Here is a 56,482-nt window from a genome sequence, read left to right as displayed (position 1 = left end):
GCGACGATCCGACCAATCCGCCGGACTGGATCAAGCCGGACATGATCGACGAGAACAAGCTGCTGCTGCTGGAGGACGGGCATTGCCTGAAGGACCATGCGCTGGCTGCCTGCAATCGCCCCGACCTGCGCGCCAGCGCGACGATGATGGGCACCTCGCTCCACACGCTGATCCAGATGGTCGACAATGGCCTGGGCGTCACGATGCTGCCGGAAATGGCGCTGGCCGGCGGCATATTGGAACATACCAATATCACCGCGCGCCCGCTGCAGTCCGATCATGCCTGGCGCGATATTGCCCTAGTCTGGCGCAAGAACAGTCCGCGCGAAAAGGAATTCCATCTGCTCGCCGAGATATTGCGCGACGCAGCGGACCATCCCGCGATCCGCGCCAACGCCGCCTGATCGATCAGCGATCCCAGCCCTGCGCCTTGGCCTCATCCTCGGCGCGGGGCGCGACCCAGGCGCCTGCGCCATCGGCATAATACGCCTTTTTCCAGAAGGGCGCGCGCGATTTCAGCCAGTCGATCAGGAAGGCGCAGCTTTCCAGCGCCGCCGCGCGATGCCGCGATGCCGTGCCGACGAACACGATCCGCTCGCCCGGCAGCAACCGACCATGGCGATGGATGATCGACAGCCCCAGCAGCGGCCAGCGCGCCATCGCCTCCTCCGCGATCCGTTCAGCCTGGCGCTGCGTCATCGCCGGATAATGTTCCAGTTCCAGCGCCACCAGCCCCTCTTCGCCGCGGACGATACCGGTGAAACTGGCCACCCCGCCGCCGCCCAGCGCTTCGAGCGCGGCCAGTTCAGCCGAAATATCGAAATCATCCGCCTGGATGGCGACCCGTTTCATCCACCCGTGACCGGCGGGAACAGCGCCAGTTCCCGCGCCGTGCCGATTGCCTGATCGAAACCGACAAATTGCTGGTCCAGCGCCGCGCGCAACCGATCGGGATCGGCCAGCGCCTCGGCATAGCCACCGCCCTGTGCCGCCAGTCGCGCTACCAGTTCCGCTACGGTCTCATCTGGCGAAGCCAGTTCGACCCGCTCGTCATCGCGGCCAATGGCTTCGCGCACCCAGGCAAAATAGACGAGGGTCACAGCGGCCATGCCGGTCAGTCCATATGCTTGATGCCGACGCGCAGATAATCCCAGCCGGTAATCAGCGTCAGGATGGCCGCGGCCCACAGGGTCAGTATGCCAACGCTCTGCACGAAGGGGAATTGCGGCACGGCACCGGCCAGGATCAGGGCGCCCAGCGCGATCAACTGGAACGTGGTCTTCCACTTGGCCAGGCGCGACACCGGGACAGACACCTGAAGGCCGGCCAGAAATTCCCGCAGCCCCGACACGGCGATCTCGCGCAGCAGGATGATCATCGCGGCTGCGATATGGATGCCGGCAATGTCGCGCGTCGCGGCGAGCATCAGGATGACCGCGCCGACCATGATCTTGTCCGCGATCGGATCAAGGAACACGCCCAGCTTGGACACGGCGCCCTGCGCACGGGCGAGGTAGCCGTCGAAATAGTCGGTGATGCCCATCAGGCAGTAGAGACCGAAGGCAAGGCCATAGCCCGTGGTCCAGCGCGCGCCCATCTCGCCGGGCCACAACAGGGCCACCAGCAAGGGCACGGTGATGATGCGCGAAAGCGTCAGCAAATTGGGCAGCGTCAGCATCAGGGCGACCTGCCACAGTCCCGCATCGGGCACAAGCGAAGGCAGCAAGAAGTGAACAGGAAATTGGACAGGCCCGCCTGCAGCGGCTAGACCGCCCCCCGGTCGTCCACAGCGAAAAGCCAAACGCACTCATGCAAGCCTCACTCAGGCTCCTCAAAAAGCGCCGTTTTCTGCCGCTTTTCATCACCCAGCTTCTCGGCGCCTTCAACGATAACCTGTTCAAGAACGCCATGGTGCTGTTCGTGGTGTATCAGGTCTATAATGACGAGCGGTCCGAAACCTGGTTCAGTGCGCTGGCCACCGGCATCTTCATCATCCCCTTCTTCCTGCTGTCCGCCCTGTCGGGCCAATTGGCCGACCAGCGCGACAAGGCCGTCATCATCCGCTGGGTGAAGGCAGCCGAAATCGTCATCATGACGGTCGGCGCGACCGGCCTGGCGCTGATCTGGAGCGGCATCGCCGTCCATATCCTGGCGATCCCGCTGCTGCTCGCCGCCCTGTTCGCGATGGGTATCCACTCCACCTTCTTCGGCCCGATCAAATATGCGATCCTGCCCCAGCATCTGCATGATGACGAGGTCCTGGGCGGCACCGGGCTGGTGGAAGCCGGCACCTATATCGCGATCCTGGCCGGCACCATCCTGGCCGGCATCATCCCGATCGAGGCCGCGGCCATCGGCGTGGTGGTGACCGCCTTCATCGGCTATTTTGCCAGCCGGGCCGTGCCGCCCGCCCCGTCGCTGCTCGCCAAGCAGCCGATCGACTTCCACGTCATCCGATCCTCGGTCGCGCTGGTACGGGGCACGATGCACATTCCGCGCCTCTATCTGGCGATCATGTCGATCAGCTTCTTCTGGGCCGTGGGATCGGTGCTGTTCATCCAGTTCCCGCCGCTGGTGAAGAATGTCCTGACCGCCGACAAGTCGGTTGCCAGCCTGTTCCTGGCGATCTTCTCGATCGGCATCGCGATCGGATCGATCGCGATCAACCGGCTGCTCGCCGGCCATGTCTCGGCCAAATATGCCCCCGCGTCGGTGATCGGCATGGGCTGCTGCATCATCGCCTTCCATGTGGTGTGCGACCTGTGGACGCCGGCACCCGGTGGCCAGATGCTGCCGCTCGCCGGCTTCCTCGCCCATCCGATGGCGATCCCGCTGTCGCTCTGCCTGCTCGGCGTGGCGACCTTTGGCGGCATGTTCGTGGTGCCGCTCTACGCCTTCCTCACGACCACGGTCGAGAAGTGCGAGGCGGCGCGCACCGTGGCGGCCAATAATATCGTCAATTCCGGCGCCATGGTGGTCGGATCGCTGATCGCGATCGGCCTGACCCTGGCCGGCCTGGAGGTGGTCTATCAGCTGCTGCTGGTGGCGGCGATGTGCCTGCCCTGCGCCTGGCTGGCCTGGCGGCTGCACAAGGCCTGTGACGGCCCGACCTGCGGCGGCGAGCTTTAGAAGATGAAGCTGTAGAAAGCCGTGAAGAAGGCCGAAAAGCTCAGCACGAACAGCTTCCAGTCATTATCGTCGGAGACGGCAACATCACGGCGCCGACGCGCCTGCGACGACGCATCGTCCGTCAGCTGGAAGATGTGACGGGGTAGCCGCTGCCGAAAGGGGTGACGGGCGGCTTCGTTGGTGAGGACGAGGACTCGGTTTCTCATAAGGATTGGTTAACGCGATATTTACCATTAGTTCCATGGCAAATTTCGTAAAATCCGGGATGTCCCGTCGCGGGACAGACTTGACCGTATCAACAACATAATACAGCATGGCTGTGCCGATGACCGAAATGCCCAATCCCGCCCCTACCGGCACGCCTGCCCCGGCCGCTGACGAAGCGCGCCCGTTCGGCGCCGGCCCGCCCAGCGCCTTTACCCCGCCCACCCCGTGGAAGCGGCGGCTGCAGATTTTCGGCTGGATCGTGGCGGCAGGGCTGGCCCTGTTGATGCTGATCATCGCCTGGCTGGCGGTGACGGCGCCGATGTCGCGTTCGCTCCAGCCCATTGCCCCGCCCAGCATCAGCCTGATGTCGGCTGACGGCCATCTGGTCGCGCGGCGCGGCGCCATCATCGACAAGCCGGTGGAGGTGGCCAAGCTGCCCGCCCATGTGCCCCAGGCCTTCATGGCGATCGAGGATCGCCGCTTCTATGACCATTGGGGTGTCGATCCGCGCGGCATCGCCCGCGCCATGTGGCACAATATCTGGTCAGACGGATCGTCGCAGGGCGGCAGCACCATCACCCAGCAGCTGGCCAAGGGCGTATTCCTGTCCAGCGACCGGACCATGGGCCGCAAGGCGCGCGAAGCGCTGATCGCCTTCTGGCTGGAGGCCTGGCTGACCAAGGACCAGATCCTCGAACGCTACCTCTCGAACGTCTATTTCGGCGACAATGTCTATGGCCTGCGCGCCGCCTCGCTCCATTATTTCGATCGTCAGCCCGAACGGCTGACCATATCCCAGGCCGCGATGCTGGCCGGCCTGTTGAAGGCGCCATCGCGTCTCGCGCCGACCAGCAATCTGAAGGGCGCACGTGCCCGCGCCGCGCTGGTGACGCAAGCGATGGTCGAGGCCGGCTATATCAGCAAGGCCCAGCGCGATCAGCTCGCCCCGGCCCGCCTGGATGTCCGCGAGTCCCCGGATGCCACCAGCGGCACCTATTTTGCCGACTGGGTGCTGCCGGAAGCGCGCGACCGGGCCGGCGCCGTCTATGGCGCGCAGGAGGTGAAAACGACGCTCGACTGGCGCATCCAGCGCCTCGCCGAAGCCGCGATCCGGCGCGCGCCGCTGGGCGGGGCACAGGTGGCGCTGGTGGCGATGAAGCCCGACGGCAGCGTCGTCGCCATGATCGGCGGCAAGAATTACGAGAAGAGCAGCTTCAACCGCGCCGTGCAGGCCAAGCGCCAGCCCGGCTCCACCTTCAAGCTGTTCGTCTATCTCGCGGCCTTCCGCGCCGGCATGACGCCCGACGACATGATCGAGGATACGCCGATCACCACCGGCACCTATCGCCCGGCCAATCATGGCGGCAAATATCGCGGCCGCATCACGTTGCGTCAGGCCTTTGCCGCGTCGAGCAATGTGGCGGCGGTGCGCCTGACCCAGAAGGTCGGCGTCGACAATGTCATCAAGGTTGCCCGCGATCTGGGCGTTACCGCGCCGCTGACCGAAGATCTCAGCCTCGCGCTCGGCACGTCGGAAATCCCGCTGGTGGAACTGGCCGAGGCCTATGCGTCGGTGGCAGCCGGCGCCTATCCGGTGCTCGCCCATGGCCTGCCGCCCGAGGAACAGGGCTGGTTCGACCGCCTCATGAAGCGCCAGCGTCATTTCAGCGACGACCAGCTCGAAATGATCCGCGACCTCCTGTCCTCTGCCGCCAATCGCGGCACCGGCAGCGCCGCGGCGTTGCGCACCAGCACCTTTGGCAAGACCGGGACGACACAGGATAGTCGCGACGCGATTTTCGTCGGCTATGCCGGCGGCCTGGTGACGGCGGTGTGGATCGGCAATGATGACAATGCCCCGCTGCCCGGCGGCGCGGCCGGTGGCGGTGTGCCAGCACGTATTTGGCGCAATTTCATGGCCGGCGCCATCAACGAGCCGGTCGAGAAGGTGCCCGAGGAAGAGCAAGACCCCGATCTGGTCAACGCCATCGCCAATGTCAGCGTCGAAACCGGCATCGGCAATGTCGGCGTCGGCATGGATCAGGGCGGAATGACCGTCACAATCGATGGCAACCAGCTTCGCATTCCGTCCGACCAGCCTTTGCCGCTGCCGCCGCAGGGCGTGCCCCCACCGCGGATCGCGCCGACCCAGCCACAGGAAAATGAACCGCCGCAGCCATGACGGCGATTTCGATACCCCGCATTTCATGGCTTCGCGCCCACACGAACAAGCCGTAAAATTGCGTATATTATGTAATCATACCTAGTCTTAACCTACTGACAAATCTCCATTTCCCCTGCCCGTCTGATCGATGATATAGTGCGATTCCCTTCCACTTCAGAGGTCATACGATGAATGGAGCATATGGCCGAGAGGACCATTCGACGCAGAAGGCGCTCGCGGCCCGCTGGACCATAGCGGCCGAGGCCATGGAAGCCCTGGCCGGCGCGCGGTCCCTGGATGCGGTGGTCGCCGTCCTGCGCGCCTTCGCCCGCCGCGCCGTCGGCGCAGACGGTATCGCGGTCGTGCTGCGCGACGGCGACAAATGCCATTATATCGCCGAGGACGCCAAGGCGCCTTTATGGGCCGGGCAACGATTTCCGGCGGAAACCTGTGTGTCCGGCTGGGCGATGCTGAACCAGGAAACCGCGGTCATCGCCGACATATTCGACGATGTCCGGGTGCCGGTCGATGCCTATAGCCAGACCTTCGTCCGCAGCATGATCATGGTGCCGATCGGCCGGGTCGACCCGATCGCCGCCGTGGGCGCCTATTGGTCCGAGCCGGCGATGCCGACCGACAATGAGATTTCGCTGCTCGAAGCGCTGGCGCGGGCCGCGTCCACCGCACTCGAAAATGGCCGGCTCTTCAGCGCACTCGAATCCCTGAACGATCATCTGGACCAGCGCGTGCGCGAACGCACGAGCGAACTGGAAAGCGCGCAGGACAAGCTGCGGCAAATCCAGAAGATGGACGTGCTGGGCCAGTTGACCGGGCATGTCGCGCACGACTTCAACAATCTGCTGACGCCGATCATCGGCGGGCTGGACCAGATCATCGCCGGCGGCCGATCCCCCGAAGCGGTAGCGCGCACCGCCAATATCGCGATGCAGGCGGCGGAAACCGCGCAGACGCTGGTCAAGCGGCTGCTCGCCTTTGGCCGTCGCCAGCCGTTGCAACCGACATCGGTCAATCTTTCCGAGACGCTGGAGAATATGCAGACCTTGCTGGTCAGCACGGTCGGCCCGCAGATCATTCTCCATGTCGACGCCGCGCCGGATGTGCCGCCGGTGCGCGCCGATCGACATCAGCTGGAACTGGCCATCCTCAACCTGGTGGTCAACGCGCGCGACGCCATGCCGAACGGCGGCCAGGTCATCATTTCTGCCGAACGGTGCAAGAGCCGCCTCCCCGTGCCACTGATCCCCGGCCAATTTGTCTGCTTGCGTATCACCGACACCGGCATTGGCATGACCCCGGCAGTCAAGGCGTCCGCGACCGAGCCCTTCTTCACGACCAAGCCGGTCGGTCATGGCACCGGGCTTGGCCTGTCGATGGCCCATGGCCTGGCCGGCCAGTTGGGCGGTGCGCTGGAAATCGTCAGTGAAGTGGGTCAGGGCACGGAAGTCCAGCTCTGGCTGCCAATCGAGAAGCAGAAGCCGGTGGCCATCGTGGCGGATGGCGATGGCGGCGAGATCGCAGCAACGCAAGGCAAGGTGCTGCTGATCGACGACAATGCCCTGGTCCGCCATGGCACGCGGGAAATGCTGACCGACCTTGGCTATGACGTGGTCGACATCGACAATGCCGAACTGGGGCTCAGCATGATCGCCGCCGACTTCCGGCCCGACATCGTCGTCACCGACCATATCATGCCCGGCATGACCGGCGCCGAACTGGCGCTGCGGCTGCGCGTCGACCATCCCGAAATCGCGTTGCTCATCATATCCGGCTATGAAGGCGTCGACCTGATCGCGCCGGATATTCCGCGCCTTTCCAAGCCCTTCCGCCGCCAGCATCTTCAGGCCAGCATCGCAGCAGCGCAGGCCCAGACCGTAGGGCGCGCCTAGAGCGCCTGCCCGGCCGCCCAGCCGCTGGCCCAGGCCCATTGGAAATTATAGCCGCCGAGCCAGCCAGTGACATCGACCGCCTCGCCAATGGCGTAGAGGCCCGGCACCTTGGCGGCTTCCATCGTCCGCGACGACAGGCCAGCGGTGGCGATTCCGCCGACCGTGACCTCCGCCTTGGCATAGCCTTCGGTGCCGGACGGGATGAAGGACCAGCCCGCCAGCCGCTCGCCAATCTGGCGCAGGGTCTTGTCGGGCAGATTGCCAAGGTCACCCTGCGTGCCGATCCGTTCGAGCAGGGCATCGGCCATGCGCTCGGGGAAGCGCTCGACCAGCACGCGCCGCAAGCCGGTGCGCGGACGATTGCGCTTTTCGGCCAGCAACCAGTCCACGCCGAGATCGGGCAGGAAATTGACGTGGATCGGCGTGCGATGTTCCCAATAGGAGGAAATCTGCAGCATCGCCGGGCCGGAGAGGCCCCGATGGGTGAAGAGCGCCGCCTCGCGGAACCGGGTCTTGTTCCAGCGCACCTCCACCTCCGCCGAGACGCCCGACAGCGACTGGAACAGCGCGTCATCCGGCCCCAAGGTGAAGGGCACCAGCGCCGGCCGGGGCTGCACCACCTTGAGATCGAACTGGCGCGCGACCTCATAGGCGAAGCCCGTAGCGCCCAATTTCGGGATGGACGGGCCACCGGTCGCCAGCACCAAAGACGGCGCCGACACGATGCGATCGCCCAGCTTGACGCGAAACAGGCCATCGCCATGGCTGATATCCGTCACCGGCTGGCCCAGCGCCATGGTCACGCCGCCGGCCGCGCATTCCTCTTCCAGCATCGCCACGACCTGCTTCGCCGATCCGTCGCAGAAGAGTTGCCCCAGCGTCTTTTCATGCCAGGCGATGCCATAGCGGCCGATCAGGGTAAGGAAATCCTGCGGCGTGTAGCGGCCCAGCGCTGATTTGGCGAAATGCGGATTGGCCGACAGATAGCGGTCGGCAGCGGTATGGATATTGGTGAAATTGCAGCGTCCGCCGCCGGAGATCAGGATCTTCTTGCCCGGTGCATCGGCATGGTCGGCCAGCAGCACCCGGCGTCCACGCTGGCCGGCGGTGGCAGCGCACATCATACCCGCGGCGCCGGCGCCCAGGATTATCGCGTCATAATCGCCCATCACCGCCCCCGCTTCATGCGCACGATGGCCTCGTCCAGCGCGGACAGGAAGCGGGATCGATCCGTCTTGGAGAAAGGCGGCGGCCCGCCGACCGGATCGCCCACGGCGCCGGCGCGCAGGTCCGCCATGATCGCCCGCACCGCGATCGCGCTGCCGATCGAAGCGCTGGTGAAGGGCTTGCCATTGGGCGCGATCACCCCCGCCTCGGCCTTGAGGCAACGGTCGGCGAGCAGGATATCAGCGGTGATGCACAGCGTATCGGCACCGGCGCGTTCGGCGATCCAGTCGTCGGCGGCGTCGAACCCGTCGCTCACCACCACGCGGTCGATCAACTCATGCGCCGGAATGCGGATCGGGCTGTTGCTGACGATGGTGACCGGCACGCCATGGCGGAAGGCAACCTTGTAGATTTCCTCCTTCACCGGGCAGGCGTCGGCATCGACCAATATGTGCATCGCCGCGCTGTCCTTTCGTTCCGGCCATTCGCGGCGGCGATAGGCGGACAGGGACAAACGCGCAATGGGCCGGGGAAACGCCCCGGCCCATCCTGTCGTCAGCGCCCGACGATTTCGAGCAGATGCGGCGGGTAGCGCTCGCCCTCCACCGGGATGGCATCGGCCGCCGCACGGATCCGGCTCAGGTCGGCGTCACTCAGTTCGACCTTGGCCGCGCCCAGATTTTCCTCCAGCCGGTGCAGCTTGGTCGTGCCGGGGATCGGCACGATCCAGGGCTTCTGCGCCAGCAGCCAGGCGATCGCGATCTGTGCCGGGGTCGCGTCCTTCTCGGCCGCGATGCCCTTGAGCAGGTCGACCAGCGCCAGGTTCTTCTCCCGCGCTTCGGCGGCAAAGCGCGGCAGGCTGTTGCGGAAATCGCCCTCGGCCAGTGCGGTATCCTTGCCGATCGCGCCGGTCAGAAAGCCCTTGCCGAGCGGGCTGTAGGGCACGAAGCCGATGCCCAGTTCCTCGCAGGTTTCAAGGATGCCGTTGGTTTCCGGGCCACGGGTCCAGAGCGAATATTCATTCTGGAGCGCGGCGACCGGCTGCACCGCATGGGCGCGGCGGACCGTCGCGGCCGACGGCTCGGACAGGCCGAAATGCCTGACCTTGCCCTCGGCGATCAGGTCCTTGACGGCTCCCGCCACATCCTCGATCGGCACGGCCGGATCGACGCGATGCTGGTAGAAAAGATCGATCACCTCGACACCCAGCCGCTTGAGCGAGGCGTCCGCCACCGCGCGGATATTGTCCGGCCGGCTGTTGAGCGCGCCAAGACCGGCGCCGATGTCGAAGCCGAACTTGGTGGCGATCACCACCTGGTCGCGCACCGGCGCCAGCGCGGCGCCGACCATTTCCTCGTTGGTATAGGGGCCATAGACCTCCGCGGTGTCGAAGAAGGTGACACCGAAGTCGACAGCTGCGCGGATCAGCTTGATCCCTTCATCCTGGCTGACGGCTGTGCCATAGCCGAAGTTGAGGCCCATGCAGCCCAGGCCAATGGCCGAAACCTCCAGCCCGCTCTTGCCCAAAAGTCGCTTTTCCATAGCGGTCACTCCGATTTGATGTCCGAACGGAAGATAGGCTGTCGCCAAGCGGCGGATTAGATCATAAAAGCGGCAAGACTTTATATCCGGAGTTCATGAATGCGGCGCGAAGAGCTGGTCGACCTCAACGCCTTCCTGATGGTCGCCGACACCGGCAATTTCACCCGAGCGGCCGCGCTGCTCGGCACGTCGCAGTCCGCGCTCAGCCATACCATAAGGCGGCTGGAAACGCGCCTGGGCGTGCGCCTGCTCACCCGCACCACCCGCAGCGTCTCCTTGACCGAGGCCGGCGATCGCCTGTCCGCCACGCTGCGCCCGGCGCTCGACAGCATCGCGACCGAACTGGCTTCGCTCGGCGACCTGCGCGAACGGCCGGCCGGTACCATCCGCATCACCGCCGCCGAACATGCCAGCAACACGGTCGTCTGGCCAGCATTGCAACGGCTGTTGCCGCGCTATCCCGACATCCATGTCGAATTGAGCATCGATTCCGGCTTTGTCGACATCGTCAAGGAACGCTTCGATGCCGGCGTGCGGCTGGGCGAGGCGATCGCCAAGGATATGGTCGCCGTGCGCATCGGCCCGGACCTGCGCATGATCGTGGTCGGCGCGCCCGCCTATTTCGCCAGCCGCCCGGTGCCACGCGCACCCCAGGATCTGGCCGCGCATGACTGCATCAATCTGCGCCTGCGCAGCGCCGGCGGCCTTTATGCCTGGGAACTGGAAAAGGACGGCCATGAAATCCGGGTGCGGGTGGAGGGGCAACTGGCGTTCAACAGCATCGAGATGATCCGCCGCGCCGCCCTCGCCGGCTTCGGCCTCGCCTTCGTGATGGAGGATCAGGTGCGCGCGGATATCGACGAAGGCCGGCTGATCCCGGTGCTGGAGGACTGGTGCCCGCCCTTTGCCGGTTATCATCTCTATTATCCCAGCCGCCGCCAGCCGGCCGCTGCGTTCAGCATCTTGGTCGACGCGCTGCGCTATCGCGGCCCCTAGGCCATTTTGCCGCCTTCTCCCGCAGGCATAACTGTCCTACATGGAGGGACAATGAGCGCATCCCTCTACAATAACGACATTCTTCGCCTCGCCGCGAGCATCCCGCACCACCAGCGGCTGGCCGATCCGCAGGCCAGCGTGGAAAAGCGATCGCCGACCTGCGGCTCGCGCATCACCGCCGATGTCCGCATGGCCGACGGCAGGCTCGCCGAAATGGGCCTGGACGTGAAGGCCTGCGCCCTGGGCCAGGCCTCCGCCGCGCTGATGGCGGCGCAGGCGATCGGCCTCACTGCTGACGAACTGGCAGAGGCGCGCGACAAGCTGGCCGCCTATCTGTCGGGCGAGAGCGAGGATCTGGATTTCTGGCCCGGCCTTGCAGTGCTGGCGCCGGCCCGCGGCTATCCCGCGCGCCACCCCTCGATCCGGCTTGGTTTCGAAGCGATTGCCGAAGCCGCGCGGATGGCGGACGCCTGATGCCGGTCGCCGAAACCGCCATGTCGGCCACCGACGTCCTCCTGTCCGAAGGCGTGATCCTGCTCGGCGTCGCCGTCGCCTTCGTCCTGCTGTTCCGCCGCTTCGGCCTGGGTGCGGTGCTGGGCTATCTGGTCGCCGGCGCCCTCGTCGGCCCGCAGGGGCTTGGTCTGGTCGGTGGCGCGGAATCAAAGCTAGCGATTGCAGAAATCGGCATCGTCCTGCTGCTCTTTCTCGTCGGCCTCGAACTCCATCCCGCGCGCCTGTGGCGACTGAAGCGCGACATCTTTGCGCTCGGCCTGGCACAGGTCGTTCTGTGCGGCCTCGCCCTTACCGCCATCATCTTCTATTCGACCGGCTTCACCTGGGGCGCAGCGATCGCACTCGGCTTGCCGCTCGCCCTCTCCTCGACCGCACAGGTGCTGCCCAGCCTCAAATCCAGTGGCCGCATCAACTCGCCCTTTGGCGAGAAGGTCTTCTCGATCCTGCTCTTCCAGGATCTCTCGATCGTCCCGCTGATCACCATCGTCGCCGCCCTGTCCCGCAATCCGGCAGACGCTGGCGGCCCGCCCGGATGGGTGCTGGCGGGCTATACCGTCGCCGCGATCGCCGGGCTGGTGCTGGCCGGCCGCTTCATCCTGCGGCCGTTGCTCAACCTGGTTGGTCGGCAGGGCGAGCGCGAACTGTTCGTCGCGGTCGGCCTGTTCACCGTGCTGGCCGCCGCATCGGTGATGCACAGCCTGCACCTCTCGACCGCGCTTGGCGCCTTCGTCGCCGGCGTGATGCTGGCCGATTCGCCCTATCGCCACGAGATCGAGTCCGACGTCGAACCGTTCCGTTCGATCCTGCTCGGCCTCTTCTTCCTGGCCGTCGGCATGGTGCTGGACCTGCGCGCCGTCGCCGCCAATCCCCTGTTCGTCATCGGCATGGCGGCAATGCTGGTGGCCGCCAAGACCGCGATCATCGCCCTGCTCGCCCGGCTGTTCGGCATGGCCTGGCAACAGGCGCTGAGCGCCGGCCTGCTACTCTCCCAAGGCGGTGAATTCGGCTTCGTTCTCTTCGCCCAGGCGCAGAATGCCTATCTGATCGCACCGCAGGCGGCGAGCCTGTTCAGCGCGATCGTCACCTTCTCCATGGCGACCACGCCCTTCCTGATGCTGTTTGCCCGCCGCTTCGAATTCGCCCAGCCCAAGGATCGCGACGACCTGCCGGGGCCGGAGGATGCGCCGCGCGGCAGCGCCATCATCGTGGGCTATGGCCGGTTCGGCCAGACCGTGGCCCAGATGCTGATGGGCCATGGCTTCGGCGTCGTGCTGATCGACAAGAAGCCCGCCCAGATCGAGGTGTCGAGCCGCTTCGACATGAAGGTCTATTATGGCGACGGCACGCGGATCGATCTGCTCCGCCGCGCCGGTGCCGACGAAGCCCGGCTGATCGCCTTCTGCATTGACGATCCCTCGCTGGACGGGCGCGTCTTGCAGCCCATTGCCGAGGCCTTCCCCCAGGCCGCGCTGATGGCGCGCGTGTTCGATCGTCGCCAGATCCTGGCGATGCAGGATATCGAACTGGCCGGCGTGGTGCGGGAAGTGTTCGAATCGGCCATCTGCATGGGCGTCCAGGCGATGCAGACGCTGGGTGTGCCGCCCGAAGAGGTCGAGGAAGTCGAGCGCCAATATCGCGAGAATGACGGCCAGCGGCTCGCCCTGCAGATCGAGCATGGAAATTTGCTGGCGGCCAAGGATCTGATGTATCGCCCCGGTCGGGGCATGCGCCTGCGCGCGCGCGGAGATGGAGAAGAAGCATGATCGCCATTCTGGCCGCCCTGTCGGCAGCGCTCGCTATTGCTGCCGGTGCCTTTGGCGCCCATGGCGCCGCCAGCCCGCAGGCGGCGGAGTGGCTGCGCACCGGCGGCCTCTATCAGTTGATCCATGCCGTCGCGGTCCTGACGATCATGGGCATCACGCGCGGCGGCGCCCTGTTGCTGCTGATCGGCGCGGCGATCTTTGCCGTCAGCCTCTATGCCATGGCGCTGGGGTGCCCGCGCTGGCTGGGCGCAGTGACGCCGATCGGCGGCGCGATGATGATCGGCGGCTGGTTCTGGGCCGCCTTCAACTACTGGCAGCGGGGCTGACCCAGCCACTTGCCGCCGCCGGAGGAGACGCCTAGATAATCGCCATGGCAGACCATCAGCACCATCATCATCAGGAACCCACCGGCAAGAAGCTGGCCGACGCGGCGCGGGCTACGCTGGAGGCGAAGGATGAGCAGTGGACGCCGATGCGCGCCGCCATCTTCGACGCACTGGCGGCCGAAGAAAAGCCGGCATCGGCCTATGATATCGCCGACACTGTGTCCAAGGCGCGCGGCAAGCGGGTCGCGCCCAACAGCGTCTACCGCATCCTCGACCTGTTCGTGGCGAACAATATCGCGATGCGGGTGGAAAGCGCGAACGCCTATATCGCCAACGCGCATCCCGGTTGCCATCATGACTGTATCTTCCTGGTCTGCGACAGCTGCGGCCAGGTGACGCATATCGACAATGATCCCATCACCGGATCGCTGCGGTCGGTGGCGGAAAAGGCCGGATTCGCGCCGGCGCGTCCAGTGATCGAGGTGCGCGGCACCTGTAGCGCCTGCCACTGACGGGCGGTTCATGACCATCATCGAATGGGTCGCAGCGGCGCTCGGCCTGGTCAATGTCGCGCTGGTGGCGCGCCGTTCGCTGTGGAACTATCCGTTCGGCATCGCCATGGTCGCGCTCTATTTCTTCGTCTTCTTCGAGGCGAAGCTCTACAGCGACGCGCTGCTGCAAATCTTCTTCCTGGTGATCAACGCCTATGGCTGGTGGAACTGGGTGCATAGCGAGAAGGTCGCCGACGGCGGCATAGCGGTGGCGCGCCTTAGCGTTCCGGCCCGCCTCGCCTGGATCGCGGGCACTGCGCTCGCCAGCCTGGCCTGGGGCATGGGCATGGCCCGCTTCACCGATGCCGCCGCGCCCTTCGCCGACGCCATGATCGCCGGCATGAGCGTCGCCGCGCAGATATTGCAGTCGCAGCGCAAGGTGGAAAGCTGGGTGCTGTGGGTGGCGGTCGATGCCCTTGCCACTGGCCTGTTCTGGAGCCGCGGCCTGATCGCGACGTCGATCCTCTACGCCATCTTCTTCTTCATCGCGCTATGGGGCCTGATCGCCTGGCGCCGCACGATGGACCAGGCGCCGGCATGACCCGCGGCTTCCTGCTCGGCAAGTTCATGCCGCCCCATGCCGGGCACCAGATGCTGATCGACAGTGCGCGGGCGATGGTGGATCAACTCACCATCCTGGTCTGCTGGTTGCCGGACGATCCGATCCCAGGACCGCTGCGGCTGCAATGGATGCGCGAATTGGCGCCGGGATGCCGGGTCATCGGCCATGATGCCATCGTGCCGCAGGCGCCTGAGGACTCCGACGACTTCTGGCCGATCTGGCGCGCCATCGTGGCACAGGCCCATCCCGAGCCGATCGACCTGCTGTTCGCGGGCGAAGCCTATGGGCTGCGGCTGGCGCAGGAAGTGGGCGGGCGCTTCGTGCCGCTGGGTGCCCGCATCCTGGGCGCGGACCAGGACGGACTGGGCGGCCTGTCCGCCAGTGCCGTGCGCGCCGATCCCTGGAGCCATTGGCGCTGGATCGCGCCGCCGGTCCGCGCGCATTTCACCCGGACGATCGTGCTGCATGGCGTCGAAAGCACCGGCAAGTCAGTGCTGGCCGAACGGCTCGCCCGGCGTTTCGACACGATCTGGGTGCCCGAATATGGCCGTGCCCAGGCCGAAGTTCACAGTGTCGATATGGACGAGGCCGACCTGCTGCTGATCGGTGCCGCCCAGTCCGCGACGATTGCGGCCGGCCAGCGGCTGGCGAACCGTCGCCTGTTCGCCGACACCGACGCGCTGATGACGGCGGCCTGGGCCGAGATGATGATCGGCCATGCGCCCGACGCGCTGCTCACCTACCCGAAGGCCGACCTCTATCTGCTGCTGGAACCCGATGTCGCCTGGATCGACGATGGCACGCGCATCTATGGCGACGATCCAGTGCGGGCGCGATTTGCCGATATCAGCCGGAACGTGCTGATCGACAGCGGCGTTACCTGGGCTTCGGTCGGCGGGGATTGGGACAGCCGTTTCACCCGCGCCGTTTCCCTGATTGAAGATTTGGCGCCCCCCTGCATGACGTCAGGGTTCGACTTGGCGCAGGAAAGCGAGTAGGCAGTTCCCCATGTCCAATCCGTCCACGCCGTTGCTCGACACCGTCAAGATCCCCGCCGACCTGCGCAAGCTGCAGCCCGACCAGCTCCGCCAGCTGGCCGATGAACTGCGCGCCGAAACCATCGCCGCCGTCGGCGTGACCGGCGGCCATCTCGGGTCGGGCCTGGGTGTCGTGGAACTGACCACCGCCATCCATTATGTGTTCGACACGCCCAACGACAAGCTGGTCTGGGACGTGGGCCATCAATGCTATCCGCACAAGATATTGACCGGCCGGCGCGACCGCATCCGCACCCTGCGCCAGGGCGGCGGCCTCAGCGGTTTCACCAAGCGCGCCGAATCCGAATATGACCCGTTCGGCGCGGCGCACAGCTCGACCTCGATCAGCGCGGCGCTCGGCTTTGCCGTCGCCAACAAGATGCAGGACAAGCCGGGCAAGGGCATCGCCGTGATCGGCGACGGCGCCATGTCGGCCGGCATGGCCTATGAGGCGATGAACAATGCACGCGAGGCGGGCAACCGTCTGGTCGTCATCCTCAACGACAATGACATGTCGATCGCGCCCCCGGTCGGTGGCCTGTCCGCCTATCTCGCCCGGCTGGTGTCGAGCCGCGAGTTTCTGGGCCTGCGCGACATGGCCAAGAAGCTGGCGCGCAAGCTGCCCCGCCCGCTGCACAAGGCGGCCAAGAAGACCGACGAGTTTGCCCGCGGCATGGCGACCGGCGGCACTCTGTTCGAGGAACTGGGCTTCTATTATGTCGGCCCGATCGACGGCCATAATCTCGAACATCTGATCCCGGTGCTGGAGAATGTCCGCGATGCGGCCGAAGGACCGTGCCTGATCCATGTCGTGACCCAGAAGGGCAAGGGCTATGGCCCGGCCGAAGCGGCCGCCGACAAATATCATGGCGTGCAGAAATTCGACGTCATCACCGGCACCCAGGCCAAGGCCCCTCCGGGTCCGCCCAGCTACACCAATGTCTTCGCCCAGGCGCTGATCGCCGAAGCGCAGCGCGACCCGCGCGTCTGCGCGATCACCGCCGCCATGCCGTCGGGCACAGGGCTCGACAAGTTCGAGTTGGCCTTCCCTGACCGGACCTTCGACGTCGGCATCGCCGAACAGCATGCCGTGACCTTCGCGGCGGGCCTCGCGGCGCAAGGGATGCGGCCCTTCTGCGCCATCTATTCGACCTTCCTGCAGCGCGCCTATGACCAGGTGGTGCATGATGTCGCCATCCAGAACCTGCCCGTGCGCTTCGCCATCGACCGCGCCGGTCTGGTCGGCGCCGACGGCTCCACCCATGCCGGCAGCTTCGACGTCACCTATCTCGCCAGCCTGCCGAATTTCGTCGTGATGGCCGCGGCCGACGAGGCGGAACTGACGCACATGGTCCATACCTGCGCCGTGCATGACAGCGGGCCGATCGCGGTGCGCTATCCGCGCGGCAACGGCACCGGCGTCGCCATGCCGGAGGTCCCCGAAGCGCTGGAGATCGGCAAGGGCCGCGTCGTGCGCGAAGGGCGCCAGGTCGCGATCCTGTCGCTCGGCACCCGGCTGGAAGAAGCGATGAAGGCCGCCGACACGCTGGAGGCCAAGGGCCTGTCGGCCTCGGTCGTCGACCTGCGCTTCGCCAAGCCGCTGGACGAGGCGCTGATCCGCCGGATGCTGACCACCCATGAGGTGGCGGTGACGATCGAGGAAGGATCGATCGGCGGTCTGGGCGCCCATGTCCTCACGCTGGCGAGCGACCTTGGCCTAACCGACAATGGCCTCAAGATCCGCACCATGCGCCTGCCCGACATCTTCCAGGATCAGGACAAGCCCGAACAGCAATATGCCGATGCGCGGCTGGATGCCGATGCGATCGTCGACACGGTGCTGACGGCGCTGCGCCACAACAGCGCCGGCGTGGAGGAAGCACGGGCCTGAAGGTCCGCGCTGGACCTCCTCACCCAACTGCCCTAGCCTGCCTTCCGCTGGACCATGTCCGGGAGAAGGCGGTTGGGCAGAGCATTGCCGGGTCGACATCATCGCTGGCTGCTGCTCCTGCCGCTGCTCGCTGCCTGTTCGGAGAAACAGGTGGTAGAACCGCCGCCGCGCGCCAATGATCCCGTGCCGGCAACCAGCGCATCTTCCATCATCAGCGTTCCGGTGGAAATCGACCGCGCCCTGATTGCCCAGGCGATCGAACGCGCCATGCCGCGACAGCTGTGGCGCATCGACCGGCCAGGCACGCGCTGCGTCCAGCCCAAGCGGGTCAAATTGTTCGGCAAGCAGATCAAGGTGACGCCGCCGATCGACTGCCACATCATCGGTGAAGTCACGCGCGGACCGATCCGCCTGCGCGGCAATGGCCGCGACCTGATCGCTGACATCCCGATCCATGCGCAGGTCAGCGCGCGCGACGTTGCCGGATTGCTGAAGGGCGAGACGGCCACCGGCGACGCCATGGCCCATGCCCGGATTCAGCTCGGCATCGATGACCAGTGGCGCCCTCACGGCACGCTGAAGCTCAGCTATGACTGGACCCAGACGCCCGGCATCGATTTCCTCGGCCAGCGCATCACCTTCGCCGACAAGGTGGATCGCAAGATCGCGCCCGTTGTCCGCGACCTCGAACGGCAATTGCCGCGCGAACTGGCCAAGGTCGACCTGCGCAGCAAGATCGAGCGGCTGTGGCGCGCGGCCTTCACCAGCCTTTCGCTCAACGACCATGATCCGCCGGTATGGATGCGCATCACCCCCGCAACGCTTCCTGTTCGACGGTTATGGCAACAGCGGCGCCCAACTGCGCTTCCGGCTGGGGATAGAGGCGCTGACCGAAACCGTGGTCGGTGACCGACCGGTCGATCCGCAGCCGACCGGACTGCCACCGCCCGCGCGTGCGCCGATCAATGACGCGCTGCATTTCTTCCTGCCGGTGCGGGCCGATTATGCGCAGCTGGAGCCGGTGATCCTGCGCGCCCTGCACAAGCGCGCCGTGCGCCCGTTCGACCTGCCCAAGCTGGGCCCCATCATCGCCCGGTTCGACAAGCTGACCGCCTATGGCACGACGGGCAACCGCATTGCGGTGGGCGTCACGCTCGCGGCGCGTCCGGCAAGCGGCAAGGTAGGAGACACCCATGGCACCGTCTGGCTGACCGCCCGCCCCGTCAACCAGCCCAATTCTGCGCTGGTCCATTTCGAGGATCTGCAGGTGACCGGCACCAGCGACGGCATTGGCGGCGACATCCTGATCGCGCTGGCCGGCAGCCCGGCCTTTTCCAGCGTCATCGCTGGCGCGCTCAGCCAGAATTTCACCCATGATCTGGAGGAGTTGAAGGGCAAGATCCGGCGCGCCATCGGCGACCGCAAAACCCCGCATTTCCGCATCCGCACCAATTTGGACAGCACGGAAATCGGCCAGATAAGCGCCCATGGCCAGGGCCTGTATCTGCCGGTGCGGGCGACCGGACGAGCCTCGATCCGCTACGCCGGCGGGCCACTATAGAGCAACCATATAGTTGCATATTCCTGGCATGAGGCGCATATAGGCAATCAAGAGGTTGCCTATCATGACCGACAGCATCATCAAGACGATCGACATCGCCGCGCCGGTAGAGCGGGTATGGGACGCCCTGACCGACCATGCGCAATTCGGCACCTGGTTCCAGGTCGCGCTCGACCAGCCCTTTGCCATCGGCCAGCCCTCGACCGGGCATATGACCTATCCGGGCTATGAGGCATATCGCTGGGAAGCGCGGGTCGTGGCGATCGAGCCGATGACCCGTTTTGCCTATGAATGGCCTGCGACCGGCGGCGACAAGGCGCTGATGGAGAGCGGCGTGCCGGTGCCCGAATGGACGCTGGTGGAATTCGTGCTGGAGCCGATCGACGGCGGCACGCGCCTGACCGTGACAGAAAGCGGGTTTGATGCGGTGCCCGAACCGCGCCGGACCAATGTCATGCGCGACAATGACGGCGGCTGGGCGGAACAGGTGAAGAATATCCGCGACCATGTCACCGGCTGAGATTTTCGCGGCACTGGGTGATCCCACGCGCCTCAGCCTCATCGCGCGGCTGGGCGACGGCAATGGCCGGTCGATCGTGCAACTGGGCGAAGGCCTGCCGATCAGCCGTCAGGCGGTGGCCAAGCATCTGGATGTACTGCACGGCGCCGGGCTGGTGCGCAGGCGCAAGCAAGGGCGGGAAGTGCATTTCGCGCTACGCCGGGAGGCGGTTGCGGCGGCGCAGGACTGGCTCGGCCGGGTCGGCGCGCAATGGGATGGCACGCTCGCCCGGCTCAAGGCCCTCGTGGAAGGGGACGATCAGACGCCCCCCTCCCCCTAGATTATTGCTGCGGCGGGGTCGTCTGCGTGCCGGTGGCGGCGCGGGCGTCCTGGCCGTCGCCTTCCGGCGCAGCGATGATGTCGCGGGTGGTCGCGCCCTTGTCGACCACTTCGGTGCCCGGATCACCCGCCTGCGAGCGGATACCGGCAGCGGCGGTGCCACGGCCGGCCGAGTTCAGCGCCGCGCTTTCCGATGCGCTGCGCGGGGCCGGACCGCCGAACAGCGCTTCCTGTGCGGCGCGGCTCGAATCGACCGTGGCAGCAGCCGGGGTGCCCGGCGCGGGCGGGACCAGCGCGAAATCAGGCGGCACGACCAGCGGCGCCTGGCGCGTCACAGCGAACTCGTCGGGACGGCCACGATTGAGCAGGCCGTTACCACCGCCGCCGCACGCCGACAGGGTTGCAACAAGGCCGGCGGCGAGGATCAGTTTACGCATTACTTCAGGGTCTCCGTCTTTGCGCCCTTCTCGCGCAGCAGCAGCGCCCGCGCAAGCAGGATCAGCACGCCGAACGTGATGGCCGCGTCGGCCAGGTTGAAAATCAGGAAGGGCCGCCATTCGCCGAAATGCAGGTCGGCATAGTCGACGACATAGCCCAGCCGCATCCGGTCGACGATATTGCCGATCGCGCCGCCCAGCACCAGGCCGAGCGCCGCGACGTCAGACCGCGCCTTTTCGCGCCACATCCACACACCCACGAAGCCGGCGATCAACATGGTCATGCCGACCAGCATCCAGCGCATCGTGTCGTTGTCGGCATGGAAGAAACCCATCGAGACGCCGCGATTTTCCAGCCAGCGCAGGCGGAAGAAGGGCAATATCTCGATCCCCGCATCCGCCCGGCTCTGCAGCGCGAGCGGATAGGTGACGGTATATTTGACCAGTTGGTCGAGCGCGAGGGTGACGATCGCGACCGTCAGCCCCAGCGGGCGGTGATTGATGGCACTCATGCCTTCAATACCTCGTCACAGCGGTTGCACAGCGTGCCGTCTTCCTCGACCTCGGGCAGCAGGCGCCAGCAGCGGCCGCACTTGTGCCACTCGCTGGGCTTGACGATGATGCCGTCGCCCACGCCCATCTCGATCCGGGCGACGATGGCGATTTCGGCGAAGTTCACACCGTCGCTGGGCAGCAATTCGCCCATGGTGACGTCGGCCTCCAGGCTGGAGCGGATCACCTTTTCGCGGCGGAAGGGTTCGATCGCCTCGTTGACCTGCTCGCGCTGGTCGCGCAGTTCCGCCCATTTGTCGTTCAGATGGCTGTCGATCCAGCGATGGTCGACCTCCGGCCATTCCAGGAAATGGACGCTATCCTCGTCACTTGGGAAGCGGCTCTGCCACACTTCCTCAGCGGTGAAGGGGATGATCGGCGCGACATAGCGGACCAGCGCGTGGAACAGCGTATCGAGCAAGGTGCGATAGGCGCGACGCTTGGGGTCCGACTTCGCATCGCAATAGAGGCAGTCCTTCCGGATGTCGAAGAAGAAGGCCGACAGGTCGCTGTTCGCGAAGTCGAAGATCGCGCGGGTGTAGCGGCTGAATTCCAGCCAGTTCTCGCTCTTCGCCGCCTTGTCGACCACCGCGCGCAGTTCCGCGTCGAGCTGGGCCAGACGGTGGAGCATATAGCGCTCCAGCTCCGGCATCTCGGCATAGGACACCGCCTCGCTCTCATCATAGTCGGACAGGGCGCCGAGCATGTAGCGGAAGGTGTTGCGCAGCTTGCGATAGGCATCGGACGAACCGGCCAGCACTTCCTTGCCGATGCGGACGTCATCGAAATAGTCGGTGCTGGCGACCCAGACGCGCAGGATATCGGCACCGCTTTCGGCCATGATCTTGAGCGGATCGACGACATTGCCAAGGCTCTTGGACATCTTCTTGCCCGAACCGTCGAGCGCGAAGCCATGGGTCAGCACCGCCTTGTAGGGGGCCTGGCCACGGGTGCCGCAGCTTTCCAGCAGCGAGGACTGGAACCAGCCGCGATGCTGGTCCGACCCTTCAATATAGAGGTCGGCGCGGGTGCCCTCGCCATAGCGGCCCTCGACCACGAAGCTGTGGGTCGAGCCGCTGTCGAACCAGACGTCGAGAATGTCGTTCACGACCTCATAGTCATTGAGGTCATAATCGGGGCCGAGCAGCGCCTGATGATCGGCGCCGAACCAGGCATCCGCACCGGCACCCTTGAACGCTTCGATGATGCGGGCATTGACTGCCGGATCAACAAGATAGTCGCCAGTCTTGCGATGGACATAGAGCGCGATCGGCACGCCCCAGGCGCGCTGGCGGCTGATCACCCAGTCGGGGCGGCCTTCCACCATCGAACGGATGCGGTTGGTCGAACGCTCGGGCACCCAGCGCGTATGCTCGATCGCATCGAGCGCGATCTCGCGCAGGGTCGGGCCGTTGCCGGTGACGATCGGGGTCGGCATCACGCCGCCATCGACATCGGCAATCCCGCCTTCCTGTGGCTTGTCCATCGGGATGAACCATTGCGGGGTGCAGCGGAAGATGATCTTCGCCTTGGAGCGCCAGCTATGCGGATAGCTGTGCTTGAAATCGTCCGATGCGGCGAGCAGCGCGCCCGCTTCGCGCAGGTCGGTACAGATCGGGCCATCCTTGCCGACGAATTTGGGGTTGATGACCGACCCCTGCCCGCCCAGCCACAGCCAGTCGGCGCGATATTTGCCGTCGCCCTCGACCGCGAAGACGGGGTTCAGGCCGTTCGCCTTGCAGAGCGCAAAGTCATCCTCGCCATGGTCGGGCGCCATATGGACAAGGCCGGTGCCCGCGTCGGTCGTGACGAAATCGCCCGCTAGCAACGGACGCGGCTTGGCGAAGAAGCCGCCCAGCGCGTGCATCGGGTGACGCGCGACGGCGCCGGCGAGTTGCGAACCCTTGATCGTACCTTGGACATGAAACGTACGATCGAACCGCTCTTCAAAGGCAGCGATCAGAGGAGTGGCGATCAAATAGAAACCGCGCTCCTTAATGATCGGCATCGGTTCTCCGGGGCGGAGAACTGCTGCTTCACCTTCAAAGAGTTTGCCGATCGAGTACTCAATCTCCGGCCCATAGGCCAAAGCCTGGTTGACCGGGATCGTCCAGGGCGTCGTCGTCCAGATCACCGCATGGGCGCCGACCAGTTCGGGCGCATTCGGCGCTTCCATGATCTCGAACGCCACGTCGATCTGGGTCGAGGTGATGTCCTCATATTCCACTTCCGCCTCGGCCAGCGCGGTCTTTTCGACCGGGGACCACATGACGGGCTTGGCGCCGCGATAGAGCTGACCGCTTTCCGCGAACTTCAGCAGTTCGCCGACGATCGTCGCCTCGGCATCAAACTTCATGGTCAGATAGGGATCGGCCCAGTCGCCCATCACGCCCAGGCGCTTGAACTGCTCCTTCTGCACGTCCACCCACTTGTCGGCATAGGCGCGGCACTGGGCGCGGAACTCGGACGCGGGCACCTCGTCCTTGTTCAGCTTCTTCTTGCGATATTCCTCCTCGATCTTCCATTCGATCGGAAGGCCGTGGCAGTCCCAGCCGGGCACATAAGGTGCATCCTTGCCGAGCAGCGACTGGCTGCGGACGATGATGTCCTTCAAGACCTTGTTCATCGCATGGCCCATATGGATGTCGCCATTGGCGTAGGGCGGGCCATCATGCAGGATGAAGCGTTCGCGGCCGGCGCGCTTCTCGCGCAGCTTGCCGTAAAGGTCCATCGCCGCCCAGCGCGCGGCAATCGCCGGTTCCTTCTGCGCGAGGCCGGCCTTCATCGGAAAGTCGGTGACGGGAAGGAAGACGGTGCTTTTATAATCGGGCTGGTCGGTCATCGAATGTCCGTGCAAGTTTATGAATCCGTTCGCCCTGAGCGAAGTCGAAGGGCCGGCCCGAGGGAAGCGAGGGCTCTAACCGGGCCTCGGCTCCGCTCGGCCGCGTGTCTCGACTTCGCTCGACACGAACGGGAAAAGTGGAAGCGTCGCCCTACGCGAGGTAAGGCGTTCCCGCAAGGATTTGCCGTGCGTCGTCGCAGTCGCGTGCGATCTGCGCGATCAGCGGGTCGAGGCCGTCATATTTCGCCTCCGGCCGGAGATAGTGGATCAACTGCACCTCGATGCTCTGGTCATAGAGGCTTTCGGCGAAATCGAAGAAATGCGGCTCCAGCAGCAGCTTGGGCGGATCGAAGGTCGGGCGGATGCCCAGATTGGCGGCGCCGTCCAGCACCCGGCCATCGGCCAGCCGCCCGCGCACGGCATAAATGCCGAAGGCCGGGCGCAGATAGGGGCCAAGGTCGATATTGGCGGTCGGGAAGCCGATGGTGCGGCCCAGCTTGTCGCCATGCTGGACCAAGCCCTGGATCGTGAAGGGACGCGTCAGCAGGCGGGTGGCAGTGGCGCAATCGCCCGCCTGCAATGCGGCACGGATGCGGCTGGAGCTGATAACCCCTTCCGCGTCCATGACCGGCGCGACCGCCTCGGCCGACAGGCCCAGTTCGCCGAAGCTGGCGACGGTGCCGCTGCGCCCCTTGCCGAAGGTGAAATCCTCGCCCGTGACCACAGCGGCGACGCCCAGTTGCTCCATCAGCAAACGGACATAGCCGGCCGGGTCGAGCGCGGCGAGTTCACGGGTGAAGTCGAACACCAGCATCGCGTCGGCCCCGGCGGCGGCGAACAGCGCCTGGCGCTGGTCCAGCGTGGTCAGGCGAAAGGGCGGCGTATCGGGCTGGAACAGGCGCATCGGATGCGGATCGAAGGTGGCGACGATCGCCGGCCGCCCCTCCGCCCGCGCACGCGCGATCGCGCGGCCGACCACCGCCTGATGGCCGGCATGAAAGCCGTCGAAATTGCCAAGCGCCATGACACCGCCGCGCAGATGCGCAGGGATCGGGGCATTGCTGGTAAGCCGCTCCATGGCCGGGGCTATAGGGTGACGCACAGGGCGTGGCAATTGGCGATCACCACCTCCCGTTCGGGCTGAGCGAAGTCGAAGCCTTGCACTGAGCGGAGCGAAGTGCACCTCAACGCCAAACTTAACTGGAGGGGGGCGTCTCGCTGCGCTCGACGGGCCCCTTCGACTTCGCTCAGGGCGAACGGAAGGAAAGTTTATGGCTTCCGCCCGAACGTCACAAAGCTGTAGGCCGGCCGCCCGTCCAGCGCGGGATGATCCGCACGCGCCGTCTCGCGCCAGCCCGCCGGATCGGGATAGGCGATATGGGTGTCGCCTTCGGCGTCGACATGCACCTCGGTCAGTTCGATCCGGTCGGCCCGGTCGAGGAACAGGCGATAGATTTCCGCGCCGCCGATCACCATCAGCACCGGCGCGTCGGCCAGCGCGATCGCCGCGTCGACATCATGGGCGACCTCCGCCCCCTCGCCCGTCCAGTCCCGGTCGCGGGTCAGCACTATATGGCGACGGCCGGGCAGCAGGCCGGGCAGGCTGTCGAATGTCTTGCGCCCCATCAGCATCGGATGGCCGGCGGTCAGCGCCTTGAAATGCCTGAGGTCGGCCGGCAGCCGCCAGGGCAGATCGCCATCCCGGCCGATCACGCCATTGTCGGCGCGGGCCAGGATCAGGACGATGTCGGGCTGCTCGCTCATGATCGCGCTTCCTCCGCCAAAAAATTTCGTCATTCCCGCGCAGGCGGGAATCCATCACCGAACCAAGCCAATAGGGCGAACGCGCGAGATGGATCCCCGCCTTCGCGGGGATGACGACGTGAATAGATTAAAGCGACAACCGCGTCACATGCCCCATCTTGCGGCCCGGACGCGCCTCATGCTTGCCATAGAGGTGAAGGTGATTTTCCGGGTCGGACAGGATCGCCAGCCATTCCGCCGCATCGTCGCCGATCAGGTTACGCATCTCGACCTGCCGGGCGGCCAGGCCCGTATCGCCAAGCGGCAGGCCGCAGATCGCACGAACATGGTTCTCGAACTGGCTGGTGAGCGCGCCTTCCGTCGTCCAGTGGCCGCTATTATGGACGCGCGGCGCCATTTCGTTGAACACCGGGCCGTCGGCGCTGGCAAAGAATTCCAGCGTCAGCACGCCGACATAGTCGAGCGCATCGGCGACCTGCTTGGCCAGCGCGCGGGCGGCGGGCAACTGCCCCTCGATCAGCGAGCCGGCCGGCACGGTCGAAGTGGCGAGGATGCCGTCGACATGGACGTTGGCGGCCGAATCCCAGAAGCACACCGCGCCATCGGCGCCGCGCACCAGGATCACCGAATATTCCTGATCGAAGGTGACGAAGCCTTCAAGGATCGCGGGCTGGCGGCCGATCGCATTCCAGGCGCCGACCGCGTCGCCCGGCTCGTTGATCCGGGCCTGGCCCTTGCCGTCATAGCCCATGCGGTTCGTCTTGAGGATCGCGCGGCTGCCGATCGTTTCGATCGCGGTTTCCAGATCGTCCAGGCTGTCGACCGGCGCGAACGGCGCGGTCAGGCCGCCCAGATCGGCGACGAAACGCTTTTCGGCCAGACGATCCTGCGCGACGCGCAGCGCACCGGCGCCGGGACGGACCAGCCCATGGCTCGCCAGCACCTCAACCGCCGACGGATCGATATTCTCGAACTCATAGGTGACGACGTCCACGCCCTCGGCAAAGGCGGCGAGCGCGGCGGCATCCTCATAGGCGCCCTGGGTCCAGCTCGGCGAGACATCGGCGGCGGGGCCGCTTTCCTCTGGCGCGTAGATATGGGTGCGATAGCCAAGCTGGGCCGCGGCCATGGCGATCATCCGGCCAAGCTGGCCGCCGCCAAGGATGCCGATGGTGGCGCCGGGGGCAATGGTCGTCATGATCGGGATCAGTCCTCGACGGTTTCGGCGACGGCGTCGGTCTGGCGCGCGCGCCAGGCGTCCAGCCGCTGCGCCAGCGCATCGTCATGCGTCGCCAGGATCGACGCGGCGAGCAGGCCCGCATTGATCGCGCCGGGCTTGCCGATGGCCAGCGTGCCGACCGGGATGCCGCCGGGCATCTGGACGATGGAGAGCAGCGAATCCATGCCCTTCAATGCCTTGGACTCCACCGGCACGCCCAGCACCGGCAGGCGGGTCATCGATGCGGCCATGCCGGGCAGATGGGCGGCCCCGCCGGCACCGGCGATGATGACCTTGAGGCCGCGGCCGGCGGCACTGGTGGCATAATCATAGAGGCGCTGCGGGGTGCGATGGGCGGACACGACCTTGCACTCATGGGCGACGCCCAGCGCTTCCAGCGTCTCGGCGGCATGACGCATCGTCTCCCAGTCGGAGCGCGAGCCCATGATGATGCCGACTTCCACTGCCCCGCTCATAATTTGCTTCCCCTGATGGGGCGGCCCGCCGGCCTGCCCGGAAAGCAAAGCCCCTTAGCGGCCGGGCCGCCAAGGGGCAATGCTATTCCTCCCCTTCAGGGGAGGTCGCAGGCCAAAGGCCTGACGGAGGGGCAGGTGCCGCCTGACACAGGGGAAGAAGAGAAGCGCAAGAGGGCGCGTGCCCCTCCACCACGCCGCTTCGCGCCCCCCCCCCCGTGCCGGGGAGGATCAGCGTTCCGACAGATAATAGCGATCGGTCGCGGTCAGATCGTCGGCCAGTTCATAGACGATCGGCTGGCCGGTCGGGATTTCCAGCTCGGTGATCTCGTCATCGGGGATGTTCGACAGATGCTTGACCAGCGCGCGCAGCGAATTGCCATGGGCGGAGATCAGCACGCGCTTGCCGGCGCGCAGTTCCGGCGCAATGCGGCCTTCCCAATAGGGCAGCACGCGGGCGATCGTGTCCTTCAGGCTCTCGGTCGACGGGATGGCGATGCCGTCATAGCGGCGGTCCTTCGACAGGTCGAACTCGCTGCCCGCTTCCAGCACCGGCGGCGGAATGTCGAAGCTGCGGCGCCAGATCTTGACCTGATCGTCGCCATGCTTGGCCGCGGTCTCGGCCTTGTTGAGGCCGGTGAGGCCGCCATAATGGCGCTCGTTGAGGCGCCAGTCCTTCTCGACCGGCAGCCACAGCCGGGTCATTTCCTCCAGCGCCAGGTTCAGCGTCTTGATCGCGCGAGTCTGGAGCGAGGTGAAGCACTGGTCGAAATCCAGCCCCTTTTCCTTCATCAGCCGGCCGGCGGCGCGCGCCTCTTCCGCGCCCTTTTCCGTCACGTCGACATCCCACCAGCCGGTGAAGCGGTTTTCCAGGTTCCAGGTCGACTGACCATGGCGGATGAGGACGAGCGTGGGCATCGGGCGTGTCTCCTGCACGATAGGGGCGAAAGATGCGCCTGCCATAGCGGGCAAAATTATGCGCGCAAGCTTGTCGCGGGTCAGGACAAGCCCACATTGCAGTCAAACCGGCGATGCGATAGCTCGGGACGACCAACGGAAAAGGAACGGCGATTTGGCATTTGTGAAGGGCGCGTGGCGCATCCTGGTCGCGATCAAGGACGGACTGGTGCTCCTGTTCCTCCTGCTCTTCTTCGGGCTGCTCTATGCCGCCCTGTCCTTCTCGCCCAAGCCGGCCAAGCCGATCGGCAGCGGCGCGCTGTTGCTGGACCTGGACGGCAGCATCGTCGAACAACCGGCCGAGGTCAGCGCCACCGCCATCCTGTCGGGCTCGGGCGACCAGGCGAAGGAATATCGCCTGTCCGACATATTGACCGCGCTCGACGCCGCCCGCACCGACGACAAGGTGAAGGCGGTCGTGCTCGACCTCGACGATTTCACCGGCGGCGGTCAGGTCGCCATCGCCCGCGTCGGCAAGGCGCTGGACGCGGTGCGCGCCGCCAAGAAGCCGGTCTTCGCCTTTGCCACCCTCTATAGCGACGACAGTTACCAGCTCGCGGCCCATGCCAGCGAAGCCTGGGTCGACCCGATGGGCGGCGTCGCCATCGCCGGACGCGGCGGCTCCGGCCTCTATTATAAGGGGCTGATCGACAAGCTGGGCGTCAACACCCATGTCTATCGCGTCGGCACCTACAAGAGCTTCGTCGAACCCTATATCCGCGCCGACCAGTCGCCCGCGGCCAAGCAGGCCAATCAGGAACTGGCTGGCGCGCTGTGGCAGAACTGGCAGGATGACGTGACCAAGGCGCGCCCGAAGGCCAAGGTCGCGGCCTACGCCGCCGATCCCGCCACCGCCGCCAGCGCTGCCGGCGGCGACATGGCCAAGGCTGCGCTGGCCGCCGGGCTGGTCGACCAGCTGGGCGATCAGGAAGCCTTTGAAGAGCGCGTGGCCAAGGTTGCGGGCGATCCATCCGACAAGGACGAGACCGATTATGCCGCGATCGACTATGCCGCCTATGTGAAGGCCAGGAAGCCCGCCAATGACGGGCAGATCGGCGTGCTGACCGTGGCCGGCGACATTGTCGATGGCGAGGCCGGCCCCGGCACCGCGGCGGGCGACACGATTTCCGACCTGCTGCTCAAGGCACTGGACGAGAAGGACTTGAAGGCCCTGGTCGTGCGCGTCGATTCGCCGGGCGGATCGGTGCAGGCGTCGGAGAAGATCCGCCGTGCCATCATGGAGGCCAAGTCCGGCGGCCTGCCGATCGTCGTGTCGATGGGCAATGTCGCGGCAAGCGGCGGCTATTGGGTCTCGACCCCGGCCGACATCGTCTTTGCCGAACCCGATACCGTCACCGGATCGATCGGCGTGTTCGGCATCATTCCGAGCTTCGAGGGCACGCTGGCCAAGATGGGCATCACCACCGACGGCGTGCGCACCACGCCTTTGTCGGGCCAGCCCGACATCGCCGGCGGCACCACGCCGCAATTCGACCAGATCATGCAGATGGGGGTCGAGGATATCTATCGCCGGTTCGTCGGCCTGGTCGCACAGGCGCGGCACAAGACGCCGGCGCAGATCGACACCATCGCCCAGGGCCGCGTCTGGGACGGCGGCACCGCCCGCCAGATCGGCCTCATTGACCGGTTCGGCGACCTCAATGACGCGATCGCCGAAGCCGCGCGCCGCGCCAAGATCGATCCGGCCAAGGCCAAGCCCTACTGGATCGAGAAGCAGCCGGACAAGTTCGCCGAGTTCATCCAGTCGATCGCCGACCGCGAGAAGGACGATGCCGGCGCCCCGCGCGACCTGATCGGTCGCGAAGCGAAGCTGCAGCAGCGTTGGGCGCTGCAGGCCGTCGCCGATGTGCGCCGGCTGGTGAGCGGCGCGGGCGTGCGCGCCGACTGCCTGGAATGCCGCGGCTATGGCGCGCCCAGGCCTGCAAGCCAGGCGGATGCGCGCGGATGGCTGGCGTTGCTGGGATCAGCCTGGCACTGACGCCAGGCCGTCACTTCCGCCCGAACAATTTCTCGATATCGCCATGGCCGAGCTTCACCCAGGTGGGCCGGCCATGATTGCATTGGCCAGATCGCGGGGTCACCTCCATTTCGCGCAGCAGGGCGTTCATTTCCGCGACGCTCAGGATACGACCGGCGCGGACCGAGCCGTGGCAGGCCATGGTCGCCGCGACCAGATCGAGCCGTTCCTTGAGCGACAAGGCGCTGTCATAGGCGGCAAGATCATCGGCAAGGTCGGAGACCAGCCCCTGCACATCGCCCTGCCCCAGCATCGCCGGAGTGGCGCGCACCAGCATGGCGGAGGGGCCGAAGCGCTCCAGTTCCAGGCCGAATTCCTTGAGTTCGGCGACCCGCGCCTCCAGCCGGTCGCAGGCCGGCTCGTCCAGTTCGACCACCTCGGGCAGCAGCAGTGCCTGGGACGCGACGCCCTGCCCCTCCATCGCCCGGCGCATCCGTTCCAGCGTCAGCCGCTCATGCGCGGCATGCTGATCGACGATGACCAACCCATCCTCGGCCTCGGCGACGATATAGGTGCGGGCTACCTGGCCGCGCGCCACGCCCAGCGGGAAGCTGTGCCCTTCGGGTGCGGGCGCGGCGGCGGGCTCCGCGCGCGCCTGGGGCGGCGGGGTCAGGAAATTCGGCCGTCGATCCCCTACCCCCTGATAGCTGGCGGGCGAGGATGGCGCGAACTGGCTGTAGCTGGGCGGCGCATAGGGCGTGGCCGCCGCCTCGAAGATCGGCATGGCACCGATCGGCGTGGGCGACAGCGGTTCGGGCCGCCAGGCGTTGAGCGCGGCGGGATCGTCATGCTGCACGGCGCGAAAGCCCTCGGCATCAAGCGCGCGGCGCAGGCCTGAGACGATCATGCCGCGAATCAGCGCCGGGTCGCGGAAACGCACCTCGGTCTTGGCGGGGTGGACATTGACGTCCACCTCCAGCGGCGGGACGTCGAGGAACAGGGCGACCACCGGATGGCGATCGCGCGCCAGCATGTCGGCATAGGCGCCGCGCAGCGCGCCGATCAGCAGCCGATCACGGACCGGGCGGCCATTGACGAACAGATATTGATGATCGCCAACGCCCCGATTGTAGGTCGGCAGCGAGGCGACGCCGGAAAGTTGCACCCCGTCCCGCTCCAGGCTGACGATCACATGATTGTCGGCCAGCTGCCGGTCGGTGAGCGCGGCGACCCGCTCCTCGCGCGCCTCGCCCGCCTGCACGCCCAGCACGCGGCGGCCGTCATGCTCGACCGAGAAGGCGACCGACGGATGCGCCATGGCGAGGCGGCGCATGACGTCGAGGCAGGCGGCATATTCCGACTTGGCCGAGCGCAGGAATTTGCGCCGCGCGGGCACCCTGGCGAAGAGCTGGTCGACGGTAACGCGGGTGCCGGGTGGCAGTGCGGCCGGCCCTTCGGCCACCAGCACGCCATTGTCGACGGTGCGGTTCCAGCCATCGGCACCGCGCGGCCGGCTGTCGATCGACAGGCGCGCGACCGACGCGATCGAGGGCAGCGCCTCGCCCCGGAAACCGAGCGTCGCGACATTCTCGATCGCGTCGTCGGGCATCTTGGATGTGGCATGGCGCTCCAGCGCCAGGGCCATGTCCTGCGAATCCATGCCGCAGCCGTCATCGCTGACCTCGATCCGGTCGAGCCCGCCGCTCGACAGGCGCACGGCGATGCGCGTCGCGCCGGCATCCAGCGCGTTTTCGACGATTTCCTTGAGCGCGCTGGCGGGTCTTTCGACCACTTCGCCTGCGGCAATGCGATTGACCAGATGTTCGGGCAGACGGCGTATTGACATTGATTAGTGACTAGCCCAAGCGAGCGCTTTCCGCGAGCCGCGACCCCAAAAATATTCCAGCATAGATTTGGGCGGGACGGAGCGCGGACACGAACACTGCCGTCCCGGCGCAACCGGGCGAAACAGGATGAAGCATGTCGATCTTCTCGCGCCTCTTCAAATTTTCCTCCCAGGACATGGCCATCGACCTGGGCACCGCCAACACCGTGGTCTATGTCCGTGGCCGCGGCATCGTCCTCAATGAACCTTCCGTGGTCGCGGTCGAGACGCTGAACGGCGTCAAGCGCGTCAAGGCGGTCGGCGACGATGCCAAGCTGATGATGGGCAAGACCCCGGATTCGATCGAGGCGATCCGCCCGCTGCGCGACGGCGTCATCGCCGACATCGACGTGGCCGAGCAGATGATCAAGCACTTCATCAACAAGGTGCACGGCGGCAAGCACAGCCCCTGGCGCGCGCCCGAGATCGTGATCTGCGTGCCGTCGGGTTCGACCAGCGTCGAGCGCCGCGCCATCCGCGACGCCGCCAGCAATGCCGGTGCCAGCCAGGTGTTCCTGATCGAGGAACCGATGGCCGCCGCAATCGGCGCCGACATGCCGGTGACCGAGCCGATCGGCTCGATGGTCGTCGACATTGGCGGTGGCACCACCGAAGTCGCGGTGCTGTCGCTGCGCGGCCTGGCCTACACCACCTCGGTCCGCGTCGGCGGCGACAAGATGGACGAGGCGATCGTGAGCTTCGTGCGTCGCCACCATAATCTGCTGATCGGCGAAGCCACTGCCGAGCGCATCAAGAAGCAGTTCGGCGTTGCCCAGCCGCCCGAGGACGGCGTCGGCGAGACGATCCACATCAAGGGTCGCGACCTCGTCAACGGCGTGCCCAAGGAAATCAGCATCAACCAGGGCCAGATCGCCGACGCACTGGCCGAGCCGATCAGCACGATCGTCGAAGGCGTGCGCATCGCCCTGGAAAACACCGCGCCCGAACTGGCGGCCGACATTGTCGATCAGGGCATCGTCCTGACCGGCGGCGGCGCGCTGCTCAAGGGGCTGGACGATGAATTGCGCGACGAGACCGGCCTGCCGGTCACCATCGCGGAAGATCCGCTGACCTGCGTCGCGATCGGCACCGGCCGCGCGATGGAGGATCCGATCTTCCGGGGCGTGTTGCAGACTGCCTGATCCGGGGGACATAGACGATGGCGCGGCCACCCAGCCGACGCCCCGGTCATAACCGGAAGGCGCAATATAGCCTCTTCGCCAGCTATGTGGTGGCAATGGCCGGGGCAGCGATCGCGCTGCTGCTGATCGTTGTCGCCATCTTCGATCCGACCGGCTTTGCCGCGATCCGGACAGGGACGGCGGAAATCACCCGCCCCCTGTCCACCGGCATGAAGCGGACGGTGAGCGGCGTCAGCTCGATCGACGAGGTTCTGGCCGCCTATTGGCGCGCCGGTTCCCAGAATGTCGGCCTGCGCCGTCAGGTCGAGGCCGATCGCAACCGGATCATCGAGGCAAAGGGCATCGCGCAGGAAAATGCGCGGCTCAAGAAGCTGTTGAAGCTGGTCGATGTCGACAGCAGCGCGCTGCTGTCGGCGCGCCTCATCAGTTCGTCCGCCAGCAGCGCGCGTCGCTTCGCCCGGCTCAACGCCGGCAGCTGGCAGGGCGTGCGTCCGGGCATGCCGGTCCGCGCAGCCGAGGGGCTGATCGGCCGCGTCCATACCACCACGCCCAACACCGCCGAAGTGCTGCTGCTGACCGACACGAGCAATATCGTGCCGGTGCGCCGCGCCAACGACAATGTCCCGGCCATTTCCACCGGCGGCGGCGACGGATCGCTGGAGATCCGTGCGCTCGCGGCCGGTCGCAATCCGTTCAAGCCGGGTGACCTGCTGGTGACGTCGGGCATTGGCGGCATCTTCCAGCCCAATATCCCGGTCGCCGTGGTCGTCCGCGTCCAGGGCGAGATCGCCTATGGCGTGCCGCTCGCCAACCCGACCAAGGTCGATGCCGTGGTGGTGGAGCGCGCCTTCGAGCAGATCGTGACCCGCCCCGATCCGGGCGTGGCCGCGACCAGCGACCCCAATGGCCTGGCCGCCGGGAACGCCGCGACGCCATGATCGATCGCAATCTGCCGCCGGTTCCCCGCCTGGGCCGCCATCCGTCGCGCTGGCGCCTGGCGGGAACGCCGGTGGTGACCGTGATGCTGGGGTCGATGCTGACGATCCTGCCCGTCATCGCCCAGTCGCCGGCGATGCCGCCCTTCGGCCTGCTGGTCCTGCTGGCCTGGCGGTTGCTGCGCCCGGAATTGTGGCGCGCCTGGGTCGGCCTGCCGCTTGGCCTGTTCGACGACATGATGAGCGGCCAGCCGATCGGTTCGGCCATGTTCCTGTGGACCGTGATGCTGATCGGGATCGACGCGATCGAGCATCGGCTCGTCTGGCGCAGCTATCGTCAGGACTGGTTAATCGCGACCATGGCGATTATCTTCTGCCTCGCCGGCGGCGTCTTCTTCGCGCGGATTACCGGCGGAGGTCCTGTGAAACTGTTGCTGGTCGCGCCCCAAATGCTCTGGACGATATTGCTCTTTCCCTTCGTCGTCCGGCAATGCGCCCGGATCGACCGCTGGCGCGTGATGGCATGAAATTCCCGACGCCCAAGCGCAAGATCGTCACCGAAGCCACCCAGAGTTTCACCTTCAGCCGCCGGGCCATGGTGGTCGGCGGGCTGCAGGGCGCGATCGGCGCATTGCTGGTCGGCCGCATGGGCTGGATCAGCATTGCCGAGAACGAGAAATATCAGCTCCTGTCGGAAAGCAATCGCGTAAACCTGACGCTGATTCCGCCCCGGCGCGGCTGGATCGTTGATCGCAACGGCCGTCCGCTGGCCAATAACCGCACCGATTTCCGCGTCGACCTGATCCCGCAGCGGATCGTCGATGCCGAGGCGACGGTGGGCCATCTGGCGCAACTCCTCTCGCTCCAGCCCGACGATGTCGATCGGATCAAGGAGGAACTGGACAAGTCGGCCGGCTTCCGTCCGGTCCAGGTCGCCGACAAGCTGACCTATGACCAGTTCGCCGCTGTCTCCGTCCGCCTGACCGACCTGCCCGGCGTCGCGCCGAGCCAGGGCTTTTCGCGCCATTATCCCGCCGGCGCCACGGTCGGCCATCTGCTCGGCTATGTCGGCGCGGCGACCGCGGAAGACTATAAGAAGCGCAAGGATCCGCTGCTCATCACGCCGGGCTTCAAGGTCGGCAAGGACGGGCTGGAGCGCGCCTATGACGAGCATCTGACCGGCAAGCCCGGCGCCAAGCGGGTGGAAGTCACCGCGCGCGGCAAGATCGTGCGCGAACTGACCACCCGCCCCGACACGCCCGGCAATCCGATCAAGCTGACGATCGACGCGGGCCTGCAGGAATATGCCGGCCGGCGCCTCGCCACCCAGAGCGGCGCGGTGGTGGTGATCGACTGCCATAATGGCGACGTGCTGGCCTGCGCGTCGATGCCCAGCTTCGACCCCAACAGCTTTTCCGACGGCATCAGCCATCTGGAATGGGAAATGCTGTCGAAGGACGACCATGTCCCGCTGCGCAACAAGGTGCTGCAGGGCCTCTATCCGCCCGGATCGACCGTCAAGCCGATGGTGGCGCTGGCGCTGCTGGAGGCGGGCGTATCGCCGGCCGAGACGGTCAGTTGCGGCGGCGCAATCCGCGTCGGCAACACATTGTTCCACTGCCACAAGAAGCGCGGCCATGGCCCGCTCAACATGCGCGGCGCGATCGCCCAGAGCTGCGACATCTATTTCTACCAGATGGCCCAGCGGATCGGCATGGACCGCATCGCCAGCATGGCCCGGCGCGTCGGCATGGGCCAGCGCTTCGACCTGCCCTTCCCCAGCCAGAGCTATGGCACGGTCCCGGACCCGGCGTGGAAGCTCAAGAAATATAACCAGAAATGGCAGGTGTACGACACCGTCAACGCGACCATCGGTCAGGGCTATATGCTGATCAACCCGCTGCAGATGGCGGTGATGGCGGCGCGGCTGGCGACCGGGCGGCAGTTGATGCCCAATTTCCTGCATGGCGCAGCCCGGCCCGAGCCGGCACTGGTCGGCGTGCCCGAGGAGCATCTGGTGACGATCCGCGACGCGATGAGCGCGGTGGTCAATGGCGGCGGCACCGGCGGCGCGGCGCGCATGAGCATTCCCGATGTGCTGATCGCCGGCAAGACCGGCACCGCGCAGGTGCGTCGCATCACCATGGCGGAGCGCGCCGGCGGCGTGCGCGGCAATGCCGGCCTGCCCTTCAAGCTGCGCGACCACGCCCTGTTCCAGGGCTTCGCGCCGTTCGACAATCCCCGTTATGCCATCGCCTGCATCATCGAACATGGCGGCCACACCATCCGCAACGAGGATGCGCCGATGATCGCGAGCGACACCATGTCCTATCTGTTCGATCCGCAGAAGGCGATGGAGAAGCTGGTCACGCTGGAAAAGGGCTGGGGCGGCACCCCGGCCGAACGCCAGGCCCGGCAGATGGCCGCCTTCCGCCTGGCCAAGGCGATCGAGAAGGGACAGGCGCCGCCACCGGCGGCGGCGGCCGCCAATGGTAGCGAGGCCGCCCATGCGACCGCGCCGACCGCCAGCACGCCCGCCGCCAGCCCGCCACCACCAGCAACGCCCCCGGCGGACGCCGATGATGGCGACGACCTGCCCGCGCCCCCCGGCCCTGGAAACCCGTAATGAGCATCATACCCCAGTCCGTCACCGAATTTCCCTGGCGCGTGCTGGGCCTGCTTGCCGCCATCGCCCTGTTCGGCACCCTGGTGCTCTACAGCGCCGCGGGCGGTAGCATCACCCCCTGGGCGATCAACCAGGGGGTGCGCTTCGTCATCTTCGCCGTCATGGCGCTGGTGCTGAGCCGCATCCCGCTGGAGCTGTTCGCCCGCTTTGCCTTCCCGGCCTATGGCGCAGTGCTGGTGTCGCTGGTGCTGGTGGAACTGATCGGCGGCGTCGCCGGCGGTAGTCAGCGCTGGATCAACCTGGGCTTCATGCAGTTGCAGCCGTCGGAATTCATGAAGCCGATCATCGTGCTGGCGGTCGCCCGCTTCTATGCGATGCTGCCAGTGGGGGAAATCCGCCGCTGGAACGCCATCTGGCCCGCGCTGGTGCTGATCGGCGTTCCCTGGGCGCTGGTGCTGGTACAGCCGGACCTGGGCACTGCGACGATGATCCTGGCGGGCGGCATCACCGTCATGTTCCTGGCCGGCCTGCCGCTGCGCCTGTTCATCGGCTCCGGCCTCACCGTCGCCGCGATCATCCCGATCGCCTTCAGCTTCCTGCATGACTATCAAAAGAAGCGCGTCCTGATCTTCATGGACCCGGAAAGCGATCCGCTGGGCGCAGGCTATCATATCAGCCAGTCGAAGATCGCGATCGGCTCCGGCGGCATCTGGGGCAAGGGCTTCCTCCAGGGCACGCAGAGCCATCTCCAATATCTGCCCGAAGGCCATACCGACTTCGTCTTCGCCACCATGGCGGAGGAATGGGGCATGGCCGGCGGCGTGTTCCTGATCGGCGCCTTCATGCTGCTGTTCCGCTGGGGCATCCGCGTGTCGCTGCGCACACCCGACAAGTTCGCGCGCCTGGTCGCGGCGGGCCTCACCACCACCATCTTCTTCTACATGGCGATCAACCTAATGATGGTCATGGGCCTTGCGCCGGTGGTCGGCATCCCCCTGCCCTTCATGTCCTATGGCGGTTCGTCGATGCTGACCGTCATGCTGTGCGTGGGCATCATCATGTCGATCGACCGCTCGACCAAGCGCACCACGCGCATCGGCAACTGGGCCTGAGCGGGCCTCTCGCGAAAAAATTGTGCGATAACGCAATTTACTGTTTGCAGAATCAAATGTGCCTGCTAACAGCCCGCCCACACCGAAGCGATCAGCCACCAAGACTGACCGGCAACGGGATGGACGCATAGCTCAGTTGGTAGAGCAGCTGACTCTTAATCAGCGGGTCCTTGGTTCGAGCCCAAGTGCGTCCACCAAATCCTGCATCGGCCTGATGCAGGTTCGATCCCCCAGCGGATCGCTTATAGGCCAGTGTGGACGCATAGCTCAGTTGGTAGAGCAGCTGACTCTTAATCAGCGGGTCCTTGGTTCGAGCCCAAGTGCGTCCACCAAACTTTCCAAGTAAATATAGTAACTTACCCCGTTCGGGACTGGGTCTTACACGCCACCAATAAGCATCGTGTAAGAGTGCGCTAGGGACGCGGTAGAGCGTTTGTGCCAGCGCCCGATGCCCACAACCTCGCCTTGAAGGACGCACGATCGTCTGGGGCATCACCAAGGTCAGCACGAATCTCCCAGACCAGCTCTGACCACAGAAAGTCGTGGCGCTCCTTGGTCATGCCGGGTGAATTTGACTCCGCGATTTCATCGGTGAAAGCATGAAGGGCGCGGATTACCGATCCCGACCCAATCAGGTGCAAGTTGTTCACGGCCGTCGCAAACCTAATCTTGGCTTCGGTGGGCGCAGCGCCTACGATGCCGCTCGCCGCGCCCAAGAACTCTTCGTAGTAAGCAAGTTTCTTAGCCCGCCATGCCGCTTCACGCTCTTGCCTCTTCGTGAGCAAAATCGCACCCGCTGAACCGATAAGCGCCACAAGCGCAGAAATGATTGTCGCCCACATGAGCGATAACCTATCGGTGACTACCTACGACGGCAACTGCTACTGACGGTCGCGCTCGCGCCATGCTACCAGCCATGCGGGTTCACCATCAGCGAGCATATGCCTGCCCCCATGTGCCGTCCGCTTCCCAGCGATGCAGGGCAGTGACGACCGCCACCATATCCCGCCGGTCCAGCGTCCCGCCCTCAATGCCAGGCAGTACCTCCTGCTCGACCCAAGCGTCAAACGACCCGAACAGGACGGTGAAAGGCGACGACCGCAGATCCGCCATTGGGCGCTTTTGCGGCTATTTGGCGCCGGTATCTCCAAGTCGGCTGGCCAACCCCATCGACACAAAAAAAGCCGCTGAAAACCGGATGATCCGGCCTCCAGCGGCTTGCCCCGAATGGCTCTTCGGCTTTTATCAGAATTTGAAGCGGACGCCCGCCGTGAAGGCCCGGCCGATAAAGTCGTAGACTGCGATATTGGTGGGCAGGTTCACCCCCGGCACGGTGCCCGGAATGATCGGCGGCTGCTTGTCGAACAGGTTGTTGACGTTGGCGAACAGCTCGAAATTGCCATTCCCCTGAGGCACGGTGAAGCGCATGGCCAGGTCGGTATACCAGACCGCCTTCACCTTATCGTCGACGAACTGGATCGGCACCGGCCCACCGGGAATATCCAGCCGCATCTTGTGAATATATTGTTCGGACAGGGTGATGCCGAACGGCCCGTTGCTGTAGTCGATCGAGAAATTGCCGCGCCAGCGCGGGAAGCCGGCCGGGTTGCTGCCGACCACGCTGACGCCCGCATAATGGGCGATCGGCGCGCCCGCATATTGCTGGGCATCGAACTTGTCGAGATAGTTCATGTAGAGGCGCAGGCTGAGCGCCCCATCGCCCATCGCCGTGCGATAGCTGGCGTCGAAATCGATGCCGGCGGTCTTCAGGAAGGCGATGTTGGCCGGCACGATATGCACCAGCGAGGGCAGGCTGGTCGGCGTCGCCCGATCGATCAGGCCGCATTCGGCCACGCCCGATCCGCCCGCATTATAGCAGTTGGTGATGATCTGCTGCGACGAAAGCGTGTCGATCAGGCCCGTGACCTTGATCTTGTAATAGTCGACCGACAGCGAAAAGCCGGGGAAGAAGGACGGCGTCAGCACGCCACCGATCGTCAGCGTCTTGGCCTTTTCCGGCTTCAGATTGGCGTTGCCGCTGGTGACCGTGTTCACATTCTGGTTGAGGCCGCTGCCATAGCTGCCATCGGCTGTCTGCAGATCGTTGACGATGCCGATGCCGCTCTGCGCGCCCGAATAGAGTTCGAACAGGTTGGGCGCACGGATGTCGCGCGACAAGGTGGCACGCAGCAGCAGGTCGTCGACCGGCTTCCAAGTTGCACCGACCTTCCAGGTTTCGACCGTGCCCGACGTCGAATAGTCGGTGATGCGGCCCGCGCCGTTGATGCTGAGTTCCCGGAAGAAGGGCTTGTCCTTCAGGATCGGCACCGCCAGTTCGGCATAGGCTTCCTTGACGTTCAGGCTGCCATGCGCGGTGCCGACATTGGTCAGCCAGTAGAAGTTGGTGGTGGCCGGCACGCCGCGCAGGCCGGCGAAATAGGCGCTGCGCTCGGCCGCCGTGTCGAGCAGCGAGGGATCGGCATTGCTGGTGAGGTTCAGCGTCTGCTTGCGATATTCCGCGCCGACCGCGAAGTCGACCGGCCCGGCCGGCAAATCGAACAGGCTGCCACTCAGGTTCACCGCAAAGCTGTCCTGACGGATGCTGGCCCGGTAACGCGACGTGCCGGTGGCATAGGCATAGCCTTCGGGCGTCGACTTGGACGGATCGCCATGCAGCACGTCGATCGGCTTGCAGCCCGCATATTGGCTGGCATAGGTCGGATCGAGCAGCACGCGGCAGGTGATCTGGCCAGTGCTCGGATCGACCACGGCGTCGGCCGCCGCATAGAGCTTCTTGCTGTCATAGAGGCCGGAATTGGCCAGGATGTGCTTGGAGTCGCCATGCGAATAGGTGGCGCTCCAGTCGAGCCCGCCCAGCTTGCCGGTGAAGCCGGCATTGACCATCCAGTAATCGGTACGTTCCTTGGCGATGGCGGTCGGCTGGCCGGCATCATATTGGCCGACCGTGTAGCTGTCCGTCGCGGACGTCAGCGCCGAATTCAGCGCGGACGACAGATAGGGATTGCCCTTGTAGATGGTGACGCCCTGCGACGCGGGAACCAGCGCATTCACCTGGGTCGAATATTCCAGGTCCGAGCGCGACCAACTGCCCTGAACGAAGGCGTTGATGTCGTCGGTCAGATCATAGCTCAGCCGCCCGAAGGCCTGATAGGTGGTCAGCGGGATGACCGCCGCGCCGGTGGTCGGGATCTGGTAACCGTCGCCGCCCGACTGGAAGCCGGTCGTGCCGACCGCCGTGCCGGTGTTGAATGGCCGGGTCGTGCCATCATTGTTGATGACCTGCCCGACATAGGGATTGCCCGCCACGCTGGAGGCGGTGATGCGGCCATTGGGCGCCAGCGCCGAAATCAGGATGTTCGACCCGATCGTATAGGGGTTGCGCGCGCCGCCGGGCGCACAGACCGACGCCGGCTCGCTCGCCAGCTTGGTGCAGCCCACGACGCTGCCGACATAGCTATAGCCCTTGGTCGCATAGTCGCGATCGCTGCGCAGCATGCCTTCATTGTTGGAATATTCGCCGCTCAGCAGAATATGCCCGCGTCCGCCGGCAAAATCCTGGCCGACTGCCAGGCCGAGGCGCTGGTTGGCATTGTCGCCCTCGTCGGAAATGCCCGCCTGGGCCACGCCCTTGATGCCGGTGAATTTCTTGTCGAGCACGAAGTTGACGACGCCCGCGACCGCGTCAGAGCCCCATTGGGCCGAGGCACCGCCGGTCACCACGTCAACCCGCTGCATCAGCAGCTGCGGCAGCACATTGGTGTCGATCGTGCCGATATATTCGGTCGGCGATACGCGCATGCCGTCGAACAGGATCAGCGTGCGCAGCGGCCCCTTGGGATTGGCGCTGGGCGTGCCCAGGCCGCGCAGGTTGAGCACATTGCCGTGGATCGGCGCGTTCGAGAAATTCGACGCCGACTTGGACGGGCTCAGCGAATTGGAGAATTGCGGCAGCTTGTTGAGCGCGTCCGGAATGCTCGACGGCGTCGTGCGCGACAATTCCTCGGTCGTGGCGACCGTCACCGGCGTCGGCGCGGTATAGCCATCGCGCACGATGCGCGAGCCGGTCACGACGATGTCGGATGTGCTGACCGGTGCGGCACTACCCTGCTCGGCGGCCTGCTCCGGTGCCGGTGCGGGCGCCGCCGCATTCTGCGCCAGCGCGCTGCCGGTCATCGCGACGATGCTGGCGCCGATCGCCAGCGACGACGCAAAAATCTTGTGCTTGGACATTGGTCTTTCCTCTCCCTGGACGCAATGTGTCGGCTCGTTGGCCCACACCTGTCATTATTATCCCGGTGTGCATTTTTATTTCTATCGCTCCAGCGGTGGATGTCAACTAATTTTGCACCAGTGGTAAATGTTTGATCGAAAAGAATTTGCCCCCTTGCCGCAACGGAAATCCGGCCTTCTTATTAGGGACAGGGGATAAAGCCGCGAAAAGCGGCGCATCATATATTGACCTATGGTGCAAAAATGTGCGTTATGCCGGCAACAGATCGTGCCGCTCCGCGGACCAGGCACGGCGATCAGCATGGAGAAGGTCGGTGTCGAGCCTGCGCAACAGAGAATCGGTGATAATCAGGGCGTTCCGTCGATGAGCGAACCTGCCCTGTCCCTGTCCGCTTCGCCGTCACCCTCCGCGCCGATCGACAGCCCCGCGCCGCCGTCCCCTGCCCCGGCCACCGCCGACTATCCCAGTCCCTTCATGGGCTGGCTCACGGTCGCGATCCTGTTCCTGCTCTATATCCTGTCGCTGACCGACCGGAACATCATGGCGCTGATGGTCGGCCCGATCAAACAGGATCTGGGTCTCTCCGACCTCCAGATCAGCCTGCTCCAGGGACCGGCCTTCGCCCTCCTCTTTTGCCTGTGCGCCATTCCGCTCGGCATGGCGCTCGACCGCTTCAGCCGCCGCATCGTCCTCTATCTGTCGGTGACGGTGTGGAGCATCGCCGCCGCCTCCTGCGGCCTTGCCGGCAGCTTCATCGGCCTCGCCATGGCGCGGGCCGGGGTGGGCGCGGGCGAGTCGGGCTTTGGCACCGGCAGCTATTCGGTCGTCGGCGACAGCTTCCCGCCACACCGCGTCTCGCTCGCCATGTCGGTCTTCATCATGGGCGGCGTCATGGGCGCGGGCATCGTCTTCCTGCTGGGCGGCCCGATCGTCGGCGCGGCGATGAAGGCCGGCCCTGCCACCTGGCCGCTCTTCGGCACGCTCCAGCCCTGGCAGCAGGTGTTCATCATGACCGGCGCGCCCGGCATCCTGCTCGCCTTCCTCGTCTTCCTGTTCCGCGAACCGCCCCGGCGCAAGGCCGTGAGCGCGGGCGCGGGCTATGGCGAGGCATGGGCCTATATCCGCCGGCACAAGCCGCTCTACACCGCCGCCTTCGTCGGCTTCGGCCTCGCTTATGCCGCCACCATCGGCTTCCAGCTCTGGACGCCAGTCTATCTCGCTCGCGTCCATGGCTGGCAGCCCGCGCAGATCGGCCCGGTGATCGGCATTGCCCAGATCGCTGCCGCCGCGCTGATCCCGCTCCATGGCTGGACCGTCGACCGCCTCTATCGCCGGGGTCGCAAGGACGCGCATCTCTTCTGGTGCCTGATGACCGTGCTGGCCGCCGCCCCCTTCGGCATCACCGCCTTCCTGGTCGCCAGCCCCTGGGCCACGGTCGCCTGCTACTGGTGCTTCATGGCGCTGATCCTCTCGACCGCCAGCATGGGGCCGGCCACCGTCCAGGTCGTCACCCCGGCCTATCTGCGCGGCCGCGTCTCGGCACTCTATGTGCTGGCATCCGGCCTCATCGCCATGGCCGGCGGCCCGGCCTTCATCGGCCTCGTCACCGACAAGCTGTGGGGCGACGAGATGAAGGTGGGCCTCTCGCTCATTACCAGCGTCTTCTGCGTGCTGCTGCCCGCCGCCCTTCTCTTCGCCCTCGGCCGCGCCTCGATGCGCCGCGCCCATGAAGGCGATCCGGTCTGACCGGCTGTTTCCGAAAGGACATAAGATGATCGAAACCCGCCGCCCCGCCTTTATCGACGGCAAGCCCAAGCAGTTGTTGATCGACGGCAAGATGGTCGACGCGCTGTCGGGCAAGACCTTCCAGAGTTTCAGCGCGTCGACCGGCGAGCTGGTCGCCGAACTGGCGCTGGCCGGCGCCGAGGATGTCGACCGCGCCGTCCGCGCCGCCCGCGCCGCCTTTGAAGGGCCATGGAGCCGCTTCAAGCCGGCCGATCGCCAGGCGGTGCTGCTGCGCCTCGCCGATCTGGTCGATGCCGAGTTCCAGGATCTCGCGCTGCTCGACGTGATCGAGATGGGCCGGCCGATCACCGCCGCCATGGGGCTGCGCGGCATGTTGCAGCGATCGCTGCGCCATTTCGCCGGCGCCGCCACCGCCATCCATGGCGAGACTTTGTCCAACAGCTTCCCGGTCGATCTTCTCTCCTACACATTGAAGGAACCGGTCGGCGTCGTCGGCGCGATCATCCCATGGAACGGACCGCTGTTCAGCGCCGCGTGGAAGATCGGCCCGGTGCTCGCCACCGGCTGCACCATCGTGCTGAAGCCGGCCGAGGATGCCTCGCTCAGCCCGCTGCGCTTCGCCGAACTCTGCCTGGAGGCGGGCGTGCCGCCGGGCGTCGTCAATGTCGTCACCGGCGCGGGCGAGACCGGCGCGGCCCTTTCCGCCCATCCCGACGTCGACAAGATCGCCTTCACCGGCTCCTGCGAAACCGGCCAGCGGATCATCGCCGCTTCGGCCGGATCGGTGAAGAAGGTGACGATGGAACTGGGCGGCAAATCACCCAACATCATCTTTGCCGATGCCGATCTCGACGCTGCGACCCCGGCCGCCGCCATGGGCGTGTTCAACAATTCGGGTCAGGTCTGCGCCGCCGGCACCCGCCTGTTCGTCGAACGGCCAGTCTATGAGGAAATGGTGCAGCGCATCGCTGCCTTCGCCGCCAATCTCAAGATCGGTCCCAGCCTCGATCCCGAAACCGTGATCGGCCCGCTGGTCTCGGCCAAGCAGTTCGCCCGCGTCTCCTCCTATCTCGACCTTGGCTCGCAGGAGGGCGCCCGGCTCGTCACCGGTGGCCATCGCGTCACCGGCGGCGCGCTCGACAAGGGCCATTGGGTCGCCCCCACCATCTTCGCCGATGTGACCGACGAGATGCGGATCGCCCGCGAGGAAATTTTCGGCCCCGTCTCCTGCATCCTGCCCTTCGATAGCCTGGACGAGGTGATCGGCCGCGCCAACGCCACCCGCTTCGGCCTCGCCGGTGGCGTGTGGACCCGCGACATCGGCAAGGCCATGACCGCGGTCAAGCGCATCCGCGCCGGCTCCATCTGGGTGAACCATTATTTCGCGATGGACCCGTCGGTCCCGTTCGGCGGCTACAAGATGAGCGGCTACGGCCGGGAGGGCGGCGCCGAACATATCGACGCCTATCTCCAGACTAAGGGCGTGTGGATCCGCACCTGAGCGGCGCCAACCGAGGGGCTTGTCAGCGCCCCTCGGCATAGGCGCGGATCAGCGCATAGAGATAGTCGCGCCCGTCATAGACGCTCTTCACTCGGATGCGCTCGTCCACGCCATGCGCGCCATTGCCGTCGGGATCGAGGACGATGCCCGGCACGCCATAGGTCGGGATGCCCGCCGCGCTGAGATAGCGACCATCGGTGCCGGCGGTCAGCAGGTTGGGCACCACCGGAATGTCGGGGAAATGCCGCTGCGCCAATTTTTCGGCCGGTCCCATGATCTCCGGATCGAGCGGCGGCGGCACGGCCGGCGCACCCTTGTCGCCCTTGCGCGTCAGGGCGATCCCGGACGGCAGCGCCGCGCGCAGCCGCGCCTCGACATCCTCCACCCTGTCGCCCGGAAACAGACGGCACTGGATCGTCGCCTGCGCCCGCTGCGGCAGCGCGTTTTCGGCATGGCCCGCCTCCACCTGTGTCGCGACACAGGTGGTGCGCAACATCGCATTATAGGTGACGTCCCCCGTCACCGTGGCGACCGTTGCTGCGTCGTCCTGCCCCTGCCCCAGCCGCTCCATAGCCTGCCCCATCGCGCCGCCGACGATCGGCCCCATGCGGGTGGAATAGCCGCGATTGGTTGGGTTGAGCTGGATCGGGAATGACAGCCGCCGCACCGCCGCCAGCGCATAGGCCAGGTCATAGATTGCATTGTCGGGGCGCGGGCGGCTGCTATGGCCGCCGCTGTTGCGCGCCTCGATCGTGAAGCTCTGCGCATATTTCTCGCCCACCGCCAGATAGAGGGCGATCGGCCGGCCATCCTTGTCGCTGATGCCATAGCCGCCCTCGTTCAGGGCAAAGCCCGCCTGCACCGCGTCGCGCCGGTTGCGCAGCAGCCAGTCGACGCCGTTCACCGCATCGCTGCTTTCCTCGCCACAGGTCAGCGCCACCTTGATCGTGCGCCGGGGACGAAAGCCCGCCGCCTGCATCCGGATCAGGCTGTCGACCCAGATCGCCGACAGCGCCTTGTCGTCGATCACCCCGCGCCCGATAAAATAGCCCTTCTCCTCGGTCAGGCGGAACGGATCGCGCGGCCAATCCTCGCGCCGGGCGGCGACCACATCGATATGGTCGACCAGCAGCATCGGCGCCGCGCGCGGATCACTCCCCTCGATCCGGGCGATCAGGCCGCCATCCTTCTCATGCCCCTCCGGCACGAAGACCTCGGCGCGATCCGGCCCGAATCCGGCCTTGCGCAGCCGATCGAGCATCCGGCCTGCCGCGACGGTGCAACTGCCGGTCGGGGCGCTGGTATCGGTCTCCACCAGTTCGCGATAGATATCGCGAAAGGCGATCTGGTCGGGGCGCAGTTCCGCCGCCATAGCCGGGCCGGATGCCAGCGCGACAAGGCCACCAAGGGCCAGCAGGGAGCCTCTCATTTCTGGATGTCGAGCGCGCGTTCGGGGCAGGATTTGGCGCCCATCCAGGCCAGCCTTTCCTGCTCTTCCGGCACATCGATATCGCCGGGCATGATATAGCCCTCGTCATCCAGCTCGAAGATGTCGGGCGCCATCGCCCAGCAACGGGCATGGCCCTGGCATTTCTCGCGATGCACGATGATCTTCATGCCGCATCCTCCTGCGACCAGTCGAGGATCAGGTTTTCGATCCCGAACACATGGCCGCCATAGGTGACCGGCGCGGTGCCGGACTTGATGCGGAAGGTCGGGATGCGCTTCAGCCATTCCTCCAGCCCCACGACGATCTCGCGCCGCGCCAGATGCGACCCCAGGCAGCGATGCGGCCCATAGGCAAAGGCGGTGTGACGATTATCCTCGCGGGCCAGGTCGATGCGCGCGGGATCGGCAAATTCCAGCGGATCGCGATTGGCGATCATCGTCGCGCAGGACACATAGTCGCCCTTGCGGATCGGTGCGCCTTCGAAATCCACGTCCTTCGTGGCCACCCGGATCATCTGCACCGTGGGATAGGCGCGCAGCAATTCCTCCGCCGCCAGCACGATCCGCTTGGGATCGTCGCGCAGCCATTGCTGGTCCGCCTGATGCCGCGCCAGGTAATTGAGGTCAAAGCCGATCGCGGCCGCCACCGTGTCCAGCCCGGCGATGAACAGCAGCACGCCCGTGCCCCTGATCTCCATGTCGGTCAGCGGCCGGTCGTCGATCCGCGACTGCACCAGGAAGGACATGAAATCATCGACCGGCTGCCGACGCCGATCGGCCGAAAGCTCGTCAATGAACGCGACGATGGTGCGCGCCGCCGCCGGCCGCTTCACATTGTCGCCATGCAGCAGGTCATTGGCCCAGCCGACAAATTCGTCGAGCCGATCGTCCGACAGGCCCAGGAAGCGCAGGAAGATATTGACCGCGAAAGGGAAGGCGAAATCGGTCATCACGTCGCAACTGGTGCCCGACGCCGCGATCCGGTCGATCAGCACGCTCGCCCTTTCGCGCACCGCCGTTTCCAGCGCCATCACCCGCTTGGGCGACAGCAGCGGATTGAGCAACGAGCGGAACTTGCCATGTTCGGGCGGGTCCAGCTCCAGCGGGATCATCGGCCAGCTCTCGCCCAGCGCCGAGGCAAAGATGCTGCGATGGCTGGAGAAGGTTTCGGGATCCTGCAGCACCCGCCGCTGGTCCTGCGCACGGGTGATGACCCATGTGCCCTTGCCGTCGCGAGTGTTGACCGGCGAATAGAAGATGCGCGGCCCATCATGCACCACCGCGCTCGCCGCCTGCGGATCGCCATTGGGCGTCGGCTCCAGCCCCGGCGAACTGAACAGGCTGAAATTGCCGATCATGTCGGGCGGCACATGCGCCGGGATCGGACGGGCGGCCATGGTTTCCATACTACGCTCTCCTGCAGCGGTAGCCAGTTCTCGTGCCAAGACGGACCGGCCTTATCAATTTTGCATTATGGTATAGTTTATGGGCACGCCGCCGGCTGTCAATCGGACAATCGTCGTTACGATATTTTCCCGCGCACAGCGCAAGGGCGCCGCCGCATTTCCACGCTTTTCCGCCACATTGCGCAAAATTCGCGATTTCCGTTGCGGATGAAAATTATCCTTGAGTGCAAAATATAACTAGCCACCTGTGCAATATTGACCTAAGGAATCGGACATGGATCGCAAGCGGCCATCCGAAAGCCGCGAGCAGCCCGACGGGTAACACCCGGACGGCGCGTTCGCCTTTCGAGCAGAACAGGGATGTGAGTGGATGGCGGAAATGGAGCCCATCGATAGAGAAGAATTTCGGCAGGAGGCGCGCGCCTGGCTGAAGGCGAATTTTCCGCCCTCGCTGACCAATGTGCCCGGCCTCCTCTTCCAGGGCGACGCCCATGCCGCCGCTGCCAATGACGATTATCAGCTCTGGCGCCAGCGCATGACCGACAAGGGATGGGGCGTGCCCACATGGGCGCCGCGCTATGGTGGCGCCGGCCTCACCGAAGCCCATGGCAAGATCATCGGCGAGGAACTGGCCGCGATCGGCGGTTTCAACCCGATCCGCAGCTATGGCACGATGATGCTTGGCCCGACCTTGCTGGAATATGGCGACGAAGCGCAGAAGCTGGAACATCTGCCGTTCATCGCCAGCCATGAACGGCGCTGGTGCCAGGGCTTTTCCGAACCCGGCGCGGGATCGGACCTGGCCGCGCTCCAGACCAAATGCATCGACATGGGTGACCATTGGCTGGTCAGCGGGCAGAAGATCTGGACATCGGGCGCCGACCAGGCCGACTGGTGCTTCGTCCTCGTCCGCACCGATACCGAACGCAAGCAGGGCGGCATCAGCTTCCTGCTGGTCGACATGCAATCCGAAGGGATCGAGGCGCGACCGATCGTGCTTATCAGCGGATCGACCCATTTCTGCGAGGTCTTCTTCAACGATGTGAAGGTGCCCAAGGGCAATCTGGTGGGCGAGGTCAACCAAGGCTGGACCATCGCCAAGCGGCTGCTGCAGTTCGAACGCAACAGCCTGTCGGAGGTGAAGGCCGACATCACCCCCCTCGCCCCGCTGGCCCATGACTATCTGGGCACGGACGCGCTCGGGCGGATCGACAGCCCGGACCTGCGCGCCCGGCTGGTGCGCAATGCGATGCGGCATGAAGCCTATATGGCGACCGTCCGCCGGCTCGCCGCCGAAGCCAAGAATGGCGGTCCCAGCCATGGGGTGTCAGCGCTCAAGAATTTGTGGTCCGGCATCATCCAGGAACGGGCCGAGCTGCTGGTCGAGATCATGGGCGCCGACGGCCTGGGCTGGGCCGGCGATCCCTATAGCGCGGCCGAGACGGAGGCGACGCGCGCCTGGCTGCACAGCAAGGCCTTCTCCATCTACGGCGGCAGCTACGAGGTGCAGAACAATATCACCGCCAAGCGCACGCTGGGCCTGCCGGGCTGAGCATGAGCAAGGACGAGAGAAAAGACAGGATGCGGGAGGACGCGCCGTGGCGGTGCTGAACGAAGAACAGACGATGCTAAAGGACATGGCGTCGGAATGGGTGCGCGACCGCCTGCCCGTGACCGCGCTGCGTGGCCTGTACGACCATGGCGGCGGCGGCGGCAGCGGATCGGACGGCTATGACGCCGAGGCCTGGGCCGAAATGGCGCAGATGGGCTGGTGCGGCATCATCGTGCCGGAAGACCATGGCGGCGCCGATTTCGGCTATCTCAGCCTTGGCCTGGTCATCGAGGAACTGGGGCGCACCCTGGCCGCCTCGCCGCTCGTCAGTTCCGCGCTGGTTGCCGCTTCGGCGCTGCGGCTTGCGGGCACGCAGGAGCAACAGGCCCGCTGGCTGCCGGGCATCGCCGACGGATCGCTGATCGGCACGCTCGCGCTCGACGAAGGGCCGCATCATGCGCCCGAGCGCACCGCGTTGGCGGCCACAGCCTCAGGCGATGGCTGGAAGCTGTCAGGCACCAAGCGCCCGGTGCAGGACGGCATGATCGCCGACCTCGCCATCGTCGCCGCGCGCACCAGCGGCGCGCCGGGCGATCGCGATGGCCTGACCCTGTTCCTGGTGCCGACCGACAGCACCGGACTGGAACGGGAAGTGCTCGACCAGATCGACGCCCGGCGCCCGGCCCTTTACCGCTTCGATAGTGTCAACATCGCTGTCAACGATGTGCTCGGCGAAGTCGGCAAGGCCGCCGACCTGATCGACGCGATCCGCGACCGGGCCGCGATCGGCATGGCCGCCGAAATGCTGGGCAGCGCGACCCAGGCGTTCGACATCACGCTCGATTATCTCAAGACCCGCGTCCAGTTCGGGGCGATCATCGGCTCCTTCCAGGCGCTGCAGCATCGCGCCGCCGAACTGTTCGGCGAATTGCAGCTGACGCGATCGGCAGTCGAAACCGCGCTCGCCGCGATCGATGCCGAGGATCCTGCGCTTCCCGGCCTCGCCTCGCTCGCCAAGGCGACCGCCGGCGAGACGCTGCACCGCATCTCCTCGCAGATGGTCCAGTTGCACGGCGGCATCGGCATGACCCATGAACATGATGCCGGCCTTTACTTGAAGCGCGCCCGCGTCGCGGAGCAATGCCATGGCAGCACCGCCTGGCATCGCGAGCGCTGGGCACGCCTCAATGGCTATTGAGGGGCCGATGACCATGAAATCGCGCGAAATACAGCTGAAACGCCGTCCGGTCGGCGCCCCGGTGGCGGAGGATTTCGCTACCGTCGAACAGGCCGTGCCACCACCCGGCCCCGGCGAGGTCCAGGTCCGCAATCTCTGGATGGCGGTCGACCCGGCGATGCGCGGGCGGATGAGCGACGCCAAAAGCTATGTCCCGCCCTTCGCCCTCGATGCGGCGATGGAGGGCCCGGCCATCGGCGAAGTGATCGCCTCCAACGATCCGGCCTTCGTGCCCGGCGACCTCGTCTTTTCCCGGCTTGGCTGGCGCGAGGAGTTCAACGCCCCCGGCACCGCGCTCCAGCATCGCGATCGCCAGGCACTGCCGCCCCAGGCCTATCTCTGCTTCGCTGGCATGACCGGCCTCACCGCCTATGCCGGCCTCGTCCGCATTGCGGAGTTGCAGCCGGGCGATACCGTCTTCGTGTCGGCCGCGTCCGGCGCGGTCGGATCGATCGCCTGCCAGATCGCCCGCAACATGGGATGCAAGGTGATCGGATCGGCCGGCGGCCCGGACAAGACCGCCTTCCTGCGCGATGCGCTCAAGGTCGACGCCGCGATCGATTACAAGGCGGAGCCGAACCTGACCAAGGCCCTCGCCCGCGAAGTCAAGGCGATCGGCGCCAGCGGCATCGACGTCTATTTCGACAATGTCGGCGGCGATCATCTGCAGGCCGCCCTGTCGCTCGCCAATGATTTCGCGCGCTTCGCCATCTGCGGCATGATCTCGCAATATAATGTCACCGACGCGCCGACCGTGCCGCGCAACCTCACCATGCTGATGACCAAGCGCATCCGCATGCAGGGCTATATCGCGCTCGACCATATGGATCTGGAAGCGGAGATGCTGGAGCGCATGACCGCCTGGAACCGGGCCGACCAGATGGCCTCGGCCGAAACCGTCTATGATGGCATAGACAAGGCGCTCGACGCCTTCTGGGGCCTGTTCTCGGGCGCCAATATCGGCCGCACCATGGTCAGGCTGGGCTAGGGGGAACTCCATGTACGACATGCTCAAGGGCCTGCGCGTGGTAGAAGGCGCCGCCTTCATCGCCGGCCCGTCCTGCGGCCTGCACCTGGCACAGATGGGGGCGGAGGTGATCCGTTTCGACGCCATCGGTGGCGGCCCGGACTATCGCCGCTGGCCGATCGCACCGTCCGGGGCCAGCCTCTATTGGGAGGGTCTCAACAAGGGCAAGAAATCGATCGCGATCGATCTGGGCCGCCCCGAAGGGCGCGAACTGGCGGTCGCCATCGCCACCGCGCCGGGCGACAATGCCGGCCTGTTCCTCACCAACTATCCGGTCAAGGGCTTCCTCAGCCATGAGGCGCTGGCCGCACGCCGAGCCGACATCATCAGCGTCCGCGTGATGGGCTGGGCCGATGGATCGCCGGCGGTCGATTACACCATCAATGCCGCCGCCGGCGTGCCGATGATGACCGGCCCGGCCGACGATGACCGTCCGGTCAACCATGTCCTGCCGGCCTGGGATCTGCTCGGCGGCGCCTATGCCGCCTTCGCCATGACGTCCGCCCTGTTGCGCCGACGCGCGACCGGCCAGGGCGCGGAAATCCGCGTGCCCCTGTCGGACCTCGCCGCCTCCACCCTGTCGCATCTCGGCTCCGTGGCCGAAGTGCTGTCGGCCGGCGACCGGCCGCGCATGGGCAATGACCTGTTCGGCGCCTTCGGCCGGGATTTCCTGACCGCCGACGGCAAGCGGCTGATCGTCGTCGCCATCACCCCGCGCCAATGGACCGGCCTTCTCAAGACGCTGGACCTTGGCGAAGCGATCGCCGCGATCGAGGGCGAAACGGGTGCCAACTTCGCCAGGGATGAAGGCGCCCGCTTCACCCACCGCGCCCGGCTTTTCCCGCTGTTCGAAGCCGCCTTCGCCGCGCGCAGCAGCGACACGCTAAAGCCCGCCTTCGACGCGGGCGGCGTCACCTGGGGCGAATATCAGTCGCTGCATCAGGCGGTGACACAGGACGAACGGCTGTTCACCGCCAATCCCCTGTTCGAGACGATCGCCCATCCCAGCGGCCTCACCTACCCCACATCCGGCCCGGCGGGCACGCTGGCCGGCGAGGCGCGCGGTGCCGTCGGTACGGCCCCACGCCTTGGCGAGCATAGCGACCAGATATTGAGCGAGCTGCTGGGGCTCGACAGCGGCGCGATCGGCCGCCTCCATGACGAAGGACTGGTCGCATGACCCTTTCCCCATCCGATATCGCCCATTGGCAGACATGGGCCGGCAGGACCGAGAGCCGGACCGAGATGCTCGACCGGGAAGCGCTGCGCCGCTTCGCCGCCGCCATCGGCGAACCGCTCGATGTCGAGACGGTCCAGCCCTCGCTGGCCCATTGGGCCTTTTTCCTGCCGGTTGCCGCCGCTGACCAGATCGGCCCGGACGGCCATCCCAAACGCGGCGGTTTCCTGCCGCCGATCAGCCTGCCGCGCCGCATGTTCGCCGCCGCCGAGATGCAGTTTCATGCCCCGCTGATGCTCGACTGGGAAGCGACCCGCACCTCGACCGTGCTCGAGATCGCCCACAAGAGCGGCCGCAGCGGCGAGCTTGTCCTCGTGAAGGTCGGCCACAGCATCGTCCAGGCCGATCGCGAACGGGTGAGCGAGGTGCAGACCATCGTCTATCGCGACACCGGCGCACCGACGCCCACGATCGTCCCCGCCGCCTTCGATGGCGCGCCCGATGATGTGAGTTGGGCGCCCAGCAGCGTCGACCTGTTCCGCTTTTCGGCCGTCACCTTCAACAGCCATCGCATCCATTATGACCTGCCCTATGCGACCGGCGAGGAGGGCTATCCCGGCCTGGTGATCCACGGCCCCTTCACCGCCGCCAGATTGTTCGGCCATGCCCGGCGCGGCGGGCGCAGCCCGACCCGCTTCGCCTTCCGCGCGGTCGCACCGGTCTTCGCCGGCCAGCCGGTATTGCTGCGCGAGGATGCGGCCGGCCGCTGCCGCGCGATCCGCTGCGACGGCAGCGACGCGATGGTCGCCGACATCGGATATTGAGAGGAGATTTTTCATGGACGCCGAGACGTTCGACCTGTTCCGCACCACCGTCCGCCGCTTCGTCAGCGAAAAGCTGATCCCGGCCGAGGACGCCGTCGAGGAAGCGGATGCGGTTCCCGAGAGCATCATCCAGCAGATGCGCGACATGGGCCTGTTCGGCCTGTCGGTGCCGGAGGAGTTTGGCGGCATCGGCTGCACCATGGCGGAGGAAGCGGCGATCATCCGCGAGATCACCCGCGCGTCGGTGGTCTTCCGCTCGGTCATCGGCACCACCGTCGGCATCGGCAGCCAGGGCATCGTCATGGACGGCACCGAGGAGCAGAAGCGCGAATGGCTGCCCAAATTCGCCACCGGTGAAGCGATCGCCAGCTTCGGCCTGACCGAGCCGGAGGCCGGGTCCGACGCCGGTTCACTGCGCACCGTGGCGGTCCGCGACGGCGACACTTACCGCATCACCGGCACCAAGCGCTTCATCACCAACGCGCCGCGCGCCAGCGTCTTCACCCTGATGGCCCGGACCGAACCGGACGTGAAGGGCGCGGCCGGCATCTCCGCCTTCATCCTGCCCGCAAACACCCCCGGCATCAGCTTCGGCAAGCCGGACAAGAAAATGGGGCAGAAAGGGTCGATCACCACCGACGTGATCCTGGACGATGTCGTCGTGCCGGCCGCCAACATCATCGGCGGCGTGCCCGGCCGCGGCTTCAAGACCGCGATGAAGGTGCTGGATCGCGGCCGCATCCATATCGCCGCCGTCGCGCTCGGCATGTGCCAGCGGCTGATCGACATGGCCCTGCAATATGCCATGGAACGCAAGCAGTTCGGCCAGCGCATCGCCGATTTCCAGCTGGTCCAGGCGATGCTTGCCGACATGAAGGTCGACATGCTGACGACCGAGGCGCTGATGCAGTCGGTCGCCGCCAAGTTCGACGCCGGCGAGCCGGTCAGCCTGGAATGCGCCGCGCTCAAATATTACGCTTCCGAAGCCGTTGGCCGGATCGCCGACCGCGCCGTCCAGATCTATGGCGGTGCCGGCTATATGGCCGAATATAAGGTCGAGCGCTTCTATCGCGATGTCCGGCTGCTGCGCATCTATGAAGGCACCAGCCAGATCCAGCAGACCATCATCGCCAAGCAGATGATCCGCCAGGCCGAAGCGGCCGCCTGATCCTCCCCATTCCCGCAAAGGACATCGCATGCGCAGAGCCGCCATCGTCGCCCCCATCCGCACCGCCGTTGGCAAATATGGCGGTTCTTTGAAATCCTTCAGCGCCGGCGATCTGGGCGCGGTCATCATCAAGGCCTTGATGGAGCGGACGAAGATCGATCCGGAACGGATCGACGATGTCGTCTTCTCCCAAGGCTATGGCAATGGCGAGGCGCCCTGCATCGGCCGCTGGTCGGCGCTGGCGGCGGGTTTGCCCGAAAGCATTCCCGGCGTGCAGCTCGACCGGCGCTGCGGTTCGGGGCTTCAGGCCGTGATCGACGCGGCCATGCGAATCCAGACCGGCGCCGCCGACATCGTCGTCGCCGGCGGGGTCGAGAGCATGTCCAATGTCGAATATTATTCGATGGACCATCGCTGGGGTGCCCGATCGGGATCCACCCAGTTCCATGACCGCCTGACCCGCGGCCGCGTCATGTCGCAGCCGATCGCCCGCTACGGCATCATCAGCGGCATGATCGAGACGGCCAACAATCTCGCCAAGGATTATGACATCAGCCGCGAAGCCTGCGACGAATATGCCGCGATGAGCCATCAGCGCGCCGCAGCCGCCTGGGCCGCCGGCAAGTTCGACGACGAGCTGGTCCCGGTCGCCGTGCCGCAGCGCAAGGGCGATCCGCTGATCTTCGCCATGGACGAGGGCATTCGCGCCGACGCCACGCCGGAATCGCTCGCCCTGTTGAAACCGATCGAGAAGGATGGCGTGGTCACCGCCGGCAATGCCAGCCAGCAGAATGATGCCGCCGCCGCCTGCCTGGTGGTCGCGGAGGACAAGCTGGAGGAACTGGGCCTTGAACCCATGGCCTGGCTGCACAGCTGGGCAGCGGCGGGCTGCGATCCCTCGCGCATGGGCATCGGTCCGGTGCCGGCGGTCGAAAAGCTGTTCGCCCGCACTGGCCTTGGCTGGAACGACATCGATCTGGTGGAACTCAACGAGGCCTTCGCGCCGCAGGTTCTGGCCTGCCTCAAGGGCTGGAACTGGGACGATCGCGACAAGCTCAACGTCAATG

General features: G+C 65.9%; 52 protein-coding genes and 2 tRNA genes (2 of these 54 cut by a window edge). 33 read left to right on the top strand and 21 right to left on the bottom strand.

The window, feature by feature from the left end; genetic code table 11:
* Positions 1-404: the final stretch of a hydrogen peroxide-inducible genes activator gene (locus DIZ22_RS05680; protein ID WP_004212401.1), read on the top strand. 526 nt of this gene lie to the left of the window's left edge; 404 of the gene's 930 nt are visible here — the last part of the coding sequence; its start codon lies beyond the left edge, outside the window; its stop codon occupies positions 402-404.
* A 4-nt stretch (positions 405-408) separates the two neighbouring features.
* On the opposite strand, the gene DIZ22_RS05675 is transcribed toward DIZ22_RS05680, so the two are convergent.
* Genes DIZ22_RS05675 through pgsA form a run of 3 tightly spaced genes read right to left on the bottom strand, consistent with a single transcriptional unit; the run spans position 409 to position 1,678 of the window.
* The gene (locus DIZ22_RS05675) at positions 409-852 is read right to left on the bottom strand and encodes a molybdenum cofactor biosynthesis protein MoaE (protein WP_048936572.1); all 444 of its coding nucleotides are present in this window, start codon (positions 850-852) and stop codon (positions 409-411) included.
* The gene (moaD, locus tag DIZ22_RS05670; protein WP_048936573.1) at positions 849-1,109 is read right to left on the bottom strand and encodes a molybdopterin converting factor subunit 1; all 261 of its coding nucleotides are present in this window, start codon (positions 1,107-1,109) and stop codon (positions 849-851) included. The genes DIZ22_RS05675 and moaD overlap by 4 nt, the downstream gene beginning before the upstream one ends.
* A gap of 5 nt (positions 1,110-1,114) precedes the next feature.
* A complete protein-coding gene (gene pgsA / locus DIZ22_RS05665) occupies positions 1,115-1,678 on the bottom strand; it encodes a CDP-diacylglycerol--glycerol-3-phosphate 3-phosphatidyltransferase (protein ID WP_004212395.1) in 564 nt (187 codons plus the stop codon).
* Positions 1,679-1,809: 131 nt separating this feature from the next.
* Between pgsA and DIZ22_RS05660 the strand changes: the two genes are divergently transcribed.
* The gene (locus DIZ22_RS05660) at positions 1,810-3,129 is read left to right on the top strand and encodes an MFS transporter (protein WP_048936574.1); all 1,320 of its coding nucleotides are present in this window, start codon (positions 1,810-1,812) and stop codon (positions 3,127-3,129) included.
* Here DIZ22_RS05660 and DIZ22_RS05655 read toward each other — a convergent pair.
* Positions 3,126-3,335, bottom strand: coding sequence for a hypothetical protein (locus tag DIZ22_RS05655; RefSeq protein WP_004212393.1), 210 nt, complete (start codon positions 3,333-3,335; stop codon positions 3,126-3,128). The genes DIZ22_RS05660 and DIZ22_RS05655 overlap by 4 nt on opposite strands.
* Before the next feature lie 107 nt (positions 3,336-3,442).
* Between DIZ22_RS05655 and DIZ22_RS05650 the strand changes: the two genes are divergently transcribed.
* Positions 3,443-5,518: a PBP1A family penicillin-binding protein gene (locus DIZ22_RS05650; protein WP_048936575.1), complete on the top strand. Its 2,076-nt coding sequence runs from the start codon at positions 3,443-3,445 to the stop codon at positions 5,516-5,518.
* A gap of 170 nt (positions 5,519-5,688) precedes the next feature.
* The gene (locus tag DIZ22_RS05645; protein WP_048936576.1) at positions 5,689-7,407 is read left to right on the top strand and encodes an ATP-binding protein; all 1,719 of its coding nucleotides are present in this window, start codon (positions 5,689-5,691) and stop codon (positions 7,405-7,407) included.
* Here the strand turns inward: DIZ22_RS05645 and DIZ22_RS05640 are convergent.
* The 3 genes from DIZ22_RS05640 to DIZ22_RS05630 all read right to left on the bottom strand — a co-directional run bounded on the left by DIZ22_RS05640 (position 7,404) and on the right by DIZ22_RS05630 (position 10,116).
* On the bottom strand, positions 7,404-8,576 hold the full coding sequence (locus DIZ22_RS05640) for an NAD(P)/FAD-dependent oxidoreductase (RefSeq protein ID WP_048936577.1): 1,173 nt from the start codon (positions 8,574-8,576) through the stop codon (positions 7,404-7,406). The genes DIZ22_RS05645 and DIZ22_RS05640 overlap by 4 nt on opposite strands.
* A complete protein-coding gene (locus DIZ22_RS05635) occupies positions 8,576-9,031 on the bottom strand; it encodes a YaiI/YqxD family protein (protein ID WP_048936684.1) in 456 nt (151 codons plus the stop codon). The genes DIZ22_RS05640 and DIZ22_RS05635 overlap by 1 nt, the downstream gene beginning before the upstream one ends.
* 98 nt (positions 9,032-9,129) lie before the next feature.
* Positions 9,130-10,116 carry an aldo/keto reductase gene (locus tag DIZ22_RS05630; RefSeq protein WP_048936578.1) on the bottom strand — a complete coding sequence of 329 codons (987 nt, stop codon included), beginning with the start codon at positions 10,114-10,116 and terminating at the stop codon, positions 9,130-9,132.
* A gap of 99 nt (positions 10,117-10,215) precedes the next feature.
* Here DIZ22_RS05630 and DIZ22_RS05625 point away from each other — a divergent pair, with 99 nt between their 5' ends.
* The 12 genes from DIZ22_RS05625 to DIZ22_RS05575 all read left to right on the top strand — a co-directional run bounded on the left by DIZ22_RS05625 (position 10,216) and on the right by DIZ22_RS05575 (position 20,155).
* On the top strand, positions 10,216-11,112 hold the full coding sequence (locus tag DIZ22_RS05625) for a LysR family transcriptional regulator (protein ID WP_122928026.1): 897 nt from the start codon (positions 10,216-10,218) through the stop codon (positions 11,110-11,112).
* A 51-nt stretch (positions 11,113-11,163) separates the two neighbouring features.
* A complete protein-coding gene (locus tag DIZ22_RS05620; protein ID WP_017499237.1) occupies positions 11,164-11,586 on the top strand; it encodes an iron-sulfur cluster assembly scaffold protein in 423 nt (140 codons plus the stop codon).
* Entirely contained in the window at positions 11,586-13,388 is a 1,803-nt protein-coding gene (locus tag DIZ22_RS05615; RefSeq protein ID WP_048936580.1) for a cation:proton antiporter, read from the top strand. The genes DIZ22_RS05620 and DIZ22_RS05615 overlap by 1 nt, the downstream gene beginning before the upstream one ends.
* Positions 13,385-13,714, top strand: coding sequence for a DUF423 domain-containing protein (locus DIZ22_RS05610; RefSeq protein WP_048936581.1), 330 nt, complete (start codon positions 13,385-13,387; stop codon positions 13,712-13,714). The genes DIZ22_RS05615 and DIZ22_RS05610 overlap by 4 nt, the downstream gene beginning before the upstream one ends.
* 44 nt (positions 13,715-13,758) lie before the next feature.
* Positions 13,759-14,226, top strand: a complete 468-nt coding sequence (locus tag DIZ22_RS05605; RefSeq protein WP_048936582.1) for a transcriptional repressor — start codon at positions 13,759-13,761, stop codon at positions 14,224-14,226.
* 10 nt (positions 14,227-14,236) lie between these two features.
* Entirely contained in the window at positions 14,237-14,806 is a 570-nt protein-coding gene (gene pnuC, locus DIZ22_RS05600; protein ID WP_048936583.1) for a nicotinamide riboside transporter PnuC, read from the top strand.
* Entirely contained in the window at positions 14,803-15,825 is a 1,023-nt protein-coding gene (locus tag DIZ22_RS05595; protein WP_048936685.1) for an AAA family ATPase, read from the top strand. The genes pnuC and DIZ22_RS05595 overlap by 4 nt, the downstream gene beginning before the upstream one ends.
* A 10-nt stretch (positions 15,826-15,835) precedes the next feature.
* On the top strand, positions 15,836-17,755 hold the full coding sequence (dxs, locus tag DIZ22_RS05590; protein WP_048936584.1) for a 1-deoxy-D-xylulose-5-phosphate synthase: 1,920 nt from the start codon (positions 15,836-15,838) through the stop codon (positions 17,753-17,755).
* A 150-nt stretch (positions 17,756-17,905) separates the two neighbouring features.
* Entirely contained in the window at positions 17,906-18,664 is a 759-nt protein-coding gene (locus DIZ22_RS22190) for a DUF4403 family protein (protein ID WP_240626813.1), read from the top strand.
* Positions 18,654-19,316 (top strand): DUF4403 family protein, encoded by a 663-nt coding sequence (locus tag DIZ22_RS22185; protein WP_346427725.1) that lies wholly within the window; start codon positions 18,654-18,656, stop codon positions 19,314-19,316. The genes DIZ22_RS22190 and DIZ22_RS22185 overlap by 11 nt, the downstream gene beginning before the upstream one ends.
* 64 nt (positions 19,317-19,380) lie before the next feature.
* Positions 19,381-19,836 (top strand): SRPBCC family protein, encoded by a 456-nt coding sequence (locus tag DIZ22_RS05580; protein ID WP_048936586.1) that lies wholly within the window; start codon positions 19,381-19,383, stop codon positions 19,834-19,836.
* Positions 19,823-20,155 (top strand): metalloregulator ArsR/SmtB family transcription factor, encoded by a 333-nt coding sequence (locus DIZ22_RS05575; RefSeq protein WP_048936587.1) that lies wholly within the window; start codon positions 19,823-19,825, stop codon positions 20,153-20,155. Before DIZ22_RS05580 ends, DIZ22_RS05575 begins: the two co-directional genes overlap by 14 nt.
* A 1-nt stretch (position 20,156) precedes the next feature.
* On the opposite strand, the gene DIZ22_RS05570 is transcribed toward DIZ22_RS05575, so the two are convergent.
* From DIZ22_RS05570 to gpmA, 8 genes are all read right to left on the bottom strand, one after another.
* On the bottom strand, positions 20,157-20,591 hold the full coding sequence (locus DIZ22_RS05570; RefSeq protein WP_004212371.1) for a DUF3035 domain-containing protein: 435 nt from the start codon (positions 20,589-20,591) through the stop codon (positions 20,157-20,159).
* A complete protein-coding gene (gene lspA / locus DIZ22_RS05565; protein ID WP_004212370.1) occupies positions 20,591-21,103 on the bottom strand; it encodes a signal peptidase II in 513 nt (170 codons plus the stop codon). The genes DIZ22_RS05570 and lspA overlap by 1 nt, the downstream gene beginning before the upstream one ends.
* Positions 21,100-23,985, bottom strand: coding sequence for an isoleucine--tRNA ligase (gene ileS, locus DIZ22_RS05560; protein ID WP_048936588.1), 2,886 nt, complete (start codon positions 23,983-23,985; stop codon positions 21,100-21,102). The genes lspA and ileS overlap by 4 nt, the downstream gene beginning before the upstream one ends.
* 151 nt (positions 23,986-24,136) lie before the next feature.
* Entirely contained in the window at positions 24,137-25,063 is a 927-nt protein-coding gene (locus tag DIZ22_RS05555; RefSeq protein ID WP_048936589.1) for a bifunctional riboflavin kinase/FAD synthetase, read from the bottom strand.
* A gap of 191 nt (positions 25,064-25,254) precedes the next feature.
* On the bottom strand, positions 25,255-25,749 hold the full coding sequence (locus DIZ22_RS05550; protein WP_048936686.1) for a dihydrofolate reductase: 495 nt from the start codon (positions 25,747-25,749) through the stop codon (positions 25,255-25,257).
* Between the two features lie 127 nt (positions 25,750-25,876).
* The gene (locus DIZ22_RS05545; RefSeq protein ID WP_048936590.1) at positions 25,877-26,947 is read right to left on the bottom strand and encodes a 5-(carboxyamino)imidazole ribonucleotide synthase; all 1,071 of its coding nucleotides are present in this window, start codon (positions 26,945-26,947) and stop codon (positions 25,877-25,879) included.
* 8 nt (positions 26,948-26,955) lie between these two features.
* Positions 26,956-27,444 (bottom strand): 5-(carboxyamino)imidazole ribonucleotide mutase, encoded by a 489-nt coding sequence (purE, locus tag DIZ22_RS05540; protein WP_010339039.1) that lies wholly within the window; start codon positions 27,442-27,444, stop codon positions 26,956-26,958.
* A gap of 228 nt (positions 27,445-27,672) precedes the next feature.
* On the bottom strand, positions 27,673-28,359 hold the full coding sequence (gene gpmA, locus DIZ22_RS05535) for a 2,3-diphosphoglycerate-dependent phosphoglycerate mutase (RefSeq protein WP_004212364.1): 687 nt from the start codon (positions 28,357-28,359) through the stop codon (positions 27,673-27,675).
* Positions 28,360-28,513: 154 nt separating this feature from the next.
* Between gpmA and sppA the strand changes: the two genes are divergently transcribed.
* Positions 28,514-30,397, top strand: a complete 1,884-nt coding sequence (gene sppA, locus DIZ22_RS05530) for a signal peptide peptidase SppA (protein WP_122928025.1) — start codon at positions 28,514-28,516, stop codon at positions 30,395-30,397.
* Between the two features lie 10 nt (positions 30,398-30,407).
* Here the strand turns inward: sppA and mutL are convergent, their stop codons facing one another.
* Positions 30,408-32,222 (bottom strand): DNA mismatch repair endonuclease MutL, encoded by a 1,815-nt coding sequence (gene mutL / locus DIZ22_RS05525; protein WP_122928024.1) that lies wholly within the window; start codon positions 32,220-32,222, stop codon positions 30,408-30,410.
* A 134-nt stretch (positions 32,223-32,356) separates the two neighbouring features.
* On the opposite strand from mutL, the gene DIZ22_RS05520 reads away from it, so the two are divergent.
* The 7 genes from DIZ22_RS05520 (at position 32,357) to DIZ22_RS05490 (ending at position 38,408) form a co-directional block, all read left to right on the top strand.
* Entirely contained in the window at positions 32,357-33,403 is a 1,047-nt protein-coding gene (locus tag DIZ22_RS05520) for a rod shape-determining protein (protein ID WP_004212359.1), read from the top strand.
* A gap of 17 nt (positions 33,404-33,420) precedes the next feature.
* A complete protein-coding gene (mreC, locus tag DIZ22_RS05515) occupies positions 33,421-34,341 on the top strand; it encodes a rod shape-determining protein MreC (protein WP_004212358.1) in 921 nt (306 codons plus the stop codon).
* Positions 34,338-34,865, top strand: coding sequence for a rod shape-determining protein MreD (gene mreD / locus DIZ22_RS05510; RefSeq protein ID WP_017499256.1), 528 nt, complete (start codon positions 34,338-34,340; stop codon positions 34,863-34,865). The genes mreC and mreD overlap by 4 nt, the downstream gene beginning before the upstream one ends.
* Positions 34,862-36,964, top strand: coding sequence for a penicillin-binding protein 2 (gene mrdA, locus DIZ22_RS05505; protein ID WP_048936688.1), 2,103 nt, complete (start codon positions 34,862-34,864; stop codon positions 36,962-36,964). The genes mreD and mrdA overlap by 4 nt, the downstream gene beginning before the upstream one ends.
* Positions 36,964-38,076: a rod shape-determining protein RodA gene (gene rodA / locus DIZ22_RS05500; RefSeq protein ID WP_017499258.1), complete on the top strand. Its 1,113-nt coding sequence runs from the start codon at positions 36,964-36,966 to the stop codon at positions 38,074-38,076. Before mrdA ends, rodA begins: the two co-directional genes overlap by 1 nt.
* A 121-nt stretch (positions 38,077-38,197) precedes the next feature.
* Positions 38,198-38,273: transfer RNA gene (locus tag DIZ22_RS05495), tRNA-Lys, on the top strand.
* A 59-nt stretch (positions 38,274-38,332) separates the two neighbouring features.
* Positions 38,333-38,408, top strand: a tRNA-Lys gene (locus tag DIZ22_RS05490).
* Positions 38,409-38,489: 81 nt separating this feature from the next.
* On the opposite strand, the gene DIZ22_RS05485 is transcribed toward DIZ22_RS05490, so the two are convergent.
* Positions 38,490-38,918, bottom strand: coding sequence for a hypothetical protein (locus DIZ22_RS05485; protein WP_048936593.1), 429 nt, complete (start codon positions 38,916-38,918; stop codon positions 38,490-38,492).
* A gap of 403 nt (positions 38,919-39,321) precedes the next feature.
* Positions 39,322-42,327, bottom strand: coding sequence for a TonB-dependent receptor (locus tag DIZ22_RS05475; RefSeq protein ID WP_122928023.1), 3,006 nt, complete (start codon positions 42,325-42,327; stop codon positions 39,322-39,324).
* 364 nt (positions 42,328-42,691) lie between these two features.
* On the opposite strand from DIZ22_RS05475, the gene DIZ22_RS05470 reads away from it, so the two are divergent.
* Both DIZ22_RS05470 and DIZ22_RS05465 read left to right on the top strand, forming a co-directional pair.
* Positions 42,692-44,074, top strand: coding sequence for an MFS transporter (locus tag DIZ22_RS05470; RefSeq protein ID WP_048936595.1), 1,383 nt, complete (start codon positions 42,692-42,694; stop codon positions 44,072-44,074).
* Positions 44,075-44,099: 25 nt separating this feature from the next.
* Positions 44,100-45,575: an aldehyde dehydrogenase family protein gene (locus DIZ22_RS05465; RefSeq protein ID WP_122928022.1), complete on the top strand. Its 1,476-nt coding sequence runs from the start codon at positions 44,100-44,102 to the stop codon at positions 45,573-45,575.
* A 22-nt stretch (positions 45,576-45,597) separates the two neighbouring features.
* Here DIZ22_RS05465 and DIZ22_RS05460 read toward each other — a convergent pair whose 3' ends face one another.
* From DIZ22_RS05460 to DIZ22_RS05450, 3 genes are read right to left on the bottom strand one after another with little or no spacing between them, the layout of a single operon-like run.
* A complete protein-coding gene (locus tag DIZ22_RS05460; protein ID WP_048936596.1) occupies positions 45,598-47,004 on the bottom strand; it encodes a M20/M25/M40 family metallo-hydrolase in 1,407 nt (468 codons plus the stop codon).
* Positions 47,001-47,192 carry a ferredoxin gene (locus DIZ22_RS05455; RefSeq protein WP_004212347.1) on the bottom strand — a complete coding sequence of 64 codons (192 nt, stop codon included), beginning with the start codon at positions 47,190-47,192 and terminating at the stop codon, positions 47,001-47,003. Before DIZ22_RS05455 ends, DIZ22_RS05460 begins: the two co-directional genes overlap by 4 nt.
* The gene (locus DIZ22_RS05450; RefSeq protein ID WP_048936597.1) at positions 47,189-48,430 is read right to left on the bottom strand and encodes a cytochrome P450; all 1,242 of its coding nucleotides are present in this window, start codon (positions 48,428-48,430) and stop codon (positions 47,189-47,191) included. The genes DIZ22_RS05455 and DIZ22_RS05450 overlap by 4 nt, the downstream gene beginning before the upstream one ends.
* 370 nt (positions 48,431-48,800) lie before the next feature.
* Here DIZ22_RS05450 and DIZ22_RS05445 point away from each other — a divergent pair, with 370 nt between their 5' ends.
* The 7 genes in view from DIZ22_RS05445 to DIZ22_RS05415 are tightly spaced (at most 46 nt apart) and all read left to right on the top strand, a layout consistent with a single transcriptional unit that may run on beyond the window.
* On the top strand, positions 48,801-49,982 hold the full coding sequence (locus tag DIZ22_RS05445; RefSeq protein ID WP_048936598.1) for an acyl-CoA dehydrogenase family protein: 1,182 nt from the start codon (positions 48,801-48,803) through the stop codon (positions 49,980-49,982).
* Positions 49,983-50,028: 46 nt separating this feature from the next.
* Positions 50,029-51,180 carry an acyl-CoA dehydrogenase family protein gene (locus tag DIZ22_RS05440; protein WP_048936599.1) on the top strand — a complete coding sequence of 384 codons (1,152 nt, stop codon included), beginning with the start codon at positions 50,029-50,031 and terminating at the stop codon, positions 51,178-51,180.
* 7 nt (positions 51,181-51,187) lie between these two features.
* Positions 51,188-52,207 (top strand): NADP-dependent oxidoreductase, encoded by a 1,020-nt coding sequence (locus tag DIZ22_RS05435; protein WP_048936600.1) that lies wholly within the window; start codon positions 51,188-51,190, stop codon positions 52,205-52,207.
* Positions 52,208-52,217: 10 nt separating this feature from the next.
* Positions 52,218-53,426: a CoA transferase gene (locus tag DIZ22_RS05430; RefSeq protein WP_048936601.1), complete on the top strand. Its 1,209-nt coding sequence runs from the start codon at positions 52,218-52,220 to the stop codon at positions 53,424-53,426.
* Entirely contained in the window at positions 53,423-54,247 is an 825-nt protein-coding gene (locus DIZ22_RS05425) for a MaoC family dehydratase N-terminal domain-containing protein (protein WP_048936602.1), read from the top strand. Before DIZ22_RS05430 ends, DIZ22_RS05425 begins: the two co-directional genes overlap by 4 nt.
* A gap of 13 nt (positions 54,248-54,260) precedes the next feature.
* Positions 54,261-55,415: an acyl-CoA dehydrogenase family protein gene (locus DIZ22_RS05420; protein ID WP_048936603.1), complete on the top strand. Its 1,155-nt coding sequence runs from the start codon at positions 54,261-54,263 to the stop codon at positions 55,413-55,415.
* A 28-nt stretch (positions 55,416-55,443) separates the two neighbouring features.
* A protein-coding gene (locus DIZ22_RS05415; protein ID WP_048936604.1) for an acetyl-CoA C-acetyltransferase crosses the window boundary here: on the top strand, positions 55,444-56,482 show its 5' portion. It continues 161 nt past the right edge of the window; 1,039 of the gene's 1,200 nt are visible here — the first part of the coding sequence; its start codon is at positions 55,444-55,446; the stop codon falls past the right edge of the window.

The sequence above is a fragment of the Sphingobium sp. LF-16 genome (assembly GCF_003711185.1).
In the GTDB taxonomy this organism is placed as follows: Bacteria; Pseudomonadota; Alphaproteobacteria; order Sphingomonadales; family Sphingomonadaceae; genus Sphingobium; species Sphingobium yanoikuyae_A.
The sequence above is the reverse complement of the archived record's forward strand: the minus strand, read 5'-3'. Positions and strand labels throughout refer to the sequence as shown.

What these genes read in the sequence shown, in the direction of transcription:
- dxs (WP_048936584.1), top strand. Translation starts at nt 15,836, where the DNA reads ATGTCCAATCCGTCCACGCCGTTGCTCGACACCGTCAAGATCCCCGCC.
- DIZ22_RS05635 (WP_048936684.1), bottom strand. Translation starts at nt 9,031, where the DNA reads ATGCACATATTGGTCGATGCCGACGCCTGCCCGGTGAAGGAGGAAATC.
- ileS (WP_048936588.1), bottom strand. Translation starts at nt 23,985, where the DNA reads ATGACCGACCAGCCCGATTATAAAAGCACCGTCTTCCTTCCCGTCACC.
- DIZ22_RS05605 (WP_048936582.1), top strand. Translation starts at nt 13,759, where the DNA reads ATGGCAGACCATCAGCACCATCATCATCAGGAACCCACCGGCAAGAAG.
- mreC (WP_004212358.1), top strand. Translation starts at nt 33,421, where the DNA reads ATGGCGCGGCCACCCAGCCGACGCCCCGGTCATAACCGGAAGGCGCAA.
- DIZ22_RS05545 (WP_048936590.1), bottom strand. Translation starts at nt 26,947, where the DNA reads ATGACGACCATTGCCCCCGGCGCCACCATCGGCATCCTTGGCGGCGGC.
- DIZ22_RS05650 (WP_048936575.1), top strand. Translation starts at nt 3,443, where the DNA reads ATGGCTGTGCCGATGACCGAAATGCCCAATCCCGCCCCTACCGGCACG.
- DIZ22_RS05655 (WP_004212393.1), bottom strand. Translation starts at nt 3,335, where the DNA reads ATGAGAAACCGAGTCCTCGTCCTCACCAACGAAGCCGCCCGTCACCCC.
- DIZ22_RS05475 (WP_122928023.1), bottom strand. Translation starts at nt 42,327, where the DNA reads ATGTCCAAGCACAAGATTTTTGCGTCGTCGCTGGCGATCGGCGCCAGC.
- DIZ22_RS05430 (WP_048936601.1), top strand. Translation starts at nt 52,218, where the DNA reads ATGTACGACATGCTCAAGGGCCTGCGCGTGGTAGAAGGCGCCGCCTTC.
- DIZ22_RS05615 (WP_048936580.1), top strand. Translation starts at nt 11,586, where the DNA reads ATGCCGGTCGCCGAAACCGCCATGTCGGCCACCGACGTCCTCCTGTCC.
- DIZ22_RS05575 (WP_048936587.1), top strand. Translation starts at nt 19,823, where the DNA reads ATGTCACCGGCTGAGATTTTCGCGGCACTGGGTGATCCCACGCGCCTC.
- DIZ22_RS05435 (WP_048936600.1), top strand. Translation starts at nt 51,188, where the DNA reads ATGACCATGAAATCGCGCGAAATACAGCTGAAACGCCGTCCGGTCGGC.
- DIZ22_RS05460 (WP_048936596.1), bottom strand. Translation starts at nt 47,004, where the DNA reads ATGAGAGGCTCCCTGCTGGCCCTTGGTGGCCTTGTCGCGCTGGCATCC.
- pnuC (WP_048936583.1), top strand. Translation starts at nt 14,237, where the DNA reads ATGACCATCATCGAATGGGTCGCAGCGGCGCTCGGCCTGGTCAATGTC.
- mutL (WP_122928024.1), bottom strand. Translation starts at nt 32,222, where the DNA reads ATGTCAATACGCCGTCTGCCCGAACATCTGGTCAATCGCATTGCCGCA.
- DIZ22_RS05450 (WP_048936597.1), bottom strand. Translation starts at nt 48,430, where the DNA reads ATGGAAACCATGGCCGCCCGTCCGATCCCGGCGCATGTGCCGCCCGAC.
- DIZ22_RS05555 (WP_048936589.1), bottom strand. Translation starts at nt 25,063, where the DNA reads ATGGAGCGGCTTACCAGCAATGCCCCGATCCCTGCGCATCTGCGCGGC.
- gpmA (WP_004212364.1), bottom strand. Translation starts at nt 28,359, where the DNA reads ATGCCCACGCTCGTCCTCATCCGCCATGGTCAGTCGACCTGGAACCTG.
- lspA (WP_004212370.1), bottom strand. Translation starts at nt 21,103, where the DNA reads ATGAGTGCCATCAATCACCGCCCGCTGGGGCTGACGGTCGCGATCGTC.
- DIZ22_RS05420 (WP_048936603.1), top strand. Translation starts at nt 54,261, where the DNA reads ATGGACGCCGAGACGTTCGACCTGTTCCGCACCACCGTCCGCCGCTTC.
- DIZ22_RS05620 (WP_017499237.1), top strand. Translation starts at nt 11,164, where the DNA reads ATGAGCGCATCCCTCTACAATAACGACATTCTTCGCCTCGCCGCGAGC.
- DIZ22_RS05425 (WP_048936602.1), top strand. Translation starts at nt 53,423, where the DNA reads ATGACCCTTTCCCCATCCGATATCGCCCATTGGCAGACATGGGCCGGC.
- DIZ22_RS05550 (WP_048936686.1), bottom strand. Translation starts at nt 25,749, where the DNA reads ATGAGCGAGCAGCCCGACATCGTCCTGATCCTGGCCCGCGCCGACAAT.
- mreD (WP_017499256.1), top strand. Translation starts at nt 34,338, where the DNA reads ATGATCGATCGCAATCTGCCGCCGGTTCCCCGCCTGGGCCGCCATCCG.
- moaD (WP_048936573.1), bottom strand. Translation starts at nt 1,109, where the DNA reads ATGGCCGCTGTGACCCTCGTCTATTTTGCCTGGGTGCGCGAAGCCATT.
- DIZ22_RS05610 (WP_048936581.1), top strand. Translation starts at nt 13,385, where the DNA reads ATGATCGCCATTCTGGCCGCCCTGTCGGCAGCGCTCGCTATTGCTGCC.
- DIZ22_RS05485 (WP_048936593.1), bottom strand. Translation starts at nt 38,918, where the DNA reads ATGTGGGCGACAATCATTTCTGCGCTTGTGGCGCTTATCGGTTCAGCG.
- DIZ22_RS05645 (WP_048936576.1), top strand. Translation starts at nt 5,689, where the DNA reads ATGAATGGAGCATATGGCCGAGAGGACCATTCGACGCAGAAGGCGCTC.
- DIZ22_RS05520 (WP_004212359.1), top strand. Translation starts at nt 32,357, where the DNA reads ATGTCGATCTTCTCGCGCCTCTTCAAATTTTCCTCCCAGGACATGGCC.
- DIZ22_RS05625 (WP_122928026.1), top strand. Translation starts at nt 10,216, where the DNA reads ATGCGGCGCGAAGAGCTGGTCGACCTCAACGCCTTCCTGATGGTCGCC.
- mrdA (WP_048936688.1), top strand. Translation starts at nt 34,862, where the DNA reads ATGAAATTCCCGACGCCCAAGCGCAAGATCGTCACCGAAGCCACCCAG.
- DIZ22_RS05630 (WP_048936578.1), bottom strand. Translation starts at nt 10,116, where the DNA reads ATGGAAAAGCGACTTTTGGGCAAGAGCGGGCTGGAGGTTTCGGCCATT.
- DIZ22_RS05660 (WP_048936574.1), top strand. Translation starts at nt 1,810, where the DNA reads ATGCAAGCCTCACTCAGGCTCCTCAAAAAGCGCCGTTTTCTGCCGCTT.
- DIZ22_RS05640 (WP_048936577.1), bottom strand. Translation starts at nt 8,576, where the DNA reads ATGGGCGATTATGACGCGATAATCCTGGGCGCCGGCGCCGCGGGTATG.
- DIZ22_RS05675 (WP_048936572.1), bottom strand. Translation starts at nt 852, where the DNA reads ATGAAACGGGTCGCCATCCAGGCGGATGATTTCGATATTTCGGCTGAA.
- DIZ22_RS05470 (WP_048936595.1), top strand. Translation starts at nt 42,692, where the DNA reads ATGAGCGAACCTGCCCTGTCCCTGTCCGCTTCGCCGTCACCCTCCGCG.
- rodA (WP_017499258.1), top strand. Translation starts at nt 36,964, where the DNA reads ATGAGCATCATACCCCAGTCCGTCACCGAATTTCCCTGGCGCGTGCTG.
- DIZ22_RS05455 (WP_004212347.1), bottom strand. Translation starts at nt 47,192, where the DNA reads ATGAAGATCATCGTGCATCGCGAGAAATGCCAGGGCCATGCCCGTTGC.
- DIZ22_RS05570 (WP_004212371.1), bottom strand. Translation starts at nt 20,591, where the DNA reads ATGCGTAAACTGATCCTCGCCGCCGGCCTTGTTGCAACCCTGTCGGCG.
- pgsA (WP_004212395.1), bottom strand. Translation starts at nt 1,678, where the DNA reads ATGCTGACGCTGCCCAATTTGCTGACGCTTTCGCGCATCATCACCGTG.
- DIZ22_RS05595 (WP_048936685.1), top strand. Translation starts at nt 14,803, where the DNA reads ATGACCCGCGGCTTCCTGCTCGGCAAGTTCATGCCGCCCCATGCCGGG.
- DIZ22_RS05445 (WP_048936598.1), top strand. Translation starts at nt 48,801, where the DNA reads ATGGCGGAAATGGAGCCCATCGATAGAGAAGAATTTCGGCAGGAGGCG.
- purE (WP_010339039.1), bottom strand. Translation starts at nt 27,444, where the DNA reads ATGAGCGGGGCAGTGGAAGTCGGCATCATCATGGGCTCGCGCTCCGAC.
- DIZ22_RS05465 (WP_122928022.1), top strand. Translation starts at nt 44,100, where the DNA reads ATGATCGAAACCCGCCGCCCCGCCTTTATCGACGGCAAGCCCAAGCAG.
- DIZ22_RS05580 (WP_048936586.1), top strand. Translation starts at nt 19,381, where the DNA reads ATGACCGACAGCATCATCAAGACGATCGACATCGCCGCGCCGGTAGAG.